The organism is Stenotrophomonas sp. 82F1 (assembly GCF_056861525.1).
The window spans coordinates 137,956-180,137 of the sequence record NZ_JBSPUD010000006.1 but is presented as its reverse complement, the minus strand read 5'-3'; the positions used below and the strand labels follow the sequence as shown (position 1 = coordinate 180,137).

Here is a 42,182-nt window from a genome sequence, read left to right as displayed (position 1 = left end):
ATCTGACATCTGCGCAACTCCCAGCTATTGTTGAGGGGCTGGGGTGGTACCGCACCACGTTGGCTTGCCTACATCGGCGGTCCTCAAAGGCCGCTAGATCCTTTATCGACGTTAAGGTGCGGGATGGGGATCGCTCGGCTCGTCTGTCGGCTGCTACCCGCAGATATCATGTTGACGGTCCCTCCACCCTGGCTCCTACATACCTCGTAGGAGCCGGGAGGAACATACAAGCCATGCTCGGCTTTCTTCTGTAGAGCCGAGCCCACGCTCGGCTGATGTTTTCTGGAAAGGCAGCCGGGCATGGGCTCGGCTCTACAAAGGCGGAAAAGCGAGTTACCGAAGCGCATCACGTCCCTACATGCACCCGGTTCGCCTGCTCGGCCAGCCCCAGATGATCCAGCGCGATATCCAGCGCCAGCACATAGCTCTGCGCCCCATACCCGGCTGCGATCCCCAATCGCTGACCCACGCCAGCCGGCAGGCACGGCTCGGCCACCGCGCCGTCGTCATGCACTTCCACGTACGCGTTGTGCAGGTACGGCAGCAGCCGCTGCAGGCGCAGGCTGTCGGCACATGCGCCCGGATCGAGCAGCGTCACCTCGCCACGGCTGTGGTCGGCCACGCGCAGCGCGTCCAGCAGTTCCTGTTCCGAACCGCAGGCGCGGATCGCCACGCTGGTGCCCGCATCGATCGCACGGTGCACCAGAGATTTCAGAACCGGCGCCGGCAGCGGCGCGGCAGTACGGATCAACGCACCAGCCGCTTCCGGGCCACGGATGATGAAGATCGACATGGCTCAGCCCTCCCGTGCCAGGCGGCGGCCGACGATGGCCAACGACAGCGGATAACCCGCCTGCTGGCTGCGCTGGTCGACCACCACGGCGGCCGGGCCATGCTGCAGGCGCAGGCGCGCTTCCAGACCGGGCTGATGGGGAGACTGCAGTTCGATGTACTCCGCCGGCAGACCGTCCAGCGCCGCCTGCAGCGCACCGCCCTCGGCACACCATTGCGCCTCGTCGGCCACGCCGACATCAAGCAGCACCCAGTCCGCGCTGCGCGCCTGCGGCTGGCACAGGCACTGGCGCACATCGGCCAGGCTGGCGCAGTCGGTGCACAGCACCGGATGGCCGGACAACTCGGCCGGCAGCAGCGGACGCGGCACCGACGGCGACGCATGCCGGATCACCAGGAGGGTCATACAACACCTTGCGCAAAGCGCCCTGCGGCGCGGTAGGCACACGATGCGCGTGGTGGCCGTAAAGGTGCGATGCCCGATGACGGGCAGTGGCGTAAAACCTGCGTAACCCCTCCTGTAGCGCCGAGCCCATGCTCGGCTTGCTCGACGCTACGGAACGGCAGCCGAGCACGGGCTCGGCTCTACAGGATGCGGGCGCGGGAACCTCTTCGGCCCGGCTGTGGTCTGATGCAACTACCACCCACCCGGAGCCTGTCATGGATGCTATTGCCCGCCCTCCCTTTTCCGAACGCGCGCTTGCCTGGCTGAAGAAGGAGGCGCTGCCCCTGCTGGTGATGCTGGGCCTGCTCGCCGCCGCCCGCGACACCCTTGCCAACCACTACGTCGTGCCCAGCGGCTCGATGCAGCCGACGCTGCAACCGGGCGACCGGGTGGTGGTGGACATGCGCGCTTATGGCCTGCGCCTGCCGTTCACCAGCAAGGAGCTGCTGGGTACCGGCACGCCGCAGCGTGGTGAGGTGGCCGTGTTCGATTCACCGGCCGACGGCACCCGCCTGATCAAGCGCGTCGCCGCCGTGGCTGGCGATCACGTGCAGCTGCACGATGGCCACCTGAGCATCAACGGCCAGCCGCTGCAGATCGCTGACCTGACCGACACCGAAGCCTTCGGTGAGCGCCGCGCCAGCCTCGACCTGGACAGGGGCGGTGGCCCGGACATCGCGGATCTGCACGTGCCCGCCGGCAAGGTGCTGGTGCTGGGCGACCATCGCGGCAACAGCTTCGATGGCCGCTTCTTCGGCTTCGTCGATGCGGACAAGATCTACGGCCGTGCGGTGGCGGTCTATTACCGCCGTGGTGACGGCTTCGAATGGCAGCGGCTGTAAGCTGAATCGATATGCCTGGAGTATCAATCCTGACCTATCAGGTTATGGATCGACTGGATGGACGGGCCTAGTCTGAGGCCCATCCCCTCCATTCCGGCCGCCCCCACGGCCCACCGCCCCCATGACTGGCGAAACTCCGGCGGCCCTCGCCGACCGTCCCCGCACTGACTACGCTGCCGCCGACACCCGCATCCAGCAGGGAACGCCGGCCTTCCGCCGCACCGCGCTGGCGCTGTTCCTGGCCGGCTTTTCGACCTTCGGCCTGCTGTATACGGTGCAGCCACTGTTGCCCGAGTTCAGCCGCCACTTCGGCGTGTCCGCTGCGGGCAGCGCGATGTCGCTGTCGCTGACCACCGGCACCCTGGCCGTGGCCATGCTGCTGGCCGGCCTGCTGTCCGATGTGGTGGGCCGGCGCCCGCTGATGATCGTTGCGCTGCTGGCCTCGGCCACGTTGTCGCTGTGCACGGCACTGGTAGATGACTGGTCCACCCTGCTGGTGCTGCGCACCCTGCTGGGGCTGGCGCTGAGCGGCGTACCGGCGGTGGCGATGACCTACCTGGTCGAGGAAATGGACAGCCGCGCGCTGGGCCTGGCGATGGGCCTGTACATCGGCGGCAACGCCATCGGCGGCATGAGCGGGCGCCTGCTGGCCGGCATCATCGCCGACCACTGGGGCTGGCGCTGGGGCATCGGCGTGGTCTCGATCATCGCCGTGGCCAGCACCGTGCTGCTGTGGCTGCAGCTGCCGCCGTCGCGCCACTTCCAGGCCAGCCGCAGTGGCCTGCGCCAGTTGCCCGCGCGCTGGCGCACGCTGTTCGCCGACCCTGGCCTGCCGTGGTTGTTCGCCACCTCGTTCGTGCTGATGGGCGTGTTCGTCACCCTCTACAACTACCTCGGCTACCACCTGCTGGCGCCGCCGTACCAGCTCAGCCAGACGGTGGTCGGGTTGATCTTCAGCGTGTACCTGGTCGGCACCTTCAGTTCGGCGTGGATGGGCCAGCAGGCGACGCGCTACGGGCGCGGTCGCATCCTGTCGATCTCCTTCGGCCTGATCGCCGCCGGCATCGTGCTGCTGGCGATGCCGTGGCTGTCGGCGATGGCCGTGGGCATCGCGCTGGTGACGTTCGGTTTCTTCGGTGGCCATTCGGTGGCCAGCAGCTGGGTCGGCAGCCGCGCCGGTTCGATGCGAGCGGAAGCGTCGGCGCTGTACCTGTTCGCCTATTACCTGGGCTCGAGTGTGCTGGGCGGCGTGGGCGGCCTGGCCTACGCCGCGTGGGACTGGCTGGGCGTGTGCGCGTTCGCCGCGCTGCTGACCGTGATTGGCGGAGGCATCGTGTGGGCACTGCAGCAGCGCGCCCCGCAGCCGGTGACGGCCTGACGTTCGCCGGGCATGGCCCGGCGCTACCCGATCAGGGTGGAAGACGGTAGCGCCGGGCCATGCCCGGCGAGCGCGCAGCGCGGCGCATCATCCCGCGACGAACGCCCCACGCAGCAGCCCGGCGAAATTGCGGATCAACGGCGTCACACCCTCGCGGCGCCACGCCAGCTGCACTTCCGAATGCGCGCCGGCATCGGCCAGCGGCACGAAGCGCGCACCCTCCACCCGGATGTGGTCGCACGACGAAGGCAGGATCGCCGCACCCAGTCCCGCAGCAGCCAGGCTGATCAGCGTCGACGCCTCACCGGCTTCCTGCACGATGCGCGGCGTGAAGCCAGCCGCCGCACACAGCGCGATCATGTGGTCATGGATGCCCGCCCCGGCGCTGCGGCGGAACGCCACGAACGGTTCCTGCGCCAGATCGCGCAACGCCAGGGTGCCGCCTTTCGACAGGCGGCGCAGGGCAGGGTGGTCGGCATGCACGATCAACGCCAGTGGATCGACGAACAGGCTGTGCGCCACCAGCTCGGCCGGCAACGTGCGCTTGCGGATGATGCCTACGTCCAGCGAACCATCTAGCAGCGCATCGATCTGCTGCAGGGTATTCATCTCGCTCAGCTGCAGGCGCACCTGCGGATACTGCTGTCGATACTGCAGGATCGAACGTGGAATCTGCGGCGACAACGGCGTGGCCCGGGTCAGGCCGATACGCAGCTCACCCTGCTCGCCACGCTGCGCGCGCTGCACTTCATCCACCGCCGATTCCACCTGCTGCACGATGCCGCGCGCACGTTCCTGCAGCAGTTCCCCCGCAGCCGTCAGCTGCACACGTCGATGGCTGCGCACGAACAACCGCGCACCGATCAGTTCCTCCAGCTGCCGGATCTGCTGGCTGAGCGGCGGCTGTGACATCCCCAACCGCTCGGCCGCCTGGCCGAAGTGCAGGGTATCGGCGACGGCGAGGAAGTAGCGCAGATGGCGGAGTTCGATGGACATGCGCCCAGTCTATGCATCGCCAGCCACAAATGGGCCCAGATCATTCGTACGTCATCCACGCATGGCGTGGATCTACCGTGTCGACCAAGGTCGACACCTACCCACAGCAGCACAGAACGAGGCAGGGGTCAGAGCCCGTTGCGCAGCAACGGGATCCGACCCCCGACAGATCGCGGGAATCTGTCAGAGGCGGGGCGGTGTGGGTGGGCAGGACCGTTGGCGCCATGGATGGCGCCATCGAGCCCCCATGGACGGGTTTACGGCGTGTCCTGCCCACCCACACCGACCCGCCATCCACGGAATGCAGGCTGTTGCCGTTGCCGTTGCTTCGGCAGGTGCAGGGCGCAGCCCTGCCGGCAAACCCTCACCGCTCCGAATGTCCGCTCTGGTCGTAGTCGCGCGGACTGAACAACTCCGGCTGGATCAGCTCGACAAACGCCCGCGCCTGCGCCGACAGCGCCTTGCCGCGGCGCACGATCACCCCGTAACTGCGCTCGGGGAACCAACGCTTCATCGAGCGTGCGGCCAACCGCTCGTGGTCAGCATCGTTCAGGCACAGCGCCGGCACGATGGAAATGCCCATCCCCATCGCCACGTATTGCTTGATCACTTCCCAGCCACCCACTTCCAGCGCGACGGTGTAGGCGATGCGGTGGCGCTGGAACACCTGGTCGACCAGCCGGTAAGTGATCTGCCGCTTCGGCGGCAGCACCAGCGGGTAACGGGCGATGTCGGCCAGTTCCAGCTCACCACCGCTGGCCAGTGGATGGTCATGCGGGGCAATCAGCACCTGTTCGAAACGGTAGGCCGGGGCGTAGCTGAGGTCGGCCGGCACATCGGTCATCGAGCCGATCGCCAGATCGGCCGCATCCTCGCGCAGCAGGTCGGTGCCGTCGGCGCTGATGGCGTTGTGCAGGGTCAGGCGCACATCGGGGTAATGCTGGCGGAAGCGCTCGACGATCTTCGGCAGCAGGTACAGGATGGTCGAGCTGTTGGCGGCGATGTTCAGCTCGCCCGCGTCCAGCCCGCGCACCTTGTCGCGGAAGCGCGCTTCCAGGCCGTCCAGGCTTTCCACCAGCGGCTGCGCCATTTCATACAGCAGCTGGCCCTCGCGGCTGGGCACCAGGCGCCGGCCGCTACGCTCGAACAGCGGCACCCCCAACTCACGCTCCAGCGCCTGCAACTGCAGGCTGATGGCCGGTTGACTGACAAACAGCGCCTCAGCCGCCCGTGAGACCGAGCCCAGACGCACGGTCTGACAGAACGCGCGCAGCGGCTTCAGACGATCGGATTTGTAGGAAAAACGGGGACTTGGCGAGGTGCGCGTGGTCATGGTGTCACAAGTATTAGCACAAGTTATGTAAAGCATTGCAAAAACTGTTTTGCCAAATACGGGGCTGCGGCCGCACGGTGGAGTCGTTCCCCCACGCTGGAGTCCTCCCATGTCCGCCGTCGCTTCCGCTGTTCCCTCCACCGCTGCCAAGGCCACGCCGGGCATCGCCCTGGCGACCCAGGTGGCGGGCCAGGCCACCGTGCTGCCGGCGCCGTTGCTGGCCCTGCTGGTGTCCCTGCACCGGGCGGTGGAACCCGGCCGGCAGGCGCGGCTGCAGGCCCGCCGCGAGCGCCAGGCGTTCTTCGACCAGGGCGGCCTGCCGGACTTCCGCCAGGACACCGCCAATATCCGTGCCGGTGACTGGAGCGTGGCGCCGCTGCCGGCCGCGCTGCAGGACCGCCGCGTCGAGATCACCGGGCCGACCGACCCGAAGATGGTCATCAACGCGCTGAACTCCGGCGCCAAGGTGTTCATGGCCGACTTCGAGGATTCGACCTCGCCGACCTGGCGCAACCTGCTGGCTGGCCAGCAGTCGTTGGCTGCCGCAGTGCGCGGCGACCTGCAGTACACCGCACCGGCATCCAACGGCAAGGCGGGCAAGCATTACGCGCTGCGCCCCTACGACGAGCAGGCGGTGCTGATCGTGCGTCCGCGCGGCTGGCACCTGGACGAAAAGCATGTGCGCGTCGATGGCCAGTTCCTCGCCGGTGGCCTGTTCGATGCGGCGGTGTTCGCCTTCCACAATGCGCGCGCGCTGCAGTCCAGGGATCGTGGCCCGTACTTCTACCTGCCCAAGCTGCAGAGCATGGAAGAGGCGGCGCTGTGGGAGACCGCGCTGTCGCACATCGAAGGCATGCTCGGCCTGCCGCACGGGCAGATCAAGGTGACCGTGCTGATCGAAACGCTGCCGGCGGTGTTCGAGATGGACGAGATCCTGCACGCCCTGCGCGATCGCATCGTCGGCCTCAACTGCGGACGCTGGGATTACATCTTCTCGTACCTGAAGACCTTCCGCCGCCACGCTGACCGCGTGCTGCCCGAGCGCGGCCAGGTGACCATGACCCAGCCGTTCCTGAAGGCGTATTCGGAACTGCTGATCCAGACCTGCCATCGCCGCGGCGCACATGCGATGGGTGGCATGGCCGCGCAGATTCCGATCAACAACGATGCGGCCGCCAACGAGCAGGCGATGGCGCGGGTGCGTGCCGACAAGCTGCGCGAAGTGAGCGCCGGCCACGATGGCACGTGGGTCGCGCACCCGGCGCTGATTCCGGTGGCGATGGCGATCTTCGACGAACACATGCCCACGCCCAACCAGCACCACGTGCTGCGCCAGGATGTGCGCGTGGGCCGCGATGAACTGATCGCGCGTCCGCCGGGCACGATCACCCGCGCCGGCTTCGAAGGCAATGTCGAAGTCTGCGTGCGCTACCTGGCCGCGTGGCTGGACGGCAACGGCTGCGTGCCGATCCACCACCTGATGGAGGACGCAGCGACCGCCGAGATCAGCCGCAGCCAGCTGTGGCAGTGGCTGCACACGCCGGGCCAGCAGCTGGACGACGGCACCGCGATTGATCTGGCACTGCTTGATACCACCCTGGCGCAGCTGCCCGCGCGCCTTGGCGATACCTCGGCGCTGCCCGGTGGCGGCCGCATCGAAGAAGCCATCGCCCTGCTGGCCGAGCTGAGCCGCAGCAATGAACTGACCGACTTCCTGACCCTGCCGGCGTACGCGCGCATCGACTGATCGCTGCATGCCGCTTCCCCGCCGTTTCCTTCCCCGCTGCATCCGCACGAACCGAACTGGAGATAGACATGAGCACGCTGCCCACTGCCGAACAGATCCAGCACGACTGGGACACCAATCCGCGCTGGGAAGGCATCCAGCGCAACTACAGCGCCGCCGACGTGGTGCGCTTGCGTGGCACTGTCCATATCGAGCATTCGCTGGCCCGGCTGGGTGCGGAAAAGCTGTGGAAGTCGCTGCATGAGCGCGACTTCGTCAATGCGCTCGGCGCGCTGACCGGCAACCAGGCCATGCAGCAGGTGAAGGCCGGGCTGAAGGCGATCTACCTGTCCGGTTGGCAGGTGGCGGCCGATGCCAACCTGGCCGGGCAGATGTACCCGGACCAGTCGCTGTATCCGGCCGATTCGGTGCCGGCAGTGGTCAAGCGCATCAACAACACGCTGCTGCGCGCCGACCAGCTGCACCATGCCGAAGGCAAGGATGACATCGACTTCCTGCAGCCGATCGTGGCCGACGCCGAGGCTGGATTCGGTGGCGTGCTCAATGCCTTCGAACTGATGAAGGCGATGATCGAAGCCGGTGCGGCCGGCGTGCACTTCGAAGACCAGCTGGCTTCGGTGAAGAAGTGCGGGCACATGGGCGGCAAGGTGCTGGTGCCGACCCGCGAGGCGATCGAGAAGCTCAACGCCGCGCGACTGGCCGCCGACGTGCTGGGTGTGCCGACCCTGCTGGTGGCGCGTACCGATGCCGAAGCGGCCGATCTGCTGACCAGCGACATCGATGCGAACGATACCCCGTTCGCCACCGGTGAGCGCACCGTGGAAGGCTTCTACAAGACCCGCAATGGCCTGGACCAGGCCATCAGCCGCGGCTTGGCGTATGCGCCGTATGCCGATCTGGTGTGGTGCGAGACCGGCAAGCCGGACCTGGAATTCGCGCGGAAATTCGCCGAGGCGATCCATGCGAAGTTCCCGGGCAAGCTGCTGGCCTACAACTGCTCGCCCAGCTTCAACTGGAAGAAGAACCTGGACGACGCCACCATCGCCAGGTTCCAGAAGGAGCTGGGCAGCTACGGCTACAAGTTCCAGTTCATCACCCTGGCCGGTTTCCACGCGCTGAACTACGGCATGTTCAACCTGGCCCACGGCTATGCACGCCGGCAGATGAGCGCCTTCGTGGAACTGCAGGAAGCCGAGTTCGAAGCGGCCGAGCGTGGCTTCACCGCAGTCAAGCACCAGCGCGAGGTCGGCACCGGCTACTTCGATGCGGTGACCCAGGCCATCCAGCAGGGGCAGTCCTCGACCACCGCGCTGACCGGCTCGACCGAGGAAGAGCAGTTCCACGGCGGGCGCAGCGAACGCGCCGCGTGACCCGGTAGTGCCGGCCGCTGGCCGGCAACCACACGATGCTCCGGGCGCTGCGTGGCAGCCGGCCAGCGGCCGGCTCTACCGGGGCTGCGGATCTGATCAGGGTGGCCAGGGAAGGGCCAGACGACGCCGGCAGATCGGGGGATCTGCCGGCGTCGTTGTATCTGCCGCCGCTGCGACAATCGGCGTCGTGGCCACGCCAAGGCATTGATAAGGCTTGCTTTCCTTCCGCCGCCACCAGGCGTGAATGGGACATTTCCCCGTAGACGATGCGGAGCGCTGCGTCTTCACAAAAATGAGAAGCGGCGCACAGTTTGATTCACTGATATGCTCCGCGGCTCACCAGGGGACGCTGGCGGCGGGTGCAGGGAATGACCGGCAGGGGTGCGGCCGAGAACATCGACACGACAACCGGTATCGCCAAGGTGGCGATGGCCGAGATCGTGCACGCGCTGCTCTCCGAAGAAGAGGTTGCCCTGTTCGCCCGGTTCGCCCAGCCCAGCAGGCTGCAGGCGGGCCAGTGGCTGTTCCATCGCGGCCATCGCGGCGAGTGCATGTACATCATCCTCGAAGGCCTGATCGAGCTGGATTTCGGCGAGGACCTGGTGCTGAAGACGCTTGGCCGGCATGAGTTCTTCGGTGAGCTCGGCCTGTTGATGGGCGACCATCCGCGCAGCGCCAGCGCGCGGGTGATGGCCGACTGTCACGTGCTGGAACTGGGGCCGGCGGACTTCCATCGCCTGGTCGAGTCCGACCCGGGCCTGGTGGCCTACTTCCTGCGGCGCACGATCCTGCGTGTGCTGACCAACGAGCAGGCCCTGATCAGCCAGCTGCGGCGGCGCAACCATGACCTGGAAGCGGCGCTGGACAACCTGTACATCACCACCCACCAGCTCACCCATACCCGCGAACTGGTGCGCACCGACGAACTGACCGGCCTGCACAACCGCCGCGGCCTGGCCCTTTACCTGCAGGAATGCCGCACGCAGGAAGAAGGGCCCCCACAGGCCCTGCTGCTGATCGACTGTGACCGCTTCAAGCAGATCAACGACCGCCACGGCCACCAGGCCGGCGATCGGGTGCTGCAGAGCATGGGCAACATCCTGCGCTCGATGGCCGGCGAGAACGACCTGGCCTGTCGCCTGGGCGGCGACGAGTTCTGCCTGATCCTGCGCCGGGCCAACGTCGAGATCGTGCAGCACGCCGCCGAGTTCATCCTCAGCGCGGTGCACGGCCTGCTCGAACGCAGCCATGGCACCCCGCACGTCAGCCTGGCCAGCATCGGTGCCAGCCTGCTGGCCCCTGACGCGGACTGGAGCGAGTGGTACGCTCGCGCCGATCGTGCGCTGTACCAAGCCAAGCGCGCAGGCGGCAACTGCCTGCGGTGGACCGATGGTCCGGATGGACACTGAGCGGAGATCCAGGCGATGAATGGCGACAACGGAACGTCGGCCCCGCATAACGCCCAGCTGCGGGCGCTGCTGTTCACCGACCTGTGCGATTCGCTGCAGCTGGTGGAGCGTATCGGCGATGTCGCCGCCGCCGAATTCTTCCAGCAGCATGACCGTCTGGTCCTGGGGCTGCAGCAGCAGTGGAACGGCCAGCTGATCGATCGCTCCGATGGCTTGTTCGTTCTGTTCGAACGTCCCATCGATGGCATCGGTTTCGCCATTTCCTACCAGAACGCGGTCGACGCGATGGGCCACGAGCGCGGCATCGTGCTGCGCGCGCGCGCCGGCCTGCACGTGGGTGACGTGCTGTTGTGGGACAACAGTGCCGAGGCCGTTGCCCACGGCGCAAAGGCGGTGGAGGTCGAGGGTCTGGCCAAGCCGATGGCCGCGCGTCTGATGCAACTGGCGTGGCCTGGGCAGGTGCTGCTGTCCTCAGCAGCCGAACAGATGGCCCGGCGGGCCGACAGCGAGTTGCCTTGGGCGGCGGACGAACTGCGTTGGAAGGACCATGGGCTTTGGCGCTTCAAGGGCATTGGCGAGCGCCAGCATGTGTTCGAAGTCGGCATCCGTGGCCGCGCGCCGCTGCGCCGGCCGCGTTCGGGCGACAAGGCCTGGCGGGATCTGCCGCTGTGGCGTCGCCCGGCTGCGCTGTTCACCGAGGCGACGCTGGCGGTGGCGCTGGCCGTGGTGATGTGGACGCTGCTGCGGCCGGCGCCGGCAATCGCGTTCGCCGAGCGCGACTGGGTGATCCTGGCGGCGGTGAGCAACAGCACGGCCTATCCGCAGCTGGATTCCAGCCTGGAACAGGCGCTCTACATCAGCCTGGGGCAGTCGCGCTTCGTCAACATCCTCAGTGAACTGAAGGTGCGTGACACCCTGCAGTTGATGCAGCGCCCGGCCAATGCACGGCTGGACCGCGCCCTGGCGATCGAGGTTGCGCTGCGCGATGGCGCGCGTGCGGTACTGATGCCCACCGTGCTCGAGCTCAACGGCAAGGTACGGGTGGGCGTGGAGGTGGTGGACCCACGCACTGGGCAGACGGTGTACACGCATTTCGCCGATGGCAACGGCCTGGATTCGATCCTGGCCTCCACCGATACCGTGGTGAAGGCACTGCGCAGCGACCTGGGTGAGGCGCTGCACGATGTCAGCCGCGAGCAGAAACCCCTGCCCACGGTGGCCACAGCCAATCTTGATGCGCTGCATGCCTATGCCAAGGGCAGCGATGCGCTGGCGCAGGAGCGTTTCGATGAAGCGCTGCTGTTCTTCCAGCAGGCGACCCGCCTGGATCCACAGTTCACCTTTGCCTACATCGGGCAGATGCGGCTGCAGTACGCCATGGGCAACGTGTCGGCCGCCGGAGAACTGTACCGTCAGGCGGTGTCGGGGCGCACGCGGTTGAGTGCGCGCGACCAGCTGTATCTGGATGCCTGGGGTGCGGACTTCAGTGGTGCCTCCCCGCAGCGCAGTGCGGAAAAGTGGCGGATGCTGACCCAGCTGTATCCGGACGATCCGGCCGGCTGGATGAATCACGCAATGGCCCTGTTTGCCTATGGCGACTATGACGGCGCGTTGGCCGACATGATGCCGCTGTTGGAACGCCATCAGACACATCGCGCGCTGGTCCTGTCCTTCGTTGGCCGCACCCAGCTTGCGCGTGGCGAGGTCAAGGCCGCCGTCGCTGCGTTCAAGGAAGCAGGCGCGTTGCCGAACTGGCACGGCGACATGCTGGAGGCGGTCGCGCTGCTGCTGGATGGCGAGGTACAGAAGGCGCACGAGCGCAGTGAAGCCATTACCTCTCGCGGGCTCGGCGCGCGCATGGAGTACGGCGGACTTCTCGCCCTGCAAGGTCGGGTCAACGATGCGGCCGCTGAGATGACGCAGGCCGTCGAGCAGTGCGCGAGTGTGCCGGAGCTGTGCGACATCCTGGCTCTGCAGTCACTGGCATGGACTGCACAGGCCGGCGGCAGCGGTTCCCGAGTGCAATACGCACGGTTGCTGGACCGTACCCTGGCGGCAGTCGATGAGGGAGTCGGTGCCGCACCGCGTCATCGGGCTTTCATTGCGCTGTCCGTGGCCTACCACCTGCAGCGCGCCGGCCTGGACGCCGAGCTGCGCTCCCGCCGGCCTGCACTGCAGGCGTTGGTTGAACGCAGCACCGACCCGCGGCTGCAGGAATTGTGGCTGCTGCTTCGCGCGCGTGGCGAACTGGACGCCGGCAATGCAGAGGCCGCTTCGGCACTGTTGAAGCCGCTGGCCAACGGCACGCTGTACCAGTGGCATGTACTGCAGCTGGATATCGATCGCGCGCTCGGCCGCGATCAGGCCGTGCAGCGCCGGGAGCGCTGGTTGCGCCAGCGCACGGGCATGGCCTTCGCCGAAGACGCCGGTGCCCTCGTCCTGCTTCCATTGAATGTGGCCGATGCGCGGCGGCTGGCCGATGCGACCAGCCCGCAGCAGGCAGGAGCACCCTGAGGGCGGATCAGTCCTGCAGTCCCTTCAGTCCGCTTTCGAACATGAAGGGCACCTTGAACGGTCCCGTCACGGTCAGGCGCTCGCTCAACAGCGCCGCCGCCCGGGCAAATTCCTCCTTGCCGCCCAGCGAGTCCAGCGGCATGTTGCAGGCGGCAACGCTGTCAGCGTCTGCGCCCAGGGTAATCAGGGCCTTTGCCGGGTCGGCGGCGAACGCGCTGCGGAAGGCATCGTCGCTGGAAAGGTGCTTGAGCAGGGTCTGGACCACTTCGGGGGAGAGAGGAGCACGGGACATGGTTAACTACCGGCAGGGAGGGGAAAAAAACAGTATCGGCTGGACGCAGCGGGAATTGATGGTGCGTGTCGGCCACCACGCTATCATCGCCGGCCACCCACGCTTCCGGATGCGCATCGAATGAACTTCCGTCGCTGCAGGACGATGGTCGTCGAACCGGTGGAGCGGGCGCATTTCGACCTGGATGCGCTGCTTGCCGGCGGCAGTGGCGTTGGCTTCGAACAATCCCTGCAGGTACGCGCCGCACATCTGCCGGCGCCATGCACGGTCGACGCGGTCAGCTGCCTGTGGCTGCTCCAGTGCAGCGCGGAGCAGTGGCAGCCACTACCGGCAGAGCCGCAGGCACGGCAGCGTGTGCTGGCGCTGCTGGAGCAGGGGCTGCTGGTCAGCGACGATCCGGCGCATGCCGGGGCAGCAGCGGTCGAACAGCAGGTCCGTGACAGCCAATGGTGGCCGCTATCGGCGCTGCACTACCAGCACTCGCGGTGGGATGGCGTGGACAGTGTCGGCGACATGGAGCGCAGCCAGCTGATGACCGCGCAGGACCTGGTGCGCAGCTTCGGCCCGCCGCCCGCCGAAGCGCCCGCCCGTCGGTCCGATGCGCGGCCCTTGCCGCGCTGCGATGACGACCCGATGCAGGCGCAGCTGCAGGCGCGTGCGACCTGCCGCAATTTCGACGATGCGCGCGCTGTGCCGTTGCCGATGCTGGCCCGGCTGCTGCAGCAGGTGCTGATGGCGCAGGCGCACGTGGAAACCGAACCGGGGGTGCGTTTCCTGAAGAAGAACATTCCGTCGGCCGGCAGCCTGCATCCATTGGAAGCGTATGTGGTGGCGCGCAACGTGGAAGGGCTGCCACCGGGCCTCTACCACTACCATGCCACCGCACACGAACTGGGCCCGATAGCGGTACCGCCCGGCGACCTGGACAGCTTCTGCCAACGCCTGCTGGCGGGTCAGCACTGGTTCGCCAACGCGCCGGTGCAGCTGATCCTGGTATGCCGCTTCGAGCGCATGTTCTGGAAGTACCGCGGCCATGCCAAGGCCTATCGCGCGCTCACTCTGGATGCTGGCCACGTATCGCAGGCGATCTACAGCGCGGCAACCGCGCAGGGGCTGGGCGCATTCGTCACCGCAGCGATCAATGAGGCCGAGGCCGAGCGGGCGCTTGGCCTGCAGCCGATGGCCGAGGGCGTATTGGCGGTCTGTGGCGTTGGCTGGCGTGCAGCGGAGCGGGTGACGGCCGAACTGGACCCGCTTGGCCAGGTGTGGCCGGTCACGCGTTGATCGACAACGCGTGACCGGACGGCATCACGCCGCTTCGAAATCCACCAGCACCGCGCCATCACCCACCTGGTCACCGGCCTTGGCGCGATAACCCTTCACCGTGCCATCGGCCGGTGCCTGCAGGGTGTGCTCCATCTTCATCGCTTCCAGCACCACCAGCGGCGTGCCGCGCTTCACCTGCGTGCCTGCCGCCACCAGCGTTGCCACGATCCTGCCGGGCATCGGTGCCAGCAGGCTGCCGGCGTCGGCGCTGGCCTGTTCCGATTCGCCCACCGGGTCGTGCAGGGTGAAGCGGTGCTGACCATCGTCGCCGAACAGGTACAGCTGGTCGCCGTCGCGCTGCAGCTGCAACCGCCAGCGACGCGCGTCCAGCTGCACCGACAGGGTGTGGCCATCGGCACGGCCGACAACCTGCTTCGGCGCGGCGTCATCGCACTGCACGCGCCAGCCATCGGCCGTGGCCCACACCTTCAGCGTGTGCGCCCGCTCTCCCTGCTGCAGCGGCACCACCCGCGCGGCAGGCGCGCCCAGCCGCCAGCCATCCTGTGCCTGCCACGGCGAATGTGGGTCGCGCGCGTCGGCGGCAGCGGCCGGTGTGCTCACTACGGCGGCGATCGCTGCCAGTTCCCACAGCGCCTGCTCACCGTCACCGGTCGCCGCCAGTGCGGCCTGCTCACGCTCGATCAGTGCGGTATCCAGCTTGGCGTTGGCGAACGAATCGGTGTGCAGCAGGCGGCGCAGGAAGCCGGCATTGGTGGTCACGCCCACCACCTGGCAGTCGGCCAGGGCCTGGCTCATGCGCCGCAGCGCGGCGTCGCGGTCCACGTCCCAGACGATCAGCTTGGCAATCATCGGGTCGTAGTACGGGGTGATGCTGTCGCCTTCCTCCACACCCGTGTCCACCCGCACGTTCGCCGACGGGGTCGGCAGGCGCAGGCGGCGCAGGGTGCCGGTGGACGGCAGGAAGCCACGGTCGGCATCTTCGGCGTACAAGCGCGCTTCGAGCGCATGGCCGTGGATGGTCAGTTCGTCCTGGCGCTTGGGCAGCGGCTGGCCGGCTGCAACGCGCAGCTGCCATTCCACCAGGTCGGTACCGGTGATGAACTCGGTGACCGGATGTTCGACCTGCAGGCGGGTGTTCATTTCCATGAAGTAGAAATCGCCGTCCGGGCCGGCGATGAACTCCACCGTGCCCGCACCGACGTAGCCCACCGCGCGCGCGGCATCGACGGCGGCCTTGCCCATCGCTGCGCGGCGGTCGGCGCTCATGCCCGGGGCCGGTGCTTCTTCCAGCACCTTCTGGTGGCGGCGCTGCACCGAGCAGTCGCGCTCGAACAGATACACCGCCTCGCCATGGCCACCGCCGAATACCTGGATCTCGATATGGCGCGGGCGCTCGACATACTTCTCGACCAGCACGTGGTCGTTGCCGAACGCTGAGGCTGCCTCGCGCTGGCAGCTGGCCAGCGCATCGACGAAGTCCTCGCTGCGCTCGACCTTGCGCATGCCCTTGCCGCCGCCGCCGGCGCTGGCCTTGATCAGCACCGGGTAGCCGATGCCATCGGCCTGGGTGCGCAGGAACTCAGGCGCCTGCTGGTCGCCGTGGTAGCCCGGCGTCAGCGGCACGCCAGCTTTGGCCATCAAGGCCTTGGCCGCGCTCTTGTCGCCCATCGCGCGGATCGCACTGGCGGGCGGGCCGATGAAGGTGATTCCCGCCGCGACGCAGGCATCGGCGAAGTCGGCGTTCTCGGACAGGAAGCCGTAGCCGGGATGGATGGCCTGCGCGCCGGTGCGGCGTGCGGCATCGAGGATGGCATCGCTGCGCAGGTAGCTCTCGCGCGCAGCGGCCGGGCCGATGTGGATGGCCTCGTCGGCCAGGCGCACATGGCGTGCATTGCGGTCCGCATCGGAATACACCGCCACGGTGGCGATGCCGAGGCGGCGGCAGGTGGCGATGACGCGGCAGGCGATTTCGCCACGGTTGGCGATCAGGACTTTGCTGAACATGGCAACAGACTCGGTCATGGCACAGGTCACATGCGGAACACGCCGAAGCGCGTCTGCTGCGGGGGAGCGTTGAGGCTGGCCGACAGGGCCAGGGCCAGTACCAAGCGGGTATCGACCGGATCGATCACACCGTCGTCCCACAGCCGCGCACTGGCGTAGTACGGGTGGCCCTGCTGTTCGAACTGGTCGCGAATCGGTGCCTTGAACGCGTCCTCTTCCTCGCCCGGCCACTGCCCGCCCTTGGCTTCGATGCCATCACGCTTGACCGTGGCCAGCACGCTGGCCGCCTGTTCGCCGCCCATCACGCCGATGCGTGCGTTCGGCCACATCCACAGGAAGTTGGGCGAGTACGCGCGGCCGCACATGCCGTAGTTGCCGGCACCGAACGAGCCGCCGATCACCACGGTGAACTTGGGTACCTTGGCGCAGGCCACCGCCATCACCAGCTTGGCCCCGTCCTTGGCGATGCCGCCCTGCTCGTACTTGCGGCCCACCATGAAGCCGGTGATGTTCTGCAGGAACACCAGCGGGATGTTGCGCTGGGTGCACAGCTCGATGAAGTGCGCGCCCTTCAGTGCGGACTCGGAGAACAGGATGCCGTTGTTGGCGATGATGCCGATCGGGTAGCCATGCAGATGGGCGAAGCCGGTGACCAGCGTTGCGCCATAGCGCGGCTTGAACTCCTCGAAGCGCGAGCCGTCGACCAGCCGCGCGATCACTTCGCGCACGTCGTACGGCTTGCGCGTATCGGCCGGGATCACCCCGTACAGTTCGTGCGCCGGCAGCAGTGGTTCTTCCACCGGCTGCAGCGCCATTGCTGCTTCGGGCTTGCGCCAGTTGAGCTGGGCGATGATCGCGCGTACCCGTGCCAGTGCCTGCAGGTCGTTGTCGGCCATGTGGTCGGCCACGCCGGAAATACGCGTGTGCACGTCGGCACCGCCCAGTTCTTCGGCCGTCACCACTTCGCCGGTGGCCGCCTTCACCAGCGGCGGGCCGCCGAGGAAGATCGTGCCCTGCTCGCGCACGATCACCGTCTCGTCGCTCATCGCCGGCACATAGGCGCCACCGGCGGTGCAGCTGCCCATCACGCAGGCGATCTGCGGAATGCCCTGCGCGGAGAGGTTGGCTTGGTTGTAGAAGATGCGACCGAAATGGTCGCGGTCGGGGAACACCTCATCCTGCAGCGGCAGGAAGGCGCCGCCGGAATCGACCAGGTAGATGCATGGCAGGTGGTTCTGCTCGGCGATCTCCTGCGCGCGCAGATGCTTCTTCACCGTCACCGGGTAATAGGTGCCGCCCTTGACGGTGGCATCGTTGGCCACGATCACGCACTCCACGCCACTCACGCGGCCGATGCCGGCAACCACGCCAGCAGCGGGCACGGCATCGTCGTACATGCCGTGCGCGGCCAGCGGCGCGATTTCCAGGAACGCACTGCCCGGGTCGAGCAGGGCATCAATGCGGTCGCGCACCAGCAGCTTGCCGCGTGCGGTGTGCTTGGCGCGCGCCGCTTCGCTGCCGCCCAGGGCGGTACGGGCGAGGGTGGCGTGCAGGTCGTCGACTACGGCCTGCATCGCCGCGCGGTTGCTTTCAAACGTATCGCTGCCCGGTTGCAGCTGGCTGCCTAGGATGCTCATGGGGTGCCTTACAGGGTGCGCTGGAACAGTTCGCGGCCGATCAGCATGCGGCGGATCTCCGAGGTGCCGGCGCCGATTTCATACAGCTTGGCGTCGCGCCACAAACGGCCGGTCGGGTATTCGTTGATGTAGCCGTTGCCGCCGAGGATCTGGATCGCCTGGCCGGTCAGCCAGGTCGCCTTCTCGGCGGCGTACAGGATCGCGCCGGCCGCATCCTGGCGGGTGGTACGGCCCTGGTCGCAGGCGCGCGCCACCGCATACACATAGGCGCGGCAGGCGCCCAGGCCAACGTACATGTCGGCGATCTTGGCCTGGATCAGCTGGAAGCTGCCGATCGGCTCACCGAACTGGTGGCGTTCGTGCACATACGGCATCACCACGTCCATCGCTGCAGCCATCAGGCCCAGCGGGCCGCCGGACAGCACCACGCGCTCGTAGTCCAGGCCGGACATCAGCACGCGTACACCGCCGCCGACCGTACCCAGCACGTTCTCTTCGGGAATCTCGCAGTCCTGGAACACCAGTTCGCAGGTGGGCGAGGAGCGCATGCCCAGCTTGTCCAGCTTCTGCGCGGTGGAGAAACCCTTCATGCCCTTCTCGACCAGGAAGGCGGTGATGCCCTTGGCACCGGCCTCGACATCGGTCTTGGCGTAGACCACCAGCACGTCGGCGTCGGGGCCGTTGGTGATCCACATCTTGTTGCCGTTGAGCACGTAGCGGTCACCGCGCTTGTCCGCGCGCAGCTTCATCGACACAACGTCCGAACCCGCGCCGGGTTCGCTCATCGCCAGCGCACCGATCTTGGCGCCGCTGCACAGGTCCGGCAGGAAACGCTGCTTCTGCGCCTCGGTGCCGTTCTTGCGCAGCTGGTTCACGCACAGGTTCGAATGCGCACCGTAGGACAGGCCGATGCCACCGGAAGCACGCGAGACTTCTTCCATCGCCACCACGTGGGCCAGGTAGCCCATGCCGGTGCCTCCGTATTCTTCTTCCACGGTCAGGCCCAGCAGGCCCTGCTCGCCCAGCTTGGGCCATAGTGCCAACGGGAACTGGTTGGTCGCATCGGTCTCGGCCGCGAGCGGCGCGATCTCGGCAGCGGCAAAATGGGCCACGCTCTGGCGCAGCAGGTCGATATCTTCGCCGAGGTCGAAGTTCAGGGATGGCACGTGCATTGCGATGGCTCCACGAGGGAAGGTGGGGAATGGACGCACCCGGAAGGGGGAAGCGGGCAGCTGTTCACAGCAGCAGCCCGCGCGGGCGATTGGACCCCAGCGTAGCGGGGTTCGGGTAAGAAGTGAATACAAATTCAAAAATTGAAACTAGACTCAGACCATGGCCTATAAACGCTCAGCATTGATGGAAGAACGCCTGGCCGGGGCCCGTGAACGGATCCTGCTGGCCACCCGCGAACTGGTCGCTACCGGCGGCTGGCGCAACGCGCCGGTAACGGCCGTGGCAACCCAGGCCGGGGTCTCCACCGGCTTGATCTACCGCCACTTCCCGTCCAAGGCCGAGCTGTTCGTGGAAGTGCTCAACGCCGCCGTGGCCCACGAGGTGGCGATCATGGAGCGCATCGCCAGTGCGCCGGAGCCGGCCAGCGTGCGCCTGCGCCAGGCCATCACCGCCTTTGTCCGCCGTGCCCTTGCCGGTCCGGGCCTGGCCCACGCCTTCATCGTCGAGCCGGTGGACCCGGACGTGGAAGCCGAGCGCATGCGCGGCCGCCGAGCCTTCGGCGACGTGTTCCTGCGCCTGGTGGAAGAGGGTGTGGCAGCCGGTGAACTGCCGGCGCAGGACGCGCACGCTGCCGCCGCCTGCCTGGTGGGTGCCTTCACCGAAGCGATGGTCGGCCCGACCGCGCCCAGCCGCGAAGCGCATCGCGACGAGGACGCACTGGTCGAGGCCATCTGCAGTTTCTGCCTGCGGGCTGTTGGCGCAGGGTGATGCCGCTGTTGCGGGTGCCGGGCGGCTTCTGCCGCGCTGCGCGCTCGCCGGGCATGGCCCGGCGCTACCCGCATGCGGCCACGGCCGCATGCTGCGCCGCACCAGCCCTGACGCCTGTTGTCGTGCGCGGCGTGCGTTCTATACTCGGCCCATCACGCAGTCGCTCAGCCGTGGTCCAACGACTATCAGCCAGGGGTAACGAAGAGTGCGGAATTACGATCTGGAGTTCCTGAAACGCTTCTCCATGGTGATCGCGCTGTTGATGGCCATCACCCTCGGTCTGATCCTCCTGGCCGCGTTCATCCACACCCGGATTCCGCCCGAGGTGTCGCCTACCGCCGCCAAACGCACCGAACAGCGCATTTCGCCCACTGGGGCGGTATATGCCGGCAGCACCGGCGCGGCCGCGCAGGCTGCGGCGCATGCCGCCGCGCTGGCCAAGGCCGCCTCGCAGGTGGCCTACGGCGGTACCAAGGACGGCAAGGTGATCTTCGACAACCTGTGCACCGCCTGCCATACCACCGGCGTGGGCATGGCGCCGACGCTGGATCACTCGCACTGGGACAAGCGCCTGGCGCAGGGCAAGGACACTCTCTACAAGCACGCCATCGAGGGCTACACCGGCCCCGACGGCGGCATCATGCCGCCCAAGGGCGGCAACCCGGCGCTCACCGAAGAGCAGATCCACGCCACCGTGGACTGGATGCTGGGCAATCTGAAATAGCGCGCGGCCGCATCCACGCATGACGTGGATCTACTACGGATACGCGTGCCCGCTCAGGTGGCCGGCACTCCCTTTGCCCACCAAGGCCGAAACCCCGCTGCGCAGGCGGGGTTTCGCATTTCAGGGTTAGTCTGTGCGCCTCTTCCGTGGAGTCGTCTGTCGATGCGTCGCCGTTCCCTCGCCCTTGCCCTGTCCCTGCTGCTGCCGGCATCCGCTTTCGCCCAGGCCCAGCCGCAGGTTGCGCCGACCCCGGCGCCCGCGCCGCGCAGCCCGGCTACCGTCACCCTGGCCGCCCCGCCGGCCGACTGGCGTGCACTGGAGGGCCAGCACGTGCGCATCGCCGCGCCGCTCACCCTGGCCGGCACCGATGGCCTGGAACGCTTCGGCCAGCTCACCGTCGCCTTCGATGGCCGCCTCTGGCAGCCGACCGAAGTGGCCGTGCCCGGCAGTGCCGGTATCGAACAGGTGATGGCCGACAACCAACGCCGCCGCCTGCTGCTGGACGATGGCAGCGATGCACGTGACCCGGCAAGCGTCGCCTACCTGCCCGGCAACCCGGTGCTGCGTACCGGCATGCAGCTGCGCAACGTGGAAGGCACCGTGCGCGTCGATGCGCAGGGCCGCCCCAGCCTGCAGGTCGACGGCACATTGAAGCTGCCGGAACTGCAGCGGCCGGCCGTGCCGAGCGTGCCCGGCAGCCTGCATATCGCCGCCTTCAACCTGGAGAACTTCTTCAATGGTGACGGCCAGGGCGGTGGATTCCCGACCCTGCGCGGTGCGCGCACGCTGGACGAGCACAAGGCGCAGGTCGGCAAGCTGGTCGCCACCGTCAACGCGCTGGGCGCTGGTATTGCCGCGCTGATGGAACTGGAGAACGACGGCTACGGCCCGCAGTCGGCTATCGCCGAACTGGTAAACGCACTCAACGCCGGTCTCGCGGCCGACAAGCAGTGGGCGTTCGTCGATGCCGGGCAGGGCCCCGGCAGCAATCCGATCCGCGTCGGCATCATCTACCGCAGGAGCGAGTTCAAGCCGCTCGGCACGCCGCTGACCAAGCTCGACGGCCCCTTCGTCGAGCACAGCCGTGCACCGCTGGCACAGGCCTTCCAGGGCAAGGGCGCACCATTCATGGTGGTCGCCAACCACTTCAAGTCCAAGGGCTGCCGCGATGCCAGTGGTGCCGACGCCGACCGCAATGACGGGCAGGGCTGCTGGAACGCCACGCGTGTGGAATCGGCCAGGCAGCTCAACACCTGGGTGCAGGCCGAAGCCGCGCGCCTGAAGGTGAAGGACGTGGTGCTGATGGGCGACTTCAACGCCTACGCCATGGAAGACCCGATCCGCACCCTGCATGACCTGGGCTGGCAGGATGCCTTCAAGGTAGCCAAGGTCGAACAGCCCTACAGCTACGTCTACAACGGCTATACCGGTCGCCTCGATCACGCGCTGCTCAGCCCGACGATGGCCAAGCGCCTGCGTGGTGCCGCCGAGTGGCACAGCAACGCCGACGAGCAGGACGCCAGCGGCTACCAGGGCCGCAACGTGCAGGGCCCATGGCGCAGCTCCGACCACGACCCACTGCTGCTGGGCTTCGACAGATAACCCGGCGCCGGGAATCTGCCTGGGTGGGTGCGGACCTTGGCCCGCACTGACCCTGCTGTTGCTTTTGATCTTCCCGTCCGCCTTCAAGCGAGCCGAGCATCGCAGGGGAATCAGGGGCGAAGAGGCGCCGATGTCTGAGCGCAGCGAGTTCGGCGCCGTCCCCTGATTCCCCGAGAAGCGCAGGGTATCGGTGCACAGCACCGGCTCGTGGTCGGCGGAGCGTTTCTTTGGTTACTTTCTTTGCGCGCAAAGAAAGTGACACCTCTCCGCGGTTGCGGAAACGATTCGCCGGGGATGGCCCGGCGCTACCGATGGCTTACCCCCAGGCGATCAACCCGATCGCCAGCACTGCCAGCGCCAGGCCGGCACGATTCCAGCGCGTGGTCGCCTCGCCGAAGGCGAACACGCCCACCAGCGCACCCAGCACCACCACGCCGATGTTCATGCCGGCGAACACGGTGGCCGGACTGTCCGGCATCGACTGGTGCGCATGCACGTAGAACAGGATGTTGCCGCCGTTGAGCAGGCCCAGCAGCGCGCCGGCACCGAGGTTGCGCCAGGCCAGGCGGCTGCGCCCACTGAAATGCCGCCGCAGCTGCAGCGCCAGCATCAGCACGAAGGCCACGCTGAAACTGGCCAGCACCGCCGCCATCGACGGCGTGCCCGACAGCGCCACCTGCTTCAGCAGCACATCCACCACCGCAAAGCCGACCCACACGCCCAGCAACCAGCCCCAGCCACCGGCGGAAGCGGCCACTGCAGGGCCGCGTGGACGCAGGCTGATGGCCACCATCGCCAGCAGGCCCAGGCCCAGCCCGGCCAGCTTCCACGGCGTGGCGGTCTGGCCGAAGAACAGGAATGCCGCTGCCAGCGACAGCAGCAGCGACAACCGCTGCGCCACATCACTGCGGACGATGCCGGCCACCGCTACCGCGCGGCCCAGCACCAGGAAGATCGAGGGCAGCACCACCGCCAGCGCCAGCAGTGACACCCACGGTGCATGCGGTGCGCGCAAGGCATCCAGCGGCGGCTGCAGCACCACCGCCGTCATCGTCGCGGCGACCAGATAGTTCCAGGTCACCATCTGCGCAACATCCAGCTGGCGGCGTCCGGCCACCTTCAACAACACCGAAACCAGCACACTGCAGATCACGGCCAGGGACAGGTAGAGCATGGGGCGGGCACAGGGCAGCGGCGGGGGACGCTATCATGGTGCCATGCACAAGCCCTCGTTCCCCGTCGCCCCCGGCGAAACCGCCTGCATCTCACTGGAAGGCCCGGTTGGCCCGCTGGAAGTGCTCGTCGACCTGCCCAAGGCCGATGTGCCGGTGCAGCCGATCGTGGCCGTCATCTGCCATCCGCTGTCCACCGAAGGCGGCACCCTGCACAACAAGGTGGTCACCATGACCGCCACCACCCTGCGCGAGCTGGGCATCGCCACGGTGCGCTTCAACTTCCGCAGCGTCGGTGGTTCTGCCGGAGAATTCGACCACGGCGTGGGTGAGCAGGAAGACCTGAAGGCCGTTACCGCCTGGGTCCGCCAGCAGCGTCCCGACGACCGCCTGTGGCTGGCGGGCTTCAGCTTTGGCGCGTTCGTTTCGCTGAAGGCCGCTGCCGAACTGCAGCCCGAAGCGCTGATCTCGATCGCGCCGCCGGCGGGCCGTTGGGACTTCGGCGGCATCACGCCGCCGGCGCGTTGGCTGGTGATCCAGGGCGAGCAGGATGAAATCGTCGACCCGCAGGCCGTCTACCAGTGGCTGGACACCCTCGATGCGCCGCATGAGCTGGTGCGCATGCCGGACACCAGCCACTTCTTCCACCGCAAGCTGATCGACCTGCGCGGCGCGCTCACCCACGGCGTCAAGCATTGGCTGGGCGCGGCGGCATGAGCGAGGTGGAACTGACCCCGACGCAGCGCTATGCGGCCGGGGTGGAACGCGGCGATTGGCAGAACGACCCGGCCCAGCATGCGGCCCTGGCCGAGCTGGACCGGATCCACCTGGCCCTGGTGGACAGCGCCGAGGACGGCTGGCTGGACCGCCTGTCCTCGTTCTGGAAGAAACCCGAGCCGGTCAAGGGCCTGTACTTCTGGGGCGGCGTCGGCCGCGGCAAGACCTTCCTGGTCGACCTGTTCTACGACGGCCTGCCGATCAAGCAGAAGTACCGCACCCACTTCCATCGCTTCATGCGCAGCGTCCACGAGCGCCTGCGCGAGCACCAGGGCCAGAGCGACCCGCTGGCGAAGATCGCCCAGGAATGGCGCAGCAACCTGCGCGTGCTGGTGCTGGATGAATTCTTCGTCACCGACATCGGCGATGCCATGCTGCTGGCGCGCCTGCTGGAGCGGATGTTCGCCGAGGGCGTGACCCTGGTCACCACCTCCAACACGGCGGTGGAAAATCTGTACCTCAACGGCCTGCAGCGCGAGAGCTTCCTGCCGGCCATCGGCCTGCTGCAGCGCTACTGCGTGGAGCTGTACGCCGAGGGCACCGAGGACTACCGCATGCGCGCGCTGACCCGTTCGCCGGTGTACCGCGCGCCGCTGGTCGCCGACAGCGACGCCTGGCTGGCCACGCGCTGGGGCGAACTGAGTGGTGGCCAACCGGCCAAGGCGGGCAACATCGAGATCGAGAGCCGCAAGATCCCGGTGCGCGCGCGTGGCAAGAGCATTGCCTGGTTCGACTTCGCCGCCCTCTGTGAAGGCCCGCGTGGGCCGTCGGATTACATCGAGATCGCGCACGAGTTCAACACCGTGCTGCTGGGCGGCATTCCGGCCTTCGACCGCCTGAACGAGGATGCCGCGCGCCGCTTCGTCAACCTGATCGACGAGCTGTACGACCGCCACGTCAATCTGGTCTGCACCGCCAGCACCTCGCCGGTAGAGCTGTACACCGGTACACGCCTGCAGGGCGCGTTCGAGCGCACGGCCTCGCGCCTGATCGAAATGCAGAGCGCCGAGTACCTGGGCACCCCGCACCGGGCGTGAGGGGTAGTGCCGGCCGCGGGCCGGCATCCGCTCGATGCATCCAGGCCCATGGGCTGCCGGCCAGCGGCCGGCACTACCCGGTGTCGCCCGTCCACCGGCTGCCCACTGGCTGCCCACCACCTATCCACAGAGTTGTCCCTCGCCTGCATGGCCCTGTCATGTGAAGCTGTCATTGTTCCGCTGGTGGGGTGCTGATTACCGCCATCACGACGCTTTTCGGGCTTGACTGCGCAGCCCGTTCCAGCAGGTCCAAAGCGTCCAAACCGGGCGCCGATGGCACGATCCTTGCGGCGCAAGGGATTGCCGAATTTCACTACATTTGGCGTTGACGGACCCAACTACCCCCACTATCTTGTGGCTGTCGGTTGTGGGGACCCCAAGCCGCCGGGTCCATGGAATGGATCGCCGGAGCCTCCGGTGATACGCCCTCCATGCCCGCAGCGGCACCGGTCAGCACTGCCAGCAGCAGCCACAGGCGCAGGTCTCAATTCCTGCGACACCGGTCTGCCACCCTGGGGTGTCACGTCCCGGGCCGCGTCATCCGATGCACCGAGCCACCATCCATCACGCCAAGAGGACACACGCCGTGACCAACGAGACCAGCGCCACCATCGAGAAGGAAAGCGAGTTCCTGTTGACGTCGCCGCCGACGTCCAACGCGATGAGTGTGACCAAGCGCAATGGCACGACCGAGCTGGTGGATCTGAACAAGATCGTCCGCGCGGTGCAGCGTTCCTCTGAAGGCCTGCACGCCGTCGATCCGATGCGCGTGGCCACCCGCACCATTTCCGGCCTGTACAACGGCGCCACCACCCAGGAGCTGGACGAACTGTCCATCCGCACCGCGGCGCTGCTGATCGGCGAAGAGCCCGAGTACGGCCGCCTGGCCGCGCGCCTGCTGGCCAACTTCATTGCCAAGGAAGTGTCCAACCAGGAAATCCACGCGTTCTCGCAGTCGGTGGGTCGTGGCCACGAAGTGGGCCTGATCAACGACCGCCTGCTGAACTTCGTGCAGACCAACGCACGCAAGCTCAACGATGCCATCGACATCTCGCTGGACCTGAACTTCGATTACTTCGGCCTGCGTACCCTGTACGACCGCTACCTGCTGCGCCATCCGCACACCCGCAAGGTGATCGAGACCCCGCAGCAGTTCTTCCTGCGCATCGCCAGCGCGCTGAGCGAGGACGTGCCGGAAACCCTGGCGCTGTACAAGCGCATGGGCAACCTGGACTACCTGCCGTCCAGCCCGACCCTGTTCAACTCCGGCACCACCCACGAGCAGCTGTCCTCGTGCTTCCTGCTGGACTCGCCGCAGGATTCGCTGGAATCGATCTATTCCAAGTACGGCGACATCGCCCAGCTGTCCAAGTTCTCCGGCGGCATCGGCGTCAGCTACACCCGCGTGCGTTCGCGTGGCTCGCTGATCAAGTCGACCAACGGCCATTCCAACGGCATCGTGCCGTGGCTGAAGACCATGGATTCGTCGGTGGCTGCGGTGAACCAGGGTGGCAAGCGCAAGGGCGCGGCCTGTGTGTACCTGGAAACCTGGCACGCCGACATCGAGGACTTCCTCGAGCTGCGTGACAACACCGGCGACGAATCGCGCCGTGCGCACAACCTGAACCTGGCCAACTGGATCCCGGACCTGTTCATGAAGCGCGTCGAGTCGGACCAGGAATGGTCGCTGTTCGATCCGCGCGTGGTGCCCGAGTTCACCGACCTGTTCGGTGAAGCCTTCGAGGCTGCCTACCTGCAGGCCGAAGCACAGGGCAAGGCCAACCGCACCATCTCCGCACGCAAGCTGTACTCGCGGATGATGCGCACCCTGGCCGAGACCGGCAACGGTTGGATGACCTTCAAGGACAAGTGCAACCGCGCCAGCAACCAGACCCTGCGCGCTGGCAACGTGATCCACCTGTCCAACCTGTGCACCGAGATCCTGGAAGTCACCTCGGCCGAAGAGACCGCAGTGTGCAACCTGGGTTCGATCAACCTGGGCAATCACTTCGACGGCAACGGCGAGTTCGATTTCGACAAGCTGGCCGACACCGTGCGCCTGGCCGTGCGCCAGCTGGACCGCGTGATCGACCTGAACTTCTACCCGATCGAATCGGCACGTCGCGGCAACCTGCGCTGGCGTCCGGTCGGCCTGGGCTGCATGGGCCTGCAGGACGTGTTCTTCCGCAAGCGCCTGCCGTTCGATGGCGCCGAAGCCCGCGCGCTGTCGAAGAAGATCGCCGAGACCATCTACTTCCACGCGCTGGAAACTTCGGTGGAACTGGCCCAGGAACGTGGCAAGCACCCGTCCTTCGCCGACACCCGTGCGGCCAGCGGTGAGCTGCAGTTCGATGCCTGGAACGTGGTGCCGGAAGATGCCGCACGCTGGGACGCCCTGCGTGAGCGCATCAAGGAGCACGGCCTGCGCAACTCGCTGATGATCGCGATTGCCCCGACCGCCACCATCGCCTCCATCGCCGGCTGCTACGAGTGCGTGGAACCGCAGGTGTCCAACCTGTTCAAGCGCGAGACCCTGTCCGGTGACTTCCTGCAGGTGAACCGCTACCTGGTGAACGAGCTGAAGAAGCTGGGCCACTGGACCCCGGAAATGCGCGATGCGATCAAGCTGGCCGACGGCTCGATCCAGGCCATCACCCAGATTCCGGAAACGCTGCGCCACGTCTATCGCACCGCGTGGGAGCTGCCGATGCGTTCGCTGATCGACATGGCCGCCGATCGTGGTGCCTTCATCGACCAGTCCGCCTCGCTCAACCTGTTCATGGAAAGCCCGAGCATCGGCGCGATGTCGTCCATGTACATGTACGCCTGGAAGCAGGGCATCAAGACCACCTACTACCTGCGTTCGCGTCCGGCCACCAAGATCGCCAAGACCACCGTCAGCCACGTGGCCACCGCTGGCCCGGAGAAGGTGTTCAGCCCGGAAGAGGCCATCGCCTGCTCGCTGGAGAACCCGGAAGCCTGCGAGGCCTGCCAGTAAGACGCGCCGTGCCGGCGATCGCCGGCACCTCATACCTGTAGAACCGAGCCATGCTCGGCTGCAGAGAGACACCCACGGTAGCGCCGGGCCATGCCCGGCCGCTCACCCAGGAATTCAAGGAAACACCCATGGCCGACAAGCCCAAGCAGATGCTGCTCGATCCCGGTTTTGAACTGACCCTGCGCCCGATGCGCTACCCGCAGTTCTATGACATGTACCGGAACGCGATCAAGAACACCTGGACGGTGGAAGAGATCAACTTCCAGATCGACATCAGCGACCTGCACAGCAAGATGTCGCCGGGCGAGCGTCACCTGATCCATCGTCTGGTCGCGTTCTTCGCCACCGGCGATTCGATCGTGTCCAACAACCTGGTGCTGAACCTGTACCAGCACTTGAACGCGCCCGAAGCGCGCATGTACCTCTCGCGCCAGCTGTATGAAGAAGCGCTGCACGTGCAGTTCTACCTGACCCTGCTGGACAACTACCTGCCGGATCCGGACGAGCGCGTCAAAGCCTTCGCCGCGGTGGAGAACATCGACTCGATCAAGAAGAAGGCCGATTTCTGCTTCAAGTGGATCGATTCGATCCAGGACCTGAAGCGCATCGAGACCCGCGAAGAGCGCCGTCAGTTCCTGCTCAACCAGATCTGCTTCGCTGCGTGCATCGAAGGCCTGTTCTTCTTCGCTGCCTTCGCCTACGTGTACTACTTCCGTTCGCGCGGCCTGCTCAACGGCCTGGCCTCGGGCACCAACTGGGTGTTCCGCGACGAAAGCGCGCACATGGAATTCGCCTTCGAGTGCGTGGACGTGATCCGCGAGGAAGAACCGGATCTGTTCGACGACAAGATGAAGCAGGATGTCTACGACATGCTGGCCGAAGCCATCGAGTGCGAAGTGCAGTTCGCCGAGGACGTGCTGTCCGGTGGCGTGGCAGGCATTTCCACCCGTGACATGCGCCAGTACCTGCAGCACTGCGCCGACAACCATTTCCATCGCCTGGGCATGGAGCGCAAGTACAACGTGCGCAACCCGCTGAGCTTCATGGAACTGCAGGACGTGCAGGAACTGACCAACTTCTTCGAACGCCGCGCCTCGGCCTACCAGGTGGGCGTGAAGGGCGAAGTCGCCTTCGACATGAACTTCTGATCGAACCGGTCAGGTCTGCCGCAACGAGAAACCCCGGCCAACGCCGGGGTTTTTCGTTTCCACGGTAGCGCCGGGCCATGCCCGGCGAGCGCGCAGCGCGGAAGGTTTTCAGGGTGCCGTGCGCATTCCGCCGGGCATGGCCCCCTACCGCCGCCCATCCACCGCCATGCGCACGGCCAGTCCGGCCAGCACCGTGCCCATGAACCACCGCTGCACCGCCTGCCAGGTGGGGCGGGCGGCGAGGAAGCCGGCGATGCTGCCGGCCATTATCGCGATCACCGCGTTCACGCTCACGCTGACCAGCAGCTGGGTGGAGCCCAGCACCAGCGACTGCATCAGCACGCCGCCTTCGCTGTCCGGGTGCAGGAACTGCGGCAGCAGGGACAGGTACATCACCGCGACCTTGGGGTTCAGTACGTTGGTCAGGAAGCCCATCGCAAAAAGCTTGCGCGGGCCGTCCACCGGCAGGTCGCGCACCGCGAACGGCGACCGCCCGCCCGGCTTCAATGCCTGCCAGGCCAGGTACAGCAGGTACAGCGCGCCGCCAATGCGCAGCGCGTCGTAGGCGAACGGCACGGTCATCAGCAGCGCGGTGATGCCCAACGCCGCGCACAGCATGTAGAACACGAAGCCCAGCGCGACCCCACCCAGCGAGATCAGCCCGGCCACGCGGCCCTGGCAGATCGAGCGCGAGATCACGTAGATCATGTTCGGCCCGGGTGTCAGCACCATGGCCAGCGAGACAAGGGCGAAGGCCAGCAGGTCGGACGTGGCGGGCATGGCGGGTTCACGCAGTGGGGGTGTCGAAGTGTAGCGCCGCCTGCACGCCGCCTGCCTTAAAATCCGTCTTACCCCACACCCGAACCGCCCCCATGACCCCCATCCCCGAGACCGTGCCGCCGACCGAAGTGCGCATGGCCGAGATCGTCTTCCCCAACCACACCAATCACATGGGCACCCTGTTCGGTGGCCAGGCGCTGGCATGGATGGACAAGGCCGCCTTCCTGGCCGCCGCCCGCTACTCACGCCGCACCGTGGTGACCGCGCGCAGCGACCAGGTCGATTTCAAGCTGCCGATCCGCATCGGCCAGATGGTGGAGACCATCGGCCGCATCGTCGAGGTTGGCCGCAGCTCGATGAAGGTCGAGGTGGAGCTGATCGCCGAGGACCTGCACAGCGGCGAGCGCAAGCTGTGCACCCGCGGCCACTTCGTGATGATCGCCCTGGGCGACGATGGCCACCCGGTGACCGTGCCGCAGCTGCCCGGTGCGCCGGCGGCCTGAGCCCACGCTTGCGGGGGCGCCCGCGCGCCCCCATCTGGCTGCCATGTCCCTGCCGCTCACCGACTTCATCGACCGCGCCCAACGCCTGTTCGTGCTGACCGGCGCCGGCTGCAGCACCGCCTCGGGCATTCCCGATTACCGCGATGCCGATGGCCAGTGGAAGCGCACGCCGCCGGTGACCTACCAGGCCTTCATGGGCGAGGCTGCCACCCGCCAGCGTTACTGGGCGCGCAGCCTGCTGGGCTGGCCACGCTTCGGCCGGGCCCGGCCCAACGGCACCCACCAGGCGCTGGCCGCGCTGGAAGACAGCGGCAAGCTGCAGGTGCTGCTGACCCAGAACGTGGATGGCCTGCACCAGCGTGCCGGCAGCCGCAACGTAATCGACCTGCACGGTCGCCTGGACCTGGTGCGCTGCATGGGCTGCGAACGTCGCAGCGAGCGTGAGGACTTCCAGCAGCAGCTGCTGGACGCCAACCCCGGCTGGGAATCGCTGCAGGCCGGTATCGCGCCCGACGGCGATGCCGATCTGGAAACCGACTTCTCGACGTTCGTGGTGCCCGACTGCGCGCACTGCGGCGGCCTGCTGAAGCCGGACGTGGTGTTCTTCGGCGAGAACGTGCCACGGGAGCGCGTGGATGCGGTGCATGGGCACCTGCAGCAGGCGGATGCGGTGCTGGTGGTGGGCTCCTCGCTGATGGTCTATTCGGGCTTCCGCTTCGTGCAGGCCGCAGCCAAGGCTGGCCTGCCGGTGGCCGCGCTGAACCGTGGCCGCACCCGTGCCGACGACCTGCTGCAGTTCAAGGACGAGCGCGATTGCGCCGAGGCGCTGGCCGGCTGGGTGCGCTGACACATCGGCTGCGCCTTGCCCACGAAACAGCGATCTACCCACACGGTTGATCTATCGGCCGTACAGCGGTGCAATACGCACCCCCTTTGATGCACCCCCCACTGCCGTGAGCCAGCTGTTTTCGCCGATCTCCTTCGGCCCCCTGACCCTGTCCAACCGCATCGTCGTCGCGCCGATGTGCCAGTACTCCGCCGAAGACGGCCGCGCCAGTGACTGGCACGCCATGCATCTGGGCACCCTGGCGCAGTCCGGTGCGGGCCTGTTGATCCTGGAGGCCACTGCGGTCGAAGCGCGCGGCCGCATCAGCTGGGCCGATCTGGGCCTGTGGGATGACGGCACCGAAGCGGCCCTGGCGCAGGTGCTGGCCAGCGTGCGCCGCTGGTCGCCGATGCCATTGGGTGTGCAGCTGGCCCATGCCGGCCGCAAGGCCTCTACGGCGCGCCCGTGGGATGGCGGTGGCCAGCTGCCGGCCGATGATGTCCGCGGCTGGGCCACGGTCGCACCGTCGCCGCTGCCGTTCCATGCCACCGACCCGGCGCCGCAGGAACTGGACGAGGCCGGCATCGCCGAGATCGTTGCCGCCTTCGCCGCCAGCGCGGTGCGCGCCGAGCGGCTGGGCTTCGAGCTGATCGAGATTCACGCCGCACATGGCTACCTGCTGCACCAGTTCCTGTCGCCGCTGAGCAACCGCCGCACCGATGGCTACGGCGGCTCGCTGCCGAACCGCCTGCGGATGCTGGTGGAAGTATTCGACGCGGTGCGTGCCGCGGTGTCGGACAAGGTCGCCGTGGGCGTGCGCATCTCCGCCAGCGACTGGGTGGAGGGTGGCTGGGACATCGTGCAGAGCGAGGCGCTGGCACAGGTACTGGACGCACGTGGCTGCAATTTCCTGCACGTTTCCAGTGGCGGCCTGCACGAGCGCCAGAAGATCAGCGTCGGCCCCGGCTACCAGGTGCCGTTCGCGGCGGCGATCAAGGCCAAGAAGGTGCGCATGCCGGTGATCGCGGTAGGCATGATCACCGAGCCGGAGCAGGCCGAATCGATCCTGCGCCACAACCAGGCCGATGCCATCGCGCTGGCCCGCGGCATCCTGTACGACCCGCGTTGGCCGTGGCACGCCGCTGCTGCGCTGGGTGACAGCGTGGTGCCGGCGCCGCAGTACCTGCGCTGCGAGCCGCGCGATGCACGCGGCGTGTTCAGTCCGCGCTGAGCACTACACCTGCCAGGCCGGCGGCAGGCCGGCCTGCAGGTGCTCGAACAGCGCGCGGATCTTGGCGGTGAAATCGCGGCGGTCGCTGACGCAGAAATAGACGTCCATCGGTTCCGGCTGCCAGTCGCTGCCGCAACCGAACACCGCCTGCAGGCGCCCGTCACGCAGGTACGGCTCGGCCACGAACGCCGCCAGCCGGGTGATGCCGGCTCCGGCAGCGGCCAGTTCGGCCAGCGCATCGATGTCATCGCAGACCATGCTCGGCGGCAGTGCCGCGTCCACGCGTTGCCCCTCTTTCAGCAGGCCCCAGCGCAGTGGCCGGCCGTCGGTGGGGAAGCGGTGCAGCAGGCCGCGATGGGCGGCCAGCTGCGCCGGTTCCAGCGGCGTGCCGTGTGCCTGCAGGTACGCCGGCGATGCGCAGAATACGAACGGAATGCGTGCCAGGGGCCGCGCCACCAGCCCGTCCTCCAGCTGCGCGCCGATGCGGATGCTTGCATCCACCGCCTCGGCACCGTGCTGTACGGCGCGATCGGTCAGGCGCAGCTCCAGTTGCAGCTGCGGGTAGCGCTGCTGCAGTGAGGGCAGCAGCGGTGCCAGCACGTGCCGGCCGAACGCGCTGCTGCTGGCGATGCGCAGGGGCCCGGCCGGTTCCACGTCGCCGGTGACCATGGCCTGCGCGCGTGCCAGATCGGCTTCGAGATGCCGCACCTGTGCCAGGTACACCGTGCCGGCCTCGCTCAGCGCCAGCTGGCGCGTGCTGCGGTTCAGCAGGCGTACGCCCAGGTGGGCTTCCAGACGGTTGATGTTCTGGCCCACGGCGGTGGCGCTGATGCCAAGGGTGCGTGCCGCAGCGGCAATGCTGCCGGTCTCTGCGGTGCGGGTGAAGCTGCGGATGAGCTGCAACAGGTTCATGACCGACCAGCTTGCCATGCGGAAGGCCAAGTATCGCTTGGGTCTGTACCAAGCAGTCGGTTGCATCGGTGACCATCGTCCACCACGCCGCAGTGCTGCCCTACACTCGGGCAATGCGCCCCGATTCCATCCTCACCCTCTCCTGTCCCGACCGCACCGGCATCGTCTACCGCGTGTCGGGCCTGTTGTTCGACCACGGCTGCAACATCCTCGACGCCCAGCAGTTCGGCGATGAGGAGAGCGGTCGCTTCTTCCTGCGCGTGCACTTCGACCGCGATGCGGGCCTGCCGCTGGAGACCGTGCACACCGCCATGGCCACGCTAGCTGCCGGCTTCGGCATGGACTGGCAGCTGCATGACGGGCGCCGCCGGCCACGCCTGCTGGTACTGGTCAGCAAGCAGGGTCATTGCCTGAACGACCTGCTGTTCCGTGCACATAGCGGCCAGCTGAAGGTGGATATCGCCGCGGTGGCATCCAACCATGCGGACTTCGCAGCGCTGGCGGCGTCCTACCAGGTGCCGTTCCACCACCTGCCGGTGAACGCGGACACGCGTGCGGCGCAGGAACAGCAGATCATCGACCTGGTCGAACGCGAGCGCATCGATCTGGTGGTGTTGGCGCGCTATATGCAGATTCTTTCGCCCACGCTGTGCCGTGCGCTGGCGGGCAGGGCAATCAACATCCACCACAGCTTCCTGCCCAGCTTCAAGGGCGCACAGCCGTACCACCAGGCGCACGCACGCGGGGTCAAGATCATCGGCGCCACCGCGCACTACGTCACCGAAGACCTGGACGAAGGTCCGATCATCGAGCAGGACGTGGCCCGCGTGGACCACGCGATGACCCCGAGGGAGCTGGTGCGGCTGGGCAGCGATACCGAATCGCAGGTGCTGGCGCGGGCGGTACGCCGGCACGTGGAGCACCGCATCCTGCTCAACGGGCACCGCACGGTGGTGTTCAGGTAGCGCTGGCGGTTCCCGGGATGGCACGCGGCAACTGCCCGCGATGCGCCCGCTGTTGCTCCAATGGCTTGGGGCAGGTGGAGCGTACGCCATCAATGTGTTCCCTCAGCCCTTTGGGAATGGATGACCACATCGGATCCAGCACGAAATCGACGCCTTCACGCCGGGCGAGCTTCGCGGCCGGCACGAAGTCAGCATCACCCGCCATCAGAATGATCTGGCGGACCTGACGCTTGAGGGCGAGTGACGAGATGTCGATGCCGATGCGCATATCCACGCCTTTCTGCCGCACATTCGGTTGCAGCTCGTCGGCCTGAAGATCGCCGAACGTTCGCTTTCCCTTGAGCAGGTCGTCGAAGGTTCGTGACCCGGTCGTCCACGAACTGAAGTCGGTGAGATGGCCAAGACGCAGGGCGACCTTCCGCTTCTGCTTCAGTGCCTCGTGCAGGTTGGATCTGAACAGCGCCTCGTCGGATCGCGAATAGTCGATGCACAGACCGGAAATCGGGTTGTGCATCTTCTTGCGCAGCGGCGGGCAGTCGTAGAAGAAGATGCGATAGAGATCCCGTCGCTCGCCACTTGCATGCTTCAGATGGGCGATGGCCCATCGGTGGGCGACCTCGGCGGCGCGTTGGGCGTTGTAAGCGTTGTGGGGCTCGATGCGGCGAAAGCGCTTGATGAAGTAGCCGCCATCAATGAGAACTGCCGTCGGCATACCTTTGCCCTCCTGGCGTCATCCAATGAAAAGCCCTCGGTTCGGCCGTCCCGCGATCTGTTGGGGGGCGTACTTGGAGGGCTGGATGGCGCGATTCTGCAGGTTGCGAATCAGGCACACAAGCGGCAGAGGCGACATGCTGCTTACAGGATCGCAATCCTCGCCTTCGCCAGGGCCTCGCGCACCATGCCGTCGTTGGCATCGGTCACCGGGCGGGTCAGCTCCCACAGGAACTTCACCCGGAAGCCGGACTTCACCGCGTCCTGCGCGCTCCACAGCACACAGTAATCGCGTGCCAACCCGCACACGTGCACCTCGCGGATTCCACGTTCGTGCAGCCAGCCGGCCAGTCCGGTCGCCGGGCGCGTGCCGTCGGGGCCGTGGTTTTCGCGGAAGGCGCTGTACGAATCCACCTGCTGGCGGGTGCCCTTGCGCAGGATCAGGTCGGCCACGGTCCAGTCCACGCCCGGGTGCAGTGCTGCGCCCGCGCTGCCCTGCACGCAGTGGTCCGGCCACAGGGTCTGCGGCTGTGCGTGCAGCAGGATCGCTTCAAAGGGTAGATGCCCCGGATGCTGGCTGGCAAACGAGGCATGGTCGGCCGGGTGCCAGTCCTGGGTTGCGACCACGGTGCGGTAGCGGCGCTCGGCCAGCAGTGCCGTGATCGGCGCCACCAGCGCATCGCCCTCTTCGCAGGCGAGGGCGCCACCGGGCATGAAGTCCGGCTGCAGGTCGATCACCAGCAGGGCGACGTCAGCGGGCAGGGCGGTCATGGCAGGTCCGGCACAACGGAAGAAGGGCGACCAGCGTGGCCGCCCCTCGCGCGCACGTCAATCGCTGCTGGCGGCGTCGTTGTCCTGCCCGTAATACAGCAGGCCGATCTTGATGCGCTCGCGGCCGTTCTCACGACGGTGGCGGTTGGCATCGCGCAGCGAATACACGCAGCCACAGTATTCCTGCTGGTAGAACTGCTCGCGTTTGCTGATCTCGACCATGCGGCTGGCACCACCACCCTTGCGCCAGTTGTAGTCCCAGTACTGCAGGCCTTCGTAATGCGAGGCGGCGCGCACGCCGCAGTCGTTGATCTGCGCCATGTTCTTCCAGCGCGAGATGCCCAGCGAGGAGCTGATGGTGTCGTAGCCGTGTTCGTGTGCGTACAGCGCGGTGCGCTCGAAGCGCATGTCGAAGCACATCGTGCAGCGGATGCCGCGCTCGGGTTCATTCTCCATGCCACGCGCACGGCTGAACCAGTTGTCGGTGTCGTAGTCGCAGTCGATGAAGGGAATGTTGTGCTGCTCGGCGAAGCGGATGTTCTCCTGCTTGCGCAGCTCGTACTCCTTCACCGGGTGGATGTTGGGGTTGTAGAAGAAGATCGCGTAGTCGATCCCGGAGGCGGTGATCGCCTCCATCACTTCGCCCGAGCATGGCGCGCAGCACGAGTGCAGCAGCAGGCGCTGGCCGTTGTCGGGAAGGGTCAGGGTGGGGCGTTGGAGCTCGGTCATCGTCGGGTGCATCTGGGCGTGGGCAGCAGCGGGTCTGGCCGGAAACCGTGAACAGGACGCGCGCGGCCACGCCACCTGCACGCGCAGGACGACGATGGCCCCGGCAACCTCCCCGCGGAGATTCCAGGTCGAGTCAGGGGACGGTCGAGTCCCCCGGCCGGGGCCGGTATTCGGGCTGATGGACACGGGCCGCAGCCCACCTACTACCTGCCGCTTCCCAGGCGCGAGCCCAGTGCTGTTGGCAGGATTCGTTTCCATTCACCGCTGCGGGGCAGCTCCGGAATGGGCGCGCGAGGCGCCTTCACCGGATTCCCGTTTAAATCCCTGCCACCATCCAGCCATGGCAGGGATACCTTCGGCGCGCCCACGGTGGACGCGTTGGCGGCGCCGGTCAAGGCCCAGGGGGCGGATCCCGTTGCCCGCAACGGGCTCTGACCCCCAGCGGGATCCGCGCCATGCGTGGATGGGTCCTCAACGCTGGGTAGCGGCCCGGGCGCGGATGTCATCCAGCCGCTGGTCATGCAGCAGGCGGCCGTTCTCCCACACGGTCACCATCGCGTCCTCGAAGCCGACCGGCAGGGTGTCATCGCCATCGGCCGGCAGCGGCAGCGTGTGCAGGCTGCCGTCGTCCAAGCGGCGCAGCAGGCGCATACGGCCGCGCTTGCTGGTCTTGCCGGCATCGGTGACCGGATCCTTGTAGACGTCGATCCAGTCACCGTCCACCCGCGCGGCCGAGCACTTCAGGGCGAACTTCTGCGTATCACGGTCCAGCCGCTGCAGCAGGGCGCCGCCCATGCCGAAGGCCACGTTGTCGGCCGAGTAGCCATCATCGGTGGTGCGCTGCAGGATCGCGTGGATCGTGTCCGGGTTGATGCCATCGCCCTGGATGACACGGACGTGGTTGAGCACCTTGTAGCCCTTGCCGTTGATCGTGTGACCGAACGCGGCATCCAGCCGCAGCAGGCTCTCGGCGACCACCTCGACCGGATCGCCCGAATCCGGGCGGATGACCAGGGTGGCGCCGGAAGCGATCACTTCTTCGCGCAGGGTGGTACCCCAGTGTTCGCTGATGGCACGGTAGATGTCATAGCTGTCCGACACCACCGCTACGATCGCACCGGGCGTGCCGAACTGGCGCAGCATGTTGCGGTACGCATCCACTTCGCGCTCGCGGCCCCAGCTGGTGATGGTGCTGTGCTCGGCGGCCGGAATCGAATAGCCCGCCATCGGCGCGTGGTAATGCGCACGTGCAAGGCACAGCGCCGATACCGTATCGGTGCCGAGGAAGTTGACCAGGTGCGCAGCACCACCCAGTGCGGCAGATTCCAGGCTGGAGACGCCACGTGCGCCGAAGTCGTGCAGCTTGAACGGCAGCTGCCCCTGCGGGTCATCGCTGGTCTGCTGCAGGAACGCGGCGATGGTCTGCCGCGCATGCCAACTGATGGTCGCCACGGTGACCGGGTACCACACGCGCAGCAGCAGGGTTTCCAGGTAGGACGGCACCCAGAAGGCGGCGGGGTCGGTCGACTCGATGGTCATCAGCGCCTGCTGCGTGGGCACCACGCTGCCCTCGGGTACGGCGCGGATGCGTACCGGCAGATGGCCGCCGAGACGGTCGACGATATCGCGCCAGCCGGCTTCGTTGAACGGTTCGCCATGCGCGGCGAACAGCGCTGCGGCGTCGTCGATGTCGGCGTGGGTGACCGGCCGTGCCAGGGCATCCTTGAGGATCGCCTGCAGGCCGAAGAACACCGTGCGATCGTGCAGGCCGCCGCGTGATTCCACGTAGAAGAACGTGGCGTCGGTACCCGGCGGGTACTGCAGCCAGTGGCTGGCCTTGTAGCTGTCGGTGTTGAGGAGAAGGTTATCGAGGTAATGCATGACGGAAGCTCCTTCGCGTCGAGTGGCACCGGCGGTCTGTCCGCCGGTGGGGAAAACGGGTTCTGCAGGGCCCGGTCGGATCAGCCCCGGCCCAGGAAGTACTCCAGGATGTGCAGGTGGTCTTCAAACAGCTGCGGGCCCATGTCCAGCGCCTCGCTGACCGGAATCCAGCGCGCCTTGTCGGCGTCGTCGCCACCGCGCACCGGCGGCAGTTCGCCAGCGGGGAATTCGAAGTGGAAGGCATGGGTGATGGTGCGGCCGCGCTGGCTGCGCTCGGGGTGGTCGAACACCTGCTGGCCCTTCAGCGAGCCTTTCAGCACCGGCAGTGGAATCTTCAGCCGGGTTTCCTCGCGCAGTTCGCGCAGGCAGCTGTCGAGCAGGCTCTGTTCCTGGCCGACGAAGCCGCCGGGCAGCGCCCACAGGCCCTTGCCCGGTGCCGAACGACGGCGGACCAGCAGTACGTGGCCCGAGTGCACCACCACCGCATCGGTGGTGACGAAGGTCGGTGCGTATGGCGCATCCTTCCAGGCGGCCTTGTACTGCTCGATGAAACGGTACTCGGCCACCAGCTGGGCGTAGGCCGGCGAGCTTCTGCGGAACGCCTCGAGCATGTCGTACACCGGTGCCGGTACATTGCCGCGCAGCATCAGCAGTGCACCGTGGAAGTCCACGTCGCCGGCTTCGAACAGGTAACGACGCAGCTCGGTGGCCGACAACGTTGCGGTGTGCTGCACGTCGACCAGCGGCCATTGCGGGAATTCCCGCAGGTAGTAGCTGGAAGCATCCTTGTCCATGCCGATCAGGCCGACCTTCACATCGGATGCGGCGCCATCGCTGCGCAGCGCTTCGGCCACATGGCGCTGCACGCTGGCGATCCACTGTGCTTCGTTGTACAGGTGGTCACTCAGTGGCTGGATCAGCAGGCGATCGGCGTTGCCATCGAGGGCGGCCTGGATCATCACGGCGCGTTCGGCCACGGTCCATGGATTGCGCAGGCTGCGGGGGGTATCGGCAGAGCCGACCAGGAAGATCAGCTTGCGGGCCCTGCTCAGGGCAAGGCGGGCAACGGCGGCATGGCCGTTGTGGAAGGGCTCGAAACGCCCGATGAAGACGAGATAGTCGAATTCCATGAGAATCCCTCATGTCGTTGTGGCAGCGAAGGGTCTGTCCCTTGGCTTGCTGCAGATGCTACGCCTTCGGTGCCGCCGGTCAAGTATCCGCCAGTGGTGTCAGACAGCTGCCAGCACGGCATGGCGGCTGCCTGCCGGCGACGTGCCTGCACAACTGCGGCGGTGGTCTCAGGCAGTGAGAGGGCGCCACGTCATACTGCATTCCTGGCGTTGGACGGGAATCTTTCACACGTTCCCGTGCCCGACGTCCAGGCGCTATGGCAATGACAGGCAGGTCTCACCGGTCCAGGGATGGCAATACGCGCTGCGGCGCGCCGTTGGCAAGCGGGGGAAGGGTAGTGGCAGACAAGTACTGCGATCTGGTCATGAAAGGCGGCATCACCAGCGGCATCGTGTATCCCAACGCGGTGCTCGCACTGGCCCGCGAATACCGTTTCAAGAGCATCGGTGGTACCTCGGCCGGTGCGATCGCCGCTGCCGTGGCCGCCGCTGCGGCATACGGCGACCGCCGCCAGCAACTGGGCGAACACCTGCCGGGCGATGCGGGATATGGCGGCCTGTCGGCGGTGTCGGCACAGCTGTCGCGGCGTGGATTCATCTACAGCCTGTTCCAGCCGGCCGCTGGCGCGCGCGCTGCGTATCGGCTGCTGGTGGTGCTGACCGGCAACGCCGGCTGGCCGCGCAAGCTGCTGTGCCTGGCCATCGCGGTGTTCCAGATCGCGCCGCTGGAAGTGCTGGTGTCGCTGGCACTGCTGCTCGGCCTGGGCTGGTGGGGCGGTGGCTGGAGCGGCGTGGCGGCAACCCTGCTGCCGTCGCTGTTGTGTGCCTATGGTGCAGGTGTAGCCGGGGCGGCGCTGCGCGTGGCACGGGTGGCGCGACGCAACCTGCTGGGGCTGTGCAGTGGACTGAGCCGGGACGCAGGCACGCCGGCGCTGACCGAGTGGCTGCATGAAAGCCTGCAGCAGTTGTCAGGCAAACCGATGGATGCACCGCTGACCTTCGCCGATCTGCACGACGCGCCGCGTTATGCGGGCGAGCCGGACAGCCCGCATGCGATCACGCTGCAGATGATCACCACCTGCGTGTCGCACAATGAACCGCGTACCTTGCCGCTGGGCGGCGCGCAGTTCTGGTTCCTGCGCGAGGAATTCGAGCAGCTGTTCCCGGCCAGCGTGGTGCAGTGGATGGTCGACCGCGCCGGCCCACCGCGTGAAGTTGAAGGCCGCAACTACTACCATCTGCCGCAGGGCGCGTCGCTGCCGGTACTGGTGGCCACGCGCATGAGCCTCAGCTTCCCGCTGCTGATCAGCGCGGTGCCGCTGCATGAGCCCTCGCGTCGCGAGCGTCGCTGCGAGCCGACATCGACGGCTGGAGGCGAGGCCGGGCACAACGTGGCCGACAGCATGGAAGGCCTGACCAGTGCAGGCCAGGCCTGCGGTCCGGTGATCACCGCGTTCCGGGTGTGCTGGTTCTCCGATGGCGGCATCAGCAGCAACTTCCCGATCCACCTGTTCGATGCGGCGCTGCCGCGCTGGCCGACCTTCGCCATCAACCTGGTTTACCCGCAACGCCCCGAGCCGGTGGTGCGCGAGAGCGACAGCCGCCAGGCGCTGGAACGCTCGGTGTTCCTGCCCACGGAGAACCGCCATGGATGGCAGCGGCATTACCAGTCCATTGCCACGCCGTTGGCGGCCGGCGAACTGGGCCGTTTCCTGTTTGCGGTGGTGGCCACCATGCAGAACTGGCGCGACCTGCTGCAGGCGCGTGCGCCCGGTTATCGCGATCGCATCGTGCATGTGAGCCTGCAGGGCGACGAGGGCGGCATGAACCTGGACATGCCGCAGGAGGTGCTGACCCGCATCGCCGACAAGGGCAGCCTGGCCGGCGCACGCTTCTGTTCGTTCTCGTTCGAGAACCATTACTGGATCCGGTGGCGCAACCTGGCCTCGGCCTACCAGCGCTACACGCTGGAGATTTCGCGCACCGACGATCCGGCGCAGCAGGTGCTGGCCTATCGCGCGGCCTATGCGATGGTGGCCACCGGCACGCCGCCACCGCCGTCCTACAAGCTGGGCTCGGAAGACAAGCGGCTGGCATCGCAGCAGCTGTGGGGGTTGATGGTGGAGCAGGGCCGCAGTTGGGATGATCTTGGCCCCGACCTCACCGACGGCTCGCCACGGCCGTTGCCGCAGATGAAGGTGACGCCGATCTATTGATCGCTGTCCGGTAGCGCCGGGCCATGCCCCGCGGCCCGACGGGCCCGCGCGCCGGGCCGGCCCGGGCCCCCCCCGCCGCCGA

At 67.1% G+C, this 42,182-nt stretch carries 36 protein-coding genes and 1 riboswitch; of the genes, 20 read left to right on the top strand and 16 right to left on the bottom strand.

From position 1 onward, the window contains the following. Positions 1-346: 346 nt before the first annotated feature. On the bottom strand, positions 347-793 hold the full coding sequence (locus AC13GI_RS09440; RefSeq protein ID WP_025875822.1) for a hypothetical protein: 447 nt from the start codon (positions 791-793) through the stop codon (positions 347-349). Between the two features lie 3 nt (positions 794-796). Then, positions 797-1,198, bottom strand: coding sequence for a hypothetical protein (locus AC13GI_RS09435; protein WP_229980935.1), 402 nt, complete (start codon positions 1,196-1,198; stop codon positions 797-799). Positions 1,199-1,452: 254 nt separating this feature from the next. Between AC13GI_RS09435 and lepB the strand changes: the two genes are divergently transcribed. Then, positions 1,453-2,079, top strand: coding sequence for a signal peptidase I (lepB, locus tag AC13GI_RS09430; protein ID WP_482996127.1), 627 nt, complete (start codon positions 1,453-1,455; stop codon positions 2,077-2,079). Between the two features lie 121 nt (positions 2,080-2,200). Next, positions 2,201-3,457, top strand: a complete 1,257-nt coding sequence (locus AC13GI_RS09425; RefSeq protein WP_482996126.1) for an MFS transporter — start codon at positions 2,201-2,203, stop codon at positions 3,455-3,457. 87 nt (positions 3,458-3,544) lie between these two features. On the opposite strand, the gene AC13GI_RS09420 is transcribed toward AC13GI_RS09425, so the two are convergent. Together AC13GI_RS09420 and AC13GI_RS09415 are read right to left on the bottom strand one after the other, a co-directional pair. After that, a complete protein-coding gene (locus tag AC13GI_RS09420; RefSeq protein WP_482996125.1) occupies positions 3,545-4,453 on the bottom strand; it encodes a LysR family transcriptional regulator in 909 nt (302 codons plus the stop codon). Between the two features lie 364 nt (positions 4,454-4,817). Further along, positions 4,818-5,786: a LysR family transcriptional regulator gene (locus AC13GI_RS09415; RefSeq protein ID WP_099819576.1), complete on the bottom strand. Its 969-nt coding sequence runs from the start codon at positions 5,784-5,786 to the stop codon at positions 4,818-4,820. Between the two features lie 109 nt (positions 5,787-5,895). Here AC13GI_RS09415 and aceB point away from each other — a divergent pair, with 109 nt between their 5' ends. The 4 genes from aceB to AC13GI_RS09395 all read left to right on the top strand — a co-directional run bounded on the left by aceB (position 5,896) and on the right by AC13GI_RS09395 (position 12,826). Further along, positions 5,896-7,533 carry a malate synthase A gene (aceB, locus tag AC13GI_RS09410; RefSeq protein ID WP_482996124.1) on the top strand — a complete coding sequence of 546 codons (1,638 nt, stop codon included), beginning with the start codon at positions 5,896-5,898 and terminating at the stop codon, positions 7,531-7,533. Positions 7,534-7,601: 68 nt separating this feature from the next. Next, positions 7,602-8,903: an isocitrate lyase gene (aceA, locus tag AC13GI_RS09405; protein WP_380653474.1), complete on the top strand. Its 1,302-nt coding sequence runs from the start codon at positions 7,602-7,604 to the stop codon at positions 8,901-8,903. A gap of 368 nt (positions 8,904-9,271) precedes the next feature. Further along, complete coding sequence (locus tag AC13GI_RS09400) at positions 9,272-10,312, top strand: GGDEF domain-containing protein (RefSeq protein ID WP_482996123.1); 1,041 nt, start codon at positions 9,272-9,274, stop codon at positions 10,310-10,312. A gap of 15 nt (positions 10,313-10,327) precedes the next feature. Then, positions 10,328-12,826: a putative peptide modification system cyclase gene (locus tag AC13GI_RS09395; protein ID WP_482996122.1), complete on the top strand. Its 2,499-nt coding sequence runs from the start codon at positions 10,328-10,330 to the stop codon at positions 12,824-12,826. Between the two features lie 7 nt (positions 12,827-12,833). Here the strand turns inward: AC13GI_RS09395 and AC13GI_RS09390 are convergent, their stop codons facing one another. Next, a complete protein-coding gene (locus AC13GI_RS09390) occupies positions 12,834-13,118 on the bottom strand; it encodes an NHLP-related RiPP peptide (protein WP_482996121.1) in 285 nt (94 codons plus the stop codon). On the opposite strand from AC13GI_RS09390, the gene AC13GI_RS09385 reads away from it, so the two are divergent. Both AC13GI_RS09385 and AC13GI_RS09380 read left to right on the top strand, forming a co-directional pair. Beyond that, the gene (locus AC13GI_RS09385; RefSeq protein ID WP_482996120.1) at positions 13,117-13,242 is read left to right on the top strand and encodes a hypothetical protein; all 126 of its coding nucleotides are present in this window, start codon (positions 13,117-13,119) and stop codon (positions 13,240-13,242) included. The genes AC13GI_RS09390 and AC13GI_RS09385 overlap by 2 nt on opposite strands. Continuing rightward, a complete protein-coding gene (locus tag AC13GI_RS09380; RefSeq protein ID WP_482996119.1) occupies positions 13,239-14,402 on the top strand; it encodes a putative peptide maturation dehydrogenase in 1,164 nt (387 codons plus the stop codon). The genes AC13GI_RS09385 and AC13GI_RS09380 overlap by 4 nt, the downstream gene beginning before the upstream one ends. A gap of 24 nt (positions 14,403-14,426) precedes the next feature. Here AC13GI_RS09380 and AC13GI_RS09375 read toward each other — a convergent pair whose 3' ends face one another. Genes AC13GI_RS09375 through AC13GI_RS09365 form a run of 3 tightly spaced genes read right to left on the bottom strand, consistent with a single transcriptional unit; the run spans position 14,427 to position 19,218 of the window. Further along, positions 14,427-16,409: an acetyl/propionyl/methylcrotonyl-CoA carboxylase subunit alpha gene (locus AC13GI_RS09375; RefSeq protein ID WP_482996118.1), complete on the bottom strand. Its 1,983-nt coding sequence runs from the start codon at positions 16,407-16,409 to the stop codon at positions 14,427-14,429. A gap of 26 nt (positions 16,410-16,435) precedes the next feature. After that, the gene (locus tag AC13GI_RS09370) at positions 16,436-18,046 is read right to left on the bottom strand and encodes a carboxyl transferase domain-containing protein (RefSeq protein ID WP_482996117.1); all 1,611 of its coding nucleotides are present in this window, start codon (positions 18,044-18,046) and stop codon (positions 16,436-16,438) included. An 8-nt stretch (positions 18,047-18,054) separates the two neighbouring features. After that, on the bottom strand, positions 18,055-19,218 hold the full coding sequence (locus AC13GI_RS09365) for an isovaleryl-CoA dehydrogenase (RefSeq protein WP_099819584.1): 1,164 nt from the start codon (positions 19,216-19,218) through the stop codon (positions 18,055-18,057). A 160-nt stretch (positions 19,219-19,378) separates the two neighbouring features. Here AC13GI_RS09365 and AC13GI_RS09360 point away from each other — a divergent pair, with 160 nt between their 5' ends. The 3 genes from AC13GI_RS09360 to AC13GI_RS09350 all read left to right on the top strand — a co-directional run bounded on the left by AC13GI_RS09360 (position 19,379) and on the right by AC13GI_RS09350 (position 22,313). Then, the gene (locus tag AC13GI_RS09360) at positions 19,379-19,987 is read left to right on the top strand and encodes a TetR/AcrR family transcriptional regulator (RefSeq protein WP_089241525.1); all 609 of its coding nucleotides are present in this window, start codon (positions 19,379-19,381) and stop codon (positions 19,985-19,987) included. A 205-nt stretch (positions 19,988-20,192) separates the two neighbouring features. Next, positions 20,193-20,711, top strand: a complete 519-nt coding sequence (locus tag AC13GI_RS09355) for a c-type cytochrome (protein ID WP_088100772.1) — start codon at positions 20,193-20,195, stop codon at positions 20,709-20,711. 162 nt (positions 20,712-20,873) lie between these two features. Then, positions 20,874-22,313: an ExeM/NucH family extracellular endonuclease gene (locus AC13GI_RS09350; protein WP_482996116.1), complete on the top strand. Its 1,440-nt coding sequence runs from the start codon at positions 20,874-20,876 to the stop codon at positions 22,311-22,313. Positions 22,314-22,629: 316 nt separating this feature from the next. On the opposite strand, the gene AC13GI_RS09345 is transcribed toward AC13GI_RS09350, so the two are convergent. Continuing rightward, entirely contained in the window at positions 22,630-23,487 is an 858-nt protein-coding gene (locus tag AC13GI_RS09345; protein WP_099819586.1) for an EamA family transporter, read from the bottom strand. Between the two features lie 43 nt (positions 23,488-23,530). On the opposite strand from AC13GI_RS09345, the gene AC13GI_RS09340 reads away from it, so the two are divergent. The 4 genes from AC13GI_RS09340 (at position 23,531) to AC13GI_RS09325 (ending at position 29,445) form a co-directional block, all read left to right on the top strand. Beyond that, positions 23,531-24,202: an alpha/beta hydrolase gene (locus AC13GI_RS09340; protein WP_482996115.1), complete on the top strand. Its 672-nt coding sequence runs from the start codon at positions 23,531-23,533 to the stop codon at positions 24,200-24,202. Further along, complete coding sequence (zapE, locus tag AC13GI_RS09335) at positions 24,199-25,299, top strand: cell division protein ZapE (protein ID WP_482996114.1); 1,101 nt, start codon at positions 24,199-24,201, stop codon at positions 25,297-25,299. Before AC13GI_RS09340 ends, zapE begins: the two co-directional genes overlap by 4 nt. A gap of 586 nt (positions 25,300-25,885) precedes the next feature. After that, positions 25,886-28,297, top strand: a complete 2,412-nt coding sequence (locus AC13GI_RS09330; protein ID WP_482996113.1) for a ribonucleoside-diphosphate reductase subunit alpha — start codon at positions 25,886-25,888, stop codon at positions 28,295-28,297. Between the two features lie 128 nt (positions 28,298-28,425). After that, positions 28,426-29,445 carry a ribonucleotide-diphosphate reductase subunit beta gene (locus AC13GI_RS09325; RefSeq protein ID WP_025875781.1) on the top strand — a complete coding sequence of 340 codons (1,020 nt, stop codon included), beginning with the start codon at positions 28,426-28,428 and terminating at the stop codon, positions 29,443-29,445. Between the two features lie 144 nt (positions 29,446-29,589). Here the strand turns inward: AC13GI_RS09325 and AC13GI_RS09320 are convergent, their stop codons facing one another. Further along, positions 29,590-30,225 carry a LysE family translocator gene (locus tag AC13GI_RS09320; RefSeq protein WP_165376000.1) on the bottom strand — a complete coding sequence of 212 codons (636 nt, stop codon included), beginning with the start codon at positions 30,223-30,225 and terminating at the stop codon, positions 29,590-29,592. A 92-nt stretch (positions 30,226-30,317) separates the two neighbouring features. Between AC13GI_RS09320 and AC13GI_RS09315 the strand changes: the two genes are divergently transcribed. From AC13GI_RS09315 to AC13GI_RS09305, 3 genes are all read left to right on the top strand, one after another. Further along, positions 30,318-30,728 carry an acyl-CoA thioesterase gene (locus AC13GI_RS09315; protein WP_025875773.1) on the top strand — a complete coding sequence of 137 codons (411 nt, stop codon included), beginning with the start codon at positions 30,318-30,320 and terminating at the stop codon, positions 30,726-30,728. A 43-nt stretch (positions 30,729-30,771) separates the two neighbouring features. Beyond that, positions 30,772-31,575 (top strand): NAD-dependent protein deacetylase, encoded by an 804-nt coding sequence (locus AC13GI_RS09310; RefSeq protein ID WP_482996112.1) that lies wholly within the window; start codon positions 30,772-30,774, stop codon positions 31,573-31,575. A 106-nt stretch (positions 31,576-31,681) separates the two neighbouring features. Further along, entirely contained in the window at positions 31,682-32,785 is a 1,104-nt protein-coding gene (locus AC13GI_RS09305; RefSeq protein ID WP_380653518.1) for an NADH:flavin oxidoreductase/NADH oxidase, read from the top strand. Positions 32,786-32,788: 3 nt separating this feature from the next. On the opposite strand, the gene AC13GI_RS09300 is transcribed toward AC13GI_RS09305, so the two are convergent. Beyond that, a complete protein-coding gene (locus AC13GI_RS09300; protein ID WP_482996111.1) occupies positions 32,789-33,697 on the bottom strand; it encodes a LysR family transcriptional regulator in 909 nt (302 codons plus the stop codon). A 113-nt stretch (positions 33,698-33,810) separates the two neighbouring features. On the opposite strand from AC13GI_RS09300, the gene purU reads away from it, so the two are divergent. Further along, on the top strand, positions 33,811-34,662 hold the full coding sequence (gene purU / locus AC13GI_RS09295) for a formyltetrahydrofolate deformylase (protein ID WP_180164473.1): 852 nt from the start codon (positions 33,811-33,813) through the stop codon (positions 34,660-34,662). On the opposite strand, the gene AC13GI_RS09290 is transcribed toward purU, so the two are convergent. The 5 genes from AC13GI_RS09290 to AC13GI_RS09270 all read right to left on the bottom strand — a co-directional run bounded on the left by AC13GI_RS09290 (position 34,655) and on the right by AC13GI_RS09270 (position 39,884). After that, complete coding sequence (locus AC13GI_RS09290) at positions 34,655-35,374, bottom strand: NYN domain-containing protein (protein WP_482996110.1); 720 nt, start codon at positions 35,372-35,374, stop codon at positions 34,655-34,657. The genes purU and AC13GI_RS09290 overlap by 8 nt on opposite strands. A gap of 143 nt (positions 35,375-35,517) precedes the next feature. After that, a complete protein-coding gene (gene pncA / locus AC13GI_RS09285; RefSeq protein WP_180164471.1) occupies positions 35,518-36,144 on the bottom strand; it encodes a bifunctional nicotinamidase/pyrazinamidase in 627 nt (208 codons plus the stop codon). A 57-nt stretch (positions 36,145-36,201) separates the two neighbouring features. Continuing rightward, the gene (locus AC13GI_RS09280; protein WP_099819597.1) at positions 36,202-36,873 is read right to left on the bottom strand and encodes an epoxyqueuosine reductase QueH; all 672 of its coding nucleotides are present in this window, start codon (positions 36,871-36,873) and stop codon (positions 36,202-36,204) included. A gap of 144 nt (positions 36,874-37,017) precedes the next feature. After that, positions 37,018-37,231, bottom strand: a riboswitch (cobalamin riboswitch). 113 nt (positions 37,232-37,344) lie between these two features. Continuing rightward, a complete protein-coding gene (locus AC13GI_RS09275; RefSeq protein ID WP_482996109.1) occupies positions 37,345-38,754 on the bottom strand; it encodes a nicotinate phosphoribosyltransferase in 1,410 nt (469 codons plus the stop codon). Between the two features lie 80 nt (positions 38,755-38,834). Continuing rightward, a complete protein-coding gene (locus AC13GI_RS09270; protein ID WP_482996108.1) occupies positions 38,835-39,884 on the bottom strand; it encodes a bifunctional nicotinamide-nucleotide adenylyltransferase/Nudix hydroxylase in 1,050 nt (349 codons plus the stop codon). Between the two features lie 338 nt (positions 39,885-40,222). Here AC13GI_RS09270 and AC13GI_RS09265 point away from each other — a divergent pair, with 338 nt between their 5' ends. Further along, positions 40,223-42,100, top strand: a complete 1,878-nt coding sequence (locus AC13GI_RS09265) for a patatin-like phospholipase family protein (protein ID WP_367786601.1) — start codon at positions 40,223-40,225, stop codon at positions 42,098-42,100. Positions 42,101-42,182: the final 82 nt, after the last annotated feature.

Coding starts and splice junctions, on each gene's coding strand:
- AC13GI_RS09440 (WP_025875822.1), bottom strand. CDS start 793: ATGTCGATCTTCATCATCCGTGGCCCGGAAGCGGCTGGTGCGTTGATC.
- AC13GI_RS09435 (WP_229980935.1), bottom strand. CDS start 1,198: ATGACCCTCCTGGTGATCCGGCATGCGTCGCCGTCGGTGCCGCGTCCG.
- lepB (WP_482996127.1), top strand. CDS start 1,453: ATGGATGCTATTGCCCGCCCTCCCTTTTCCGAACGCGCGCTTGCCTGG.
- AC13GI_RS09425 (WP_482996126.1), top strand. CDS start 2,201: ATGACTGGCGAAACTCCGGCGGCCCTCGCCGACCGTCCCCGCACTGAC.
- AC13GI_RS09420 (WP_482996125.1), bottom strand. CDS start 4,453: ATGTCCATCGAACTCCGCCATCTGCGCTACTTCCTCGCCGTCGCCGAT.
- AC13GI_RS09415 (WP_099819576.1), bottom strand. CDS start 5,786: ATGACCACGCGCACCTCGCCAAGTCCCCGTTTTTCCTACAAATCCGAT.
- aceB (WP_482996124.1), top strand. CDS start 5,896: ATGTCCGCCGTCGCTTCCGCTGTTCCCTCCACCGCTGCCAAGGCCACG.
- aceA (WP_380653474.1), top strand. CDS start 7,602: ATGAGCACGCTGCCCACTGCCGAACAGATCCAGCACGACTGGGACACC.
- AC13GI_RS09400 (WP_482996123.1), top strand. CDS start 9,272: ATGACCGGCAGGGGTGCGGCCGAGAACATCGACACGACAACCGGTATC.
- AC13GI_RS09395 (WP_482996122.1), top strand. CDS start 10,328: ATGAATGGCGACAACGGAACGTCGGCCCCGCATAACGCCCAGCTGCGG.
- AC13GI_RS09385 (WP_482996120.1), top strand. CDS start 13,117: ATGGTTAACTACCGGCAGGGAGGGGAAAAAAACAGTATCGGCTGGACG.
- AC13GI_RS09390 (WP_482996121.1), bottom strand. CDS start 13,118: ATGTCCCGTGCTCCTCTCTCCCCCGAAGTGGTCCAGACCCTGCTCAAG.
- AC13GI_RS09380 (WP_482996119.1), top strand. CDS start 13,239: ATGAACTTCCGTCGCTGCAGGACGATGGTCGTCGAACCGGTGGAGCGG.
- AC13GI_RS09375 (WP_482996118.1), bottom strand. CDS start 16,409: ATGTTCAGCAAAGTCCTGATCGCCAACCGTGGCGAAATCGCCTGCCGC.
- AC13GI_RS09370 (WP_482996117.1), bottom strand. CDS start 18,046: ATGAGCATCCTAGGCAGCCAGCTGCAACCGGGCAGCGATACGTTTGAA.
- AC13GI_RS09365 (WP_099819584.1), bottom strand. CDS start 19,218: ATGCACGTGCCATCCCTGAACTTCGACCTCGGCGAAGATATCGACCTG.
- AC13GI_RS09360 (WP_089241525.1), top strand. CDS start 19,379: ATGGCCTATAAACGCTCAGCATTGATGGAAGAACGCCTGGCCGGGGCC.
- AC13GI_RS09350 (WP_482996116.1), top strand. CDS start 20,874: ATGCGTCGCCGTTCCCTCGCCCTTGCCCTGTCCCTGCTGCTGCCGGCA.
- AC13GI_RS09345 (WP_099819586.1), bottom strand. CDS start 23,487: ATGCTCTACCTGTCCCTGGCCGTGATCTGCAGTGTGCTGGTTTCGGTG.
- AC13GI_RS09340 (WP_482996115.1), top strand. CDS start 23,531: ATGCACAAGCCCTCGTTCCCCGTCGCCCCCGGCGAAACCGCCTGCATC.
- zapE (WP_482996114.1), top strand. CDS start 24,199: ATGAGCGAGGTGGAACTGACCCCGACGCAGCGCTATGCGGCCGGGGTG.
- AC13GI_RS09325 (WP_025875781.1), top strand. CDS start 28,426: ATGGCCGACAAGCCCAAGCAGATGCTGCTCGATCCCGGTTTTGAACTG.
- AC13GI_RS09320 (WP_165376000.1), bottom strand. CDS start 30,225: ATGCCCGCCACGTCCGACCTGCTGGCCTTCGCCCTTGTCTCGCTGGCC.
- AC13GI_RS09315 (WP_025875773.1), top strand. CDS start 30,318: ATGACCCCCATCCCCGAGACCGTGCCGCCGACCGAAGTGCGCATGGCC.
- AC13GI_RS09310 (WP_482996112.1), top strand. CDS start 30,772: ATGTCCCTGCCGCTCACCGACTTCATCGACCGCGCCCAACGCCTGTTC.
- AC13GI_RS09300 (WP_482996111.1), bottom strand. CDS start 33,697: ATGAACCTGTTGCAGCTCATCCGCAGCTTCACCCGCACCGCAGAGACC.
- purU (WP_180164473.1), top strand. CDS start 33,811: ATGCGCCCCGATTCCATCCTCACCCTCTCCTGTCCCGACCGCACCGGC.
- AC13GI_RS09290 (WP_482996110.1), bottom strand. CDS start 35,374: ATGCCGACGGCAGTTCTCATTGATGGCGGCTACTTCATCAAGCGCTTT.
- pncA (WP_180164471.1), bottom strand. CDS start 36,144: ATGACCGCCCTGCCCGCTGACGTCGCCCTGCTGGTGATCGACCTGCAG.
- AC13GI_RS09280 (WP_099819597.1), bottom strand. CDS start 36,873: ATGACCGAGCTCCAACGCCCCACCCTGACCCTTCCCGACAACGGCCAG.
- AC13GI_RS09275 (WP_482996109.1), bottom strand. CDS start 38,754: ATGCATTACCTCGATAACCTTCTCCTCAACACCGACAGCTACAAGGCC.
- AC13GI_RS09270 (WP_482996108.1), bottom strand. CDS start 39,884: ATGGAATTCGACTATCTCGTCTTCATCGGGCGTTTCGAGCCCTTCCAC.